Annotated in this window: 71 protein-coding genes and 2 pseudogenes (1 of these 73 running past the window's edge); 41 read left to right on the forward strand and 32 right to left on the reverse strand. The window is 64.7% G+C overall.

Going from position 1 to position 52745, the window contains the following annotated elements:
- Positions 1–25: 25 nt before the first annotated feature.
- A complete protein-coding gene (locus BM228_RS27065) occupies positions 26–322 on the reverse strand; it encodes a hypothetical protein (RefSeq protein WP_092045481.1) in 297 nt (98 codons plus the stop codon).
- A 211-nt stretch (positions 323–533) separates the two neighbouring features.
- Here BM228_RS27065 and BM228_RS27070 point away from each other — a divergent pair, with 211 nt between their 5' ends.
- The 5 genes from BM228_RS27070 (at position 534) to BM228_RS27090 (ending at position 3575) form a co-directional block, all read left to right on the forward strand.
- Positions 534–1703, forward strand: a complete 1170-nt coding sequence (locus tag BM228_RS27070; protein ID WP_092045483.1) for a hypothetical protein — start codon at positions 534–536, stop codon at positions 1701–1703.
- Between the two features lie 254 nt (positions 1704–1957).
- The gene (locus BM228_RS27075) at positions 1958–2452 is read left to right on the forward strand and encodes a hypothetical protein (protein ID WP_092045485.1); all 495 of its coding nucleotides are present in this window, start codon (positions 1958–1960) and stop codon (positions 2450–2452) included.
- 30 nt (positions 2453–2482) lie between these two features.
- On the forward strand, positions 2483–2755 hold the full coding sequence (locus tag BM228_RS27080) for a hypothetical protein (protein WP_092045487.1): 273 nt from the start codon (positions 2483–2485) through the stop codon (positions 2753–2755).
- A 23-nt stretch (positions 2756–2778) separates the two neighbouring features.
- Positions 2779–3066, forward strand: coding sequence for a pyocin activator PrtN family protein (locus BM228_RS27085; protein WP_092045489.1), 288 nt, complete (start codon positions 2779–2781; stop codon positions 3064–3066).
- A gap of 83 nt (positions 3067–3149) precedes the next feature.
- On the forward strand, positions 3150–3575 hold the full coding sequence (locus tag BM228_RS27090) for a hypothetical protein (RefSeq protein WP_092045491.1): 426 nt from the start codon (positions 3150–3152) through the stop codon (positions 3573–3575).
- Between the two features lie 115 nt (positions 3576–3690).
- On the opposite strand, the gene BM228_RS27095 is transcribed toward BM228_RS27090, so the two are convergent.
- From BM228_RS27095 to BM228_RS34885, 4 genes are all read right to left on the reverse strand, one after another.
- Positions 3691–4101, reverse strand: coding sequence for a response regulator (locus BM228_RS27095; protein WP_092045604.1), 411 nt, complete (start codon positions 4099–4101; stop codon positions 3691–3693).
- Positions 4102–4172: 71 nt separating this feature from the next.
- The gene (locus BM228_RS27100) at positions 4173–4547 is read right to left on the reverse strand and encodes a response regulator (RefSeq protein WP_092045493.1); all 375 of its coding nucleotides are present in this window, start codon (positions 4545–4547) and stop codon (positions 4173–4175) included.
- Positions 4548–4555: 8 nt separating this feature from the next.
- Positions 4556–7045, reverse strand: coding sequence for a GAF domain-containing protein (locus BM228_RS27105; RefSeq protein WP_092045495.1), 2490 nt, complete (start codon positions 7043–7045; stop codon positions 4556–4558).
- Between the two features lie 277 nt (positions 7046–7322).
- Positions 7323–7490 carry a hypothetical protein gene (locus BM228_RS34885; protein ID WP_167367842.1) on the reverse strand — a complete coding sequence of 56 codons (168 nt, stop codon included), beginning with the start codon at positions 7488–7490 and terminating at the stop codon, positions 7323–7325.
- A gap of 923 nt (positions 7491–8413) precedes the next feature.
- Between BM228_RS34885 and BM228_RS27115 the strand changes: the two genes are divergently transcribed.
- Positions 8414–8833, forward strand: a complete 420-nt coding sequence (locus tag BM228_RS27115) for a hypothetical protein (RefSeq protein ID WP_139234219.1) — start codon at positions 8414–8416, stop codon at positions 8831–8833.
- A 107-nt stretch (positions 8834–8940) separates the two neighbouring features.
- Here BM228_RS27115 and BM228_RS27120 read toward each other — a convergent pair whose 3' ends face one another.
- Entirely contained in the window at positions 8941–9228 is a 288-nt protein-coding gene (locus tag BM228_RS27120; protein ID WP_092045500.1) for a hypothetical protein, read from the reverse strand.
- Between the two features lie 374 nt (positions 9229–9602).
- On the opposite strand from BM228_RS27120, the gene BM228_RS36020 reads away from it, so the two are divergent.
- Both BM228_RS36020 and BM228_RS27130 read left to right on the forward strand, forming a co-directional pair.
- Complete coding sequence (locus BM228_RS36020; protein ID WP_092045502.1) at positions 9603–9863, forward strand: hypothetical protein; 261 nt, start codon at positions 9603–9605, stop codon at positions 9861–9863.
- Between the two features lie 354 nt (positions 9864–10217).
- Complete coding sequence (locus BM228_RS27130; protein WP_092045503.1) at positions 10218–10676, forward strand: Ros/MucR family transcriptional regulator; 459 nt, start codon at positions 10218–10220, stop codon at positions 10674–10676.
- A gap of 586 nt (positions 10677–11262) precedes the next feature.
- On the opposite strand, the gene BM228_RS27135 is transcribed toward BM228_RS27130, so the two are convergent.
- Positions 11263–12102, reverse strand: a complete 840-nt coding sequence (locus BM228_RS27135; protein ID WP_092045504.1) for a hypothetical protein — start codon at positions 12100–12102, stop codon at positions 11263–11265.
- An 80-nt stretch (positions 12103–12182) separates the two neighbouring features.
- Positions 12183–13007 carry a helix-turn-helix domain-containing protein gene (locus BM228_RS27140; protein ID WP_092045506.1) on the reverse strand — a complete coding sequence of 275 codons (825 nt, stop codon included), beginning with the start codon at positions 13005–13007 and terminating at the stop codon, positions 12183–12185.
- Between the two features lie 343 nt (positions 13008–13350).
- On the opposite strand from BM228_RS27140, the gene BM228_RS27145 reads away from it, so the two are divergent.
- From BM228_RS27145 to BM228_RS35570, 5 genes and pseudogenes are all read left to right on the forward strand, one after another.
- On the forward strand, positions 13351–13617 hold the full coding sequence (locus tag BM228_RS27145) for a hypothetical protein (RefSeq protein ID WP_092045508.1): 267 nt from the start codon (positions 13351–13353) through the stop codon (positions 13615–13617).
- A gap of 211 nt (positions 13618–13828) precedes the next feature.
- Entirely contained in the window at positions 13829–14089 is a 261-nt protein-coding gene (locus BM228_RS27150; protein ID WP_092045510.1) for a hypothetical protein, read from the forward strand.
- 164 nt (positions 14090–14253) lie between these two features.
- Positions 14254–14475, forward strand: coding sequence for a hypothetical protein (locus BM228_RS27155; RefSeq protein WP_244537324.1), 222 nt, complete (start codon positions 14254–14256; stop codon positions 14473–14475).
- 91 nt (positions 14476–14566) lie between these two features.
- Positions 14567–14752 (forward strand): hypothetical protein, encoded by a 186-nt coding sequence (locus BM228_RS27160; RefSeq protein WP_092045512.1) that lies wholly within the window; start codon positions 14567–14569, stop codon positions 14750–14752.
- Positions 14753–14871: 119 nt separating this feature from the next.
- Positions 14872–15006 (forward strand): annotated as a pseudogene (locus BM228_RS35570) (HU family DNA-binding protein); the annotation flags it as partial.
- Positions 15007–15081: 75 nt separating this feature from the next.
- Here BM228_RS35570 and BM228_RS27170 read toward each other — a convergent pair.
- The 5 genes from BM228_RS27170 to BM228_RS27190 form a co-directional block, all read right to left on the reverse strand.
- A complete protein-coding gene (locus tag BM228_RS27170; protein ID WP_092045515.1) occupies positions 15082–15489 on the reverse strand; it encodes a hypothetical protein in 408 nt (135 codons plus the stop codon).
- A gap of 81 nt (positions 15490–15570) precedes the next feature.
- On the reverse strand, positions 15571–16671 hold the full coding sequence (locus BM228_RS27175; protein WP_139234221.1) for a hypothetical protein: 1101 nt from the start codon (positions 16669–16671) through the stop codon (positions 15571–15573).
- A gap of 65 nt (positions 16672–16736) precedes the next feature.
- A complete protein-coding gene (locus tag BM228_RS27180; protein ID WP_092045519.1) occupies positions 16737–17582 on the reverse strand; it encodes a hypothetical protein in 846 nt (281 codons plus the stop codon).
- Between the two features lie 56 nt (positions 17583–17638).
- Entirely contained in the window at positions 17639–17923 is a 285-nt protein-coding gene (locus tag BM228_RS27185; protein ID WP_092045521.1) for a hypothetical protein, read from the reverse strand.
- Between the two features lie 90 nt (positions 17924–18013).
- Entirely contained in the window at positions 18014–18310 is a 297-nt protein-coding gene (locus BM228_RS27190) for a hypothetical protein (protein ID WP_092045523.1), read from the reverse strand.
- A gap of 112 nt (positions 18311–18422) precedes the next feature.
- Here BM228_RS27190 and BM228_RS27195 point away from each other — a divergent pair, with 112 nt between their 5' ends.
- The 7 genes and pseudogenes from BM228_RS27195 to BM228_RS27220 all read left to right on the forward strand — a co-directional run bounded on the left by BM228_RS27195 (position 18423) and on the right by BM228_RS27220 (position 22108).
- The gene (locus tag BM228_RS27195) at positions 18423–18674 is read left to right on the forward strand and encodes a helix-turn-helix domain-containing protein (protein WP_244537325.1); all 252 of its coding nucleotides are present in this window, start codon (positions 18423–18425) and stop codon (positions 18672–18674) included.
- A gap of 87 nt (positions 18675–18761) precedes the next feature.
- Positions 18762–18992 carry a hypothetical protein gene (locus BM228_RS27200; RefSeq protein WP_092045525.1) on the forward strand — a complete coding sequence of 77 codons (231 nt, stop codon included), beginning with the start codon at positions 18762–18764 and terminating at the stop codon, positions 18990–18992.
- 1000 nt (positions 18993–19992) lie between these two features.
- A pseudogene (locus BM228_RS35575) lies at positions 19993–20067 on the forward strand (transcriptional regulator); the annotation flags it as partial.
- Between the two features lie 190 nt (positions 20068–20257).
- Positions 20258–21139 (forward strand): ATP-binding protein, encoded by an 882-nt coding sequence (locus BM228_RS34120; protein ID WP_139234222.1) that lies wholly within the window; start codon positions 20258–20260, stop codon positions 21137–21139.
- Complete coding sequence (locus tag BM228_RS27210; protein ID WP_092045529.1) at positions 21136–21438, forward strand: STAS-like domain-containing protein; 303 nt, start codon at positions 21136–21138, stop codon at positions 21436–21438. The genes BM228_RS34120 and BM228_RS27210 overlap by 4 nt, the downstream gene beginning before the upstream one ends.
- Before the next feature lie 210 nt (positions 21439–21648).
- Entirely contained in the window at positions 21649–21813 is a 165-nt protein-coding gene (locus BM228_RS27215; protein WP_092045531.1) for a Flp family type IVb pilin, read from the forward strand.
- Positions 21814–21868: 55 nt separating this feature from the next.
- Complete coding sequence (locus tag BM228_RS27220; RefSeq protein ID WP_092045533.1) at positions 21869–22108, forward strand: hypothetical protein; 240 nt, start codon at positions 21869–21871, stop codon at positions 22106–22108.
- Between the two features lie 62 nt (positions 22109–22170).
- On the opposite strand, the gene BM228_RS27225 is transcribed toward BM228_RS27220, so the two are convergent.
- From BM228_RS27225 to BM228_RS34895, 4 genes are all read right to left on the reverse strand, one after another.
- Complete coding sequence (locus tag BM228_RS27225) at positions 22171–22353, reverse strand: ribosome modulation factor (RefSeq protein ID WP_092045535.1); 183 nt, start codon at positions 22351–22353, stop codon at positions 22171–22173.
- 10 nt (positions 22354–22363) lie between these two features.
- Positions 22364–22582, reverse strand: coding sequence for a hypothetical protein (locus tag BM228_RS27230; RefSeq protein ID WP_092045537.1), 219 nt, complete (start codon positions 22580–22582; stop codon positions 22364–22366).
- An 808-nt stretch (positions 22583–23390) separates the two neighbouring features.
- On the reverse strand, positions 23391–23558 hold the full coding sequence (locus tag BM228_RS34890) for a hypothetical protein (RefSeq protein ID WP_167367843.1): 168 nt from the start codon (positions 23556–23558) through the stop codon (positions 23391–23393).
- A gap of 400 nt (positions 23559–23958) precedes the next feature.
- Positions 23959–24135 (reverse strand): hypothetical protein, encoded by a 177-nt coding sequence (locus tag BM228_RS34895; RefSeq protein WP_167367844.1) that lies wholly within the window; start codon positions 24133–24135, stop codon positions 23959–23961.
- Between the two features lie 205 nt (positions 24136–24340).
- Here BM228_RS34895 and BM228_RS27240 point away from each other — a divergent pair, with 205 nt between their 5' ends.
- On the forward strand, positions 24341–24589 hold the full coding sequence (locus BM228_RS27240) for a hypothetical protein (RefSeq protein ID WP_092045541.1): 249 nt from the start codon (positions 24341–24343) through the stop codon (positions 24587–24589).
- A gap of 108 nt (positions 24590–24697) precedes the next feature.
- On the opposite strand, the gene BM228_RS27245 is transcribed toward BM228_RS27240, so the two are convergent.
- Both BM228_RS27245 and BM228_RS27250 read right to left on the reverse strand, forming a co-directional pair.
- Complete coding sequence (locus BM228_RS27245; protein ID WP_092045543.1) at positions 24698–24964, reverse strand: hypothetical protein; 267 nt, start codon at positions 24962–24964, stop codon at positions 24698–24700.
- Between the two features lie 3 nt (positions 24965–24967).
- Positions 24968–25729 carry a Crp/Fnr family transcriptional regulator gene (locus tag BM228_RS27250; RefSeq protein WP_092045545.1) on the reverse strand — a complete coding sequence of 254 codons (762 nt, stop codon included), beginning with the start codon at positions 25727–25729 and terminating at the stop codon, positions 24968–24970.
- A gap of 608 nt (positions 25730–26337) precedes the next feature.
- Here BM228_RS27250 and BM228_RS27255 point away from each other — a divergent pair.
- From BM228_RS27255 to BM228_RS27295, 9 genes are all read left to right on the forward strand, one after another.
- On the forward strand, positions 26338–27084 hold the full coding sequence (locus BM228_RS27255) for a Crp/Fnr family transcriptional regulator (RefSeq protein ID WP_092045547.1): 747 nt from the start codon (positions 26338–26340) through the stop codon (positions 27082–27084).
- A complete protein-coding gene (locus BM228_RS27260) occupies positions 27081–27326 on the forward strand; it encodes a hypothetical protein (protein WP_092045549.1) in 246 nt (81 codons plus the stop codon). Before BM228_RS27255 ends, BM228_RS27260 begins: the two co-directional genes overlap by 4 nt.
- Before the next feature lie 458 nt (positions 27327–27784).
- Complete coding sequence (locus BM228_RS27265) at positions 27785–28039, forward strand: DUF6894 family protein (protein ID WP_092045551.1); 255 nt, start codon at positions 27785–27787, stop codon at positions 28037–28039.
- Between the two features lie 717 nt (positions 28040–28756).
- Positions 28757–28987 (forward strand): hypothetical protein, encoded by a 231-nt coding sequence (locus BM228_RS27270; protein WP_092045553.1) that lies wholly within the window; start codon positions 28757–28759, stop codon positions 28985–28987.
- A 78-nt stretch (positions 28988–29065) separates the two neighbouring features.
- Positions 29066–29947, forward strand: coding sequence for a cytochrome b/b6 domain-containing protein (locus BM228_RS27275; RefSeq protein ID WP_425285007.1), 882 nt, complete (start codon positions 29066–29068; stop codon positions 29945–29947).
- Entirely contained in the window at positions 29944–30876 is a 933-nt protein-coding gene (locus tag BM228_RS27280) for a molybdopterin-dependent oxidoreductase (protein ID WP_092045555.1), read from the forward strand. Before BM228_RS27275 ends, BM228_RS27280 begins: the two co-directional genes overlap by 4 nt.
- Before the next feature lie 259 nt (positions 30877–31135).
- On the forward strand, positions 31136–31801 hold the full coding sequence (locus BM228_RS27285; RefSeq protein ID WP_092045557.1) for a recombinase family protein: 666 nt from the start codon (positions 31136–31138) through the stop codon (positions 31799–31801).
- 203 nt (positions 31802–32004) lie between these two features.
- On the forward strand, positions 32005–32691 hold the full coding sequence (locus BM228_RS27290) for a ParA family protein (RefSeq protein WP_092045559.1): 687 nt from the start codon (positions 32005–32007) through the stop codon (positions 32689–32691).
- Entirely contained in the window at positions 32691–33044 is a 354-nt protein-coding gene (locus BM228_RS27295; protein ID WP_244537326.1) for a stability/partitioning determinant, read from the forward strand. The genes BM228_RS27290 and BM228_RS27295 overlap by 1 nt, the downstream gene beginning before the upstream one ends.
- Before the next feature lie 797 nt (positions 33045–33841).
- On the opposite strand, the gene BM228_RS27300 is transcribed toward BM228_RS27295, so the two are convergent.
- The 5 genes from BM228_RS27300 to BM228_RS27320 form a co-directional block, all read right to left on the reverse strand.
- Positions 33842–34078 (reverse strand): hypothetical protein, encoded by a 237-nt coding sequence (locus BM228_RS27300; RefSeq protein ID WP_092045563.1) that lies wholly within the window; start codon positions 34076–34078, stop codon positions 33842–33844.
- Positions 34079–34200: 122 nt separating this feature from the next.
- On the reverse strand, positions 34201–34719 hold the full coding sequence (locus tag BM228_RS27305) for a Ros/MucR family transcriptional regulator (RefSeq protein WP_092045565.1): 519 nt from the start codon (positions 34717–34719) through the stop codon (positions 34201–34203).
- An 809-nt stretch (positions 34720–35528) separates the two neighbouring features.
- Positions 35529–35795 carry a hypothetical protein gene (locus BM228_RS27310; protein WP_092045567.1) on the reverse strand — a complete coding sequence of 89 codons (267 nt, stop codon included), beginning with the start codon at positions 35793–35795 and terminating at the stop codon, positions 35529–35531.
- Positions 35786–35995 carry a hypothetical protein gene (locus BM228_RS27315; RefSeq protein ID WP_092045569.1) on the reverse strand — a complete coding sequence of 70 codons (210 nt, stop codon included), beginning with the start codon at positions 35993–35995 and terminating at the stop codon, positions 35786–35788. The genes BM228_RS27310 and BM228_RS27315 overlap by 10 nt, the downstream gene beginning before the upstream one ends.
- Positions 35992–36411, reverse strand: a complete 420-nt coding sequence (locus tag BM228_RS27320) for a DUF5681 domain-containing protein (protein WP_092045571.1) — start codon at positions 36409–36411, stop codon at positions 35992–35994. The genes BM228_RS27315 and BM228_RS27320 overlap by 4 nt, the downstream gene beginning before the upstream one ends.
- A gap of 194 nt (positions 36412–36605) precedes the next feature.
- Between BM228_RS27320 and BM228_RS36160 the strand changes: the two genes are divergently transcribed.
- The 3 genes from BM228_RS36160 (at position 36606) to BM228_RS27335 (ending at position 37621) form a co-directional block, all read left to right on the forward strand.
- Positions 36606–36857, forward strand: a complete 252-nt coding sequence (locus tag BM228_RS36160; protein ID WP_139234223.1) for a PilZ domain-containing protein — start codon at positions 36606–36608, stop codon at positions 36855–36857.
- Between the two features lie 96 nt (positions 36858–36953).
- Positions 36954–37295 (forward strand): hypothetical protein, encoded by a 342-nt coding sequence (locus tag BM228_RS27330; RefSeq protein WP_092045575.1) that lies wholly within the window; start codon positions 36954–36956, stop codon positions 37293–37295.
- A gap of 62 nt (positions 37296–37357) precedes the next feature.
- Positions 37358–37621: a hypothetical protein gene (locus tag BM228_RS27335; RefSeq protein WP_092045610.1), complete on the forward strand. Its 264-nt coding sequence runs from the start codon at positions 37358–37360 to the stop codon at positions 37619–37621.
- 146 nt (positions 37622–37767) lie between these two features.
- Here BM228_RS27335 and BM228_RS27340 read toward each other — a convergent pair whose 3' ends face one another.
- Entirely contained in the window at positions 37768–38646 is an 879-nt protein-coding gene (locus tag BM228_RS27340) for a flagellar motor protein MotB (RefSeq protein WP_092045577.1), read from the reverse strand.
- Between the two features lie 318 nt (positions 38647–38964).
- On the opposite strand from BM228_RS27340, the gene BM228_RS27345 reads away from it, so the two are divergent.
- On the forward strand, positions 38965–39405 hold the full coding sequence (locus BM228_RS27345; protein WP_092045579.1) for an SRPBCC domain-containing protein: 441 nt from the start codon (positions 38965–38967) through the stop codon (positions 39403–39405).
- An 82-nt stretch (positions 39406–39487) separates the two neighbouring features.
- On the opposite strand, the gene BM228_RS35580 is transcribed toward BM228_RS27345, so the two are convergent.
- From BM228_RS35580 to BM228_RS27380, 7 genes are all read right to left on the reverse strand, one after another.
- Positions 39488–40399 carry a hypothetical protein gene (locus tag BM228_RS35580; RefSeq protein WP_244537327.1) on the reverse strand — a complete coding sequence of 304 codons (912 nt, stop codon included), beginning with the start codon at positions 40397–40399 and terminating at the stop codon, positions 39488–39490.
- Positions 40399–43359, reverse strand: coding sequence for a DUF927 domain-containing protein (locus BM228_RS27355; RefSeq protein WP_092045581.1), 2961 nt, complete (start codon positions 43357–43359; stop codon positions 40399–40401). Before BM228_RS27355 ends, BM228_RS35580 begins: the two co-directional genes overlap by 1 nt.
- Positions 43356–43586 carry a hypothetical protein gene (locus tag BM228_RS27360; RefSeq protein ID WP_092045583.1) on the reverse strand — a complete coding sequence of 77 codons (231 nt, stop codon included), beginning with the start codon at positions 43584–43586 and terminating at the stop codon, positions 43356–43358. Before BM228_RS27360 ends, BM228_RS27355 begins: the two co-directional genes overlap by 4 nt.
- The gene (locus BM228_RS27365; RefSeq protein WP_092045585.1) at positions 43577–44068 is read right to left on the reverse strand and encodes a hypothetical protein; all 492 of its coding nucleotides are present in this window, start codon (positions 44066–44068) and stop codon (positions 43577–43579) included. Before BM228_RS27365 ends, BM228_RS27360 begins: the two co-directional genes overlap by 10 nt.
- Positions 44065–44292 (reverse strand): hypothetical protein, encoded by a 228-nt coding sequence (locus tag BM228_RS27370; RefSeq protein ID WP_092045587.1) that lies wholly within the window; start codon positions 44290–44292, stop codon positions 44065–44067. Before BM228_RS27370 ends, BM228_RS27365 begins: the two co-directional genes overlap by 4 nt.
- Entirely contained in the window at positions 44292–44474 is a 183-nt protein-coding gene (locus BM228_RS27375; protein WP_092045589.1) for a hypothetical protein, read from the reverse strand. The genes BM228_RS27370 and BM228_RS27375 overlap by 1 nt, the downstream gene beginning before the upstream one ends.
- Before the next feature lie 134 nt (positions 44475–44608).
- Positions 44609–44878: a hypothetical protein gene (locus BM228_RS27380; protein ID WP_139234224.1), complete on the reverse strand. Its 270-nt coding sequence runs from the start codon at positions 44876–44878 to the stop codon at positions 44609–44611.
- Between the two features lie 168 nt (positions 44879–45046).
- Between BM228_RS27380 and BM228_RS34125 the strand changes: the two genes are divergently transcribed.
- From BM228_RS34125 to BM228_RS27410, 7 genes are all read left to right on the forward strand, one after another.
- Positions 45047–45616 (forward strand): hypothetical protein, encoded by a 570-nt coding sequence (locus tag BM228_RS34125; RefSeq protein ID WP_139234225.1) that lies wholly within the window; start codon positions 45047–45049, stop codon positions 45614–45616.
- 250 nt (positions 45617–45866) lie between these two features.
- Positions 45867–46223, forward strand: a complete 357-nt coding sequence (locus tag BM228_RS27385) for a hypothetical protein (RefSeq protein WP_139234226.1) — start codon at positions 45867–45869, stop codon at positions 46221–46223.
- Entirely contained in the window at positions 46220–46675 is a 456-nt protein-coding gene (locus BM228_RS27390) for a hypothetical protein (protein ID WP_092045595.1), read from the forward strand. The genes BM228_RS27385 and BM228_RS27390 overlap by 4 nt, the downstream gene beginning before the upstream one ends.
- Positions 46676–46677: 2 nt before the next feature.
- Positions 46678–48570, forward strand: a complete 1893-nt coding sequence (locus BM228_RS27395) for a tail fiber domain-containing protein (protein WP_139234227.1) — start codon at positions 46678–46680, stop codon at positions 48568–48570.
- 11 nt (positions 48571–48581) lie between these two features.
- Positions 48582–48860: a hypothetical protein gene (locus BM228_RS27400; protein WP_092045599.1), complete on the forward strand. Its 279-nt coding sequence runs from the start codon at positions 48582–48584 to the stop codon at positions 48858–48860.
- Positions 48861–48904: 44 nt separating this feature from the next.
- Complete coding sequence (locus BM228_RS27405; protein ID WP_092045601.1) at positions 48905–50896, forward strand: hypothetical protein; 1992 nt, start codon at positions 48905–48907, stop codon at positions 50894–50896.
- Positions 50897–52745 carry the 5' portion of a hypothetical protein gene (locus BM228_RS27410; RefSeq protein ID WP_092045603.1) on the forward strand. Its footprint extends 197 nt past the window's final position, so the window shows 1849 of its 2046 coding nt (coding positions 1–1849); its start codon is at positions 50897–50899; its stop codon lies beyond the right edge, outside the window.

Raw genomic sequence — 52745 nt, forward strand, 5'->3', positions numbered from 1 at the left:
GGCCGGGCCGTGCGATTGCGGCGGCTCAGATCTGGCAAATTACGGACCGGAACGGTTTCGGGTTGCGCTTGTAGCCGGATCGGGGCGCCTGGGATTTCTCGTCGATCTCGACGGCTCCGAGGGCTTCGTCGAGCCGCATCAGCTTCCAACCCTGACGCTCGCCGGAATTGCTGCCTCCGCGGACCTGCCAGACGCTCATGATCTGGTGGCCCGCTGTCGAGATGCCGACTGTGTGAACCTCGACGACGCGCGAGAAGCCATCATAGCGCAGCTCCAGGCATTTGCCGTTGCGCAGGGCAGTACAGGCGTTGGCAGCCCACATGAGATCGGTCCGGTCAGGAGATCGGCAGCATGAGGGCACGAACGCAACTCGCACTCGGCGTCAGGATGGCTTTGCCTTATCGGAGAGTCGATAGCCTCCAGACCCGCCAGAACTGGCTCAGGGCTGACGCCGCTCCAGGCCCGCATACAGACACCCGAAATCGCCTGACGCCCGCCAGCGGGCCGGATTTCGCAACAGTGGGGCATTCCAGATGAGCGACGGAACCGGCTTCGGGGGCGTACCCTCTTTCAAGGGTGGCGGCACAGGCCTGAGCCCGTCCATCCAGGATTGGTTGCAGATGCAGCAGCTCGCCCAGGCCCAGGGTCAGGGCGGAATGAGCCAGGGCATGCCCCAGGACGTGCCACAAGCTGTCCCGCCGGGCTCCTCCGGCTTCAATCCGCAGACCCCGCCCACGGGCGCGCCGACCGACGTGGTTCGGCCGGAGGCGGCTTCCCTCGCATCGGCGGCCATGAACGCGCTGGGGCCGTCGAGCGCGCAGGCGGCTACACCCGACCCGAACGACATCCGCGGCCGGTTCATCTCGACCCTGCAGCAGGGCGGCCTCACCAACCCGAACGGCCTCGGGGCGGTCGCGGCCTACGCGCAGCACGAGAGCCGATACTCGCCCTCGAACATCACCGGCTCTTGGTCGGACCCGAGCGAGAGCGGCCAGGCGGGGCAGTCTGGTGGCATCTTGTCGTGGCGTGCCGATCGCCTCGCGAACATGAGGGCGTTCACCCAGGGCGCAGCCGACCCGGTGGTGGCGCAGGCGCAGTTCACCCTGGCCGAGAACCCGGCTCTGATCCGGGCGCTGCAGAACGCCCAGAGCCCGCAGGAGGCCAACGCCCTGATGGCGGATGCCTGGAAGTTCGCAGGCTACAACCGACCCGGCGGCGAGAACGCGGCCCGGCTGGCGACGACGCAGGCCTACGCCAACAGCTTCGGTGGCGGCCAGGCGTTACCGGCGGTTGCGACCCCGCGTGGCGGCGGCTCGATGGGGTCGACGGCGCAACAGGGCGGCTTCGGCCTCAGCGGTGTCGTCGGCCAGGGCTCCGCCGTCCCAGGGCAGGCATCGGCCATGCCGGGGGGGGCGTCCCTCTCGGCCCAGCCTCTCGCGGTCGCTCCCCAGCCCGCGGGGTTCTCGACCGATCCGGCCGAGCAGCAGCCGAGCAACCAGTACGCGCAGATCGGGAATGCGCTGAAGGCCGTTGCGGCCGGTCAGCAGAAGCAGGGCCAGAAGGGCGGCGGGGGCATGCCGGGCGCGCCTGAGGTCGGCGGGCGACCGATCTCGCTGCAGCAGGCGCGGGCGATGTTCGACCCGGGCAAGTTCTACGGGATGCTGCGGAACGCCGGCGTGGGCGGTCAGGCGCGGGGATCGTAGGTGGGGCAATGCTGCCCAGGCATGCGCCCAAGATGGAGGTCGGCGGGGACGGTGTCGAGCAGCGCCAGGATCGTCGGCCGATTTCAGCACGACGTCGGGCTGACGGCGGGTGCAGCGGGAAAGTCACAAGGTCCGGAAGGCGGAAAACCCGGTTCGGGCGCAAAAATAAATCTACCGCTGATCGGCGTTTCCGGCATGGCGACTTTCGTCCGCCGAATGGAGGCTTGGGATCCATTCACCGGGAACCCAAGACCATGTCCGACAACGATGACATCTACACCGTCAGGCGCAAGCGGAAGCACGCTGAGGCGCAGGCCAAGAGCATGGCCTTGCGCAAGAAGCGGAATGCCCCGGGCCGCGACGACCTTGGGCGTGCCGCCTACTATGTGCTGTTGGGGCTCTACAGCGATCCGAGGATCGCCAGGGAGCAGAAAACCGCCATCCAGGGGCAGACCTTGGCCCTCATGAGGGAGGCCGGCTTCGACGTGTTCGAGGCCAACGTCGCCTTCCTGAAGGATGCTCGGGGCGTCCTCGACAGTCTCAACGGGTGGCTTTGCCGACGCTACATGGAGCAGGGCAAACACCTCGGCCCGGAAGGCAAACCCTATAAGCGGCTGACCGGCCTCGGGAAGCGCCCCGATCAGCCGCTGAATAGGAGTAACGGGGGGAATGGCCAGGGCAGTGGTCAGCCGCTGATCGAGAACGGCGTTACCTCCCGGCTTGCCGGCGACCAGGGCGATCCGTTCTGATGGGCCTCCGTTCAAGCATGGGAGGCACAGATGCCGAGGCAACAGCCGAACGCGGGGCGGTGGAAAAAGCGCTTCGAAAACCGTGAGCCGACCCTTGCCGAGATCGAGGAGGCAACCCTCTACTCGGCCTATCTCGTGGAGAAGCTCGGCGAGCAGTACGCCCCGGTCATGGACCGCCTTGTCTTCGAGCTAGAAGAGGCTCGGAAGCGGGGCGGCAACCCTACGGAGAGGGCGAAACGGAGCCTAGACGAAGCTGAGGCAGGCGGTCGGCTTGCGGCCGTGAACATCACGCGGAAGCGCTAAAGCCTCACCTCGCGGAGAACACCATGAAGGCCCGCAGCTCGCGAATGAACGATCCTAGCGAGCCGACCACGGTTGCCCTCCTGCGCGAGCAGTACGGCCCGAGGGTTATCATCCCGCTCGACCGCGTGATGGAGGACTACTTCCCCGGCTTGTCGCAGGAGCACCTGCTGCGCCGGATCGGCGAGGGCAAGCTCAACCTGCCGGTGGTGCGGATCGACGCCAGCCAGAAATCGGCCAAAGGCGTCGCCCTAGTCGACCTCGCAACGTACCTCGACCGCCGGATTGAGGCGGCCCGCAAGGAATGCCGTTAGCTTTACGGGTAGCATGCTCCGCCAACGCTACCACTCGCCTTACAGCTACGCTTTCTCCGCTCCTGGTGGCAGATTGCGTCACCATGCCGATCCGGCCCGAGCACCGCTTCTTCTACCCGATCGACTGGGCGCAGCTCTCGGCCGTGATCCGGTTCGGCCGGGCGAAAGGCTGCTGCGAGAACTGCGGACGGCCGCACGGGCGGATGGTCTACCACCTCGGGGACGGCCGCTGGTGGGACACGGATGTTGGGCGTTGGCGCGACGGGTGGGGTAGACGGATCCGCATAGTGTCGGGAACCGACATCCTCGGCCGAGTACGCACGACTCGTGTGGTTCTGGCGACGGCACATCGCGACCACAACACCTCGAACAACACGGACGCTAACCTCGCGGCCTTCTGCCAGAGGTGCCACATGATCCACGACCGGCCGGAGCATCAGCGGAGACGGTGGCGGACGCTGTTCCAGCGGAAGGCGATGGGCGACCTGTTCGGTGGGCCCTACGCATGAGCGCTACCGTGGCCTTAGGGCCAGCCTCCAGGCGTCGTCCACTGCTACCTGACGACAAAACGGATGCGATCGGATGCCCGTAGCTTGGTCTTAGCGGGCATTCGACGGCGGGAAACTAATCGCGCAGCGGCTCGGGCTTTTGGCCGTCCGGAAGGATCTCTCTGAGGTGATTGGTGATCATTTCGGCTGAGAACGGCTTGCCAAGGAAGCGAGCCCCCTCGGGCAGGTCACCCGAGCACGGGCGAGCCTGTCCGGATGCAACCACGATCGAGATGTGCGGCCAGTGTCGGGCCGTCTCGCGGGCGACGGCAAAACCATTGCGAGACCCGGGCATCTGCACGTCGGTGAACAACAGCACGATGGATGCGTGGTGCTGTCCCAGCACGGCCATTGCTTGATCGCCGTCGGCTGCTTCAAACGTGCGGAACCCGGCCTCGCTGAGGATGTCCAGCGCGTCCATGCGGATCAGCGCGTCGTCGTCGACGACCAGGGCATAGGGGGCAGGGGCGTTGGGTTGCTGAGACATAAGGACCAAAGCGGTCGCAGCCCGATAAGGTCCCTGCATGCCAGCCCGGCTGTCCGACCCGTCGGAGGGGTCTAGGCGGCAAATTTCCGGAGGGCTGCCTCGATCTTGCGCCGATCGAACGGCTTTCCGAGCACCACGCCACGCGCGGGGATCTGTGAGGTGTCCCACGGCTGGGACGAGACCATCAGCAACTCGATCGGCGGCCAGCGGTCACGGATCGACAGGGCTAGCTGCATGCCGGCGGTCGAACCGCGCATGTCGAGGTCGGTGAACACCGTGCGGATGTCGTGCCGGGTCTCCAAGATCTGAATGGCTTCAACGACCGTGCTCACCTCGATCGCCTCACAACCTGCGTTCTCGACGAAATCCACCAGGGACATCATCAGGATCGGATCGTCCTCGACGACAAGCACCAGGGCTTGGCCGGGGCGTAGGGGCTCGGTCATTCAAACGATCAATGCAGGTGGATCTGGATGTCGGTCAGCGGCGCTCGAAATTCAGCGCGAAGACCAGTCAGGTCATAATGCAAGTTAGCGGCGCGGGTTCCGACCAGGCCCATCTTGATGAGCTTGGAGCCGAACCCGCCCCGGCCGGCGGGCGCGAGGGCGGCTGGGCCGCCACTCTCAGTCCAGTCGAGTACGAGGCTCGGAGCGTTGCCGTGTTCGGTGCGCCAGGCCACGCGAACGAGGCCGGTGGCGGTCGAGAGCGAGCCGTATTTGAGCGCGTTGGTAGCCAGCTCGTGTAGCAGCAGCGACAGCGATAGCGCCGCCTGCGGGCTGATATCCAAGTCCGGCCCATCGAACGCGAAACGGTCCAGGTCTGCCTGTAGACTCAGCACGCTCTCCATCACCGCCTTCAGCTTGGCGGCGGTCCAGCTCTTCTGCATCAGCACGTCATGGGCGCGCGACAGGGCCAGAACGCGGCGCTCGAACGCGCCGACCAGCTCACGCTCGCTGACCCCGCGCAGGGTCTGCGTGGCGATCGACTGGACGATGGAGAGCGTATTCTTGAGCCGGTGGGCCAGCTCCTTGTTGAGGACCCCCTGCAGCTCCTCGGCGCGCACACGGGCCACGCCGACCTCGACCCGGTCAGCGACATTGCGCAGGAACGCCAATTCCTCGGCAGTCCAGATGCGCGCCTGTACGTCATGGACGATGAACACCGCCACGGTGCGTCCGCGCTCGCGCACCGGCATGTTGACCAAGCTGCCCACGTCGATCGATTGCATTGGCCCGGGGTTGTCACGGGTACGCGGGTCGGTGGTCACGTCCTCGATCACCAGCGCTTCGCCACGCTGCAGGTGAGCGCGGATGTCGCCGTAGTTGTCGAACTGATGCAGGCCGGCGATGCTCGGGATGCCCGGGGCGGTCCAGTCCGGTTCGACCTCGATAGCCTCCACGTCGCCGGCGATCCGACCGAACCCAGCGCGGGTCGCGCCAAGCGCCAGGCCGACGATTTCAGCGGCAGCCTGGGTCATTTCGCCGGTGGTGGTCAGATCGCGTAGCCGGTCGCCGAGGGTCAGCAGGGCCACGCGACGGGCGTCGGCCTCGACGCGGGCGGTGACCTCTAGGAAGATCACCCCGAAGCGGTCACCATCGAGCTTGAATGCCCGTCCCTCATACCAGCGTCGCAACGCGCCGACCTGGCGGGTGAACGCGATGGGCTGGCCACTGTTGACCACCTTGCCGAACTCGACAATCCATTCGTCTTCGACGCCGGGGATCACCTCGCGGACGGTGCGTCCGACGACGGTCGAGGGGTCGATCCCGAGCAGCTCGCCCCAGGCTGGATTGACCTCGACGTAGCGCCAATCCGTGATCCGTCCGCCGGGATCGCGGACCACCTCGCCAATCTGGAAGCCTTCGCTCAGGCGGTCGAACAGGCCGCGCCAGTACACGTCCTTGGCGCGTGCGTCGGCGCGTGCCTCCGCCTCAGTCAGACCGGCTGTCGCCGCCCCGGCGAACAAAGTCAGCTGCTCCAGGTCGATCTGATCGAACGCGAACGGCTGACGGGACTGCAGCTTGACCACGCCGAGAACGTGGTTGCCTTGCAGCACCGGGGCGAGCACGGCCGAACCGAGTTGCAGACAGGCGACCAACTCATGCTTGACGTGGGGGTCGCGGCTGGCGTCGATCATCAGGTACGGTTGGCGTGTCGTCGCGCAGTGGCCAGCCGTGCTGCCGGCCAAGGGCACCCGCAGGCCTTGATAGCCCTCAACCGTGCCCTGAACCGCGTGGTACGTCAGTGCATCGCCATCGAGCAGCTCGAACACCCCGCCATCCGCCGCCGGGATAGCTCGCATCGCTCCGACGACGATCGCCCTCAGGATCGGCTGCAGTTCTCCCTCGGCGGCGACGATCGCCATTTGGGTCTCCCGGAGGGCCTCGCGAGCCCGATAGGTCTGTGCCTCGGTCGCGCGCAGGGTGTCACGCTGGGCCACCGCCCGACGCAACTCCAGCTGACTCAACACCTGCTCCGCCAGAAGCTTGAGACCGCTCTGTTGCGCCTGGGTCAGCCCACCGGGGCGGGGAACCTTGTCGATGACGCATAGGCTACCGAGAACCATACCGGCGGACGTGCGCAGTGGGGCTCCGGCATAGAAGCGGATGTGCGGCTCGCCCGTGACCAGGGGATTGGCCTGAGTGCGCGTATCGACTGTCAGATCCGGAATGATCAGCAGCTCGTCCGGCTGAGCGAGGGCATGAGCGCAGACGGAGCTGTTGAGATCGGTCTCGCAACGTGGAAACCCGACCCGTGCCTTGAACCACTGTCGGTCTTCGGCGATCAGGCTGACCAGAGCCACAGGCACATCGCATAGTTGGCAGGCCAGCTGCACGATGCCGTCGAACCCCGGCTCGGCTGGTGTGTCCAGGATCGCATAGTCGTCCAGCGCCTGCAGGCGCTCGTCATCGACCGCGATGGGTGGGATCGAGTGGGGTTCCATCAGTGCAGTTTCGCCGCGCTTTTGCATACGCTTACAGCACCGCTCCGTGAGGAGAAACGCTGTGCCTTGAGTGGTTCGCGTTCACGAAGGTGATGGCCCGGCGAACGGCTGAAGGGTGTGATGCCGCCGTCGCCCCCCACCTTACGAGAACGCTCCGACGCCAGCTGTTCGAGCCGATCTCTCATATCGATCGGCGCCGGTACACGTCATCTAGGTGATAGTCGTCGTTGGACCTCATCAGCGCTGGCTTCCTGATCCCCGATGGGCGGCGACGTGCCTATTCGGCAGCTTTCAGCATCGTATGCCGTGCCGCCTCCTGCCGCGCGACCGAGAGAATGCGGTTTCGGCTCTGCTCATCGGGAGCAGCTGTCCAAAGCTGGATTAGCTGAGCCGCACCATCGACCAGAGCCAAAGTGGACGGATGTACGAAGGCATCGGTGGACATGTTGAGCGCCCTACCGATCTTATCGAGTGCGACGGCCGCTGGGCTTCCTGCAGCCGGCGTTGGCGTATCCATAGCGGCCTCAACCTACTGGCCGATATACCCGGCTTAAGCCACCCACTGGCATGCAACGAAAAGCTATGCAAATGTAAAGGAAATACTATCCTGTACAAATATTTGTGAAGATTGTAATAAAACTACAATTGCGAGCATATGGTTGGGGTCGCAATGGGAAATACGCTTGGCTTGGCTTGACGGCAGCGGGAGAGTTTTGCGTTGAGGCAAGCCGTTTAATTACCCGGATCGGTACAACAGAGATGCAGAGCTTGATTAGACTACTGCCTCTATCCGTCGGTGGAGGATTGGCTAAGCAGATTAAACCGATTTAGGCGGGGAAGACTGTGATCCCAAATAAGTGGCATCTGAATGAGTACCGCCCGACGCAGCACTGATCCGGGCCCTCAGGGAAGGGGTACGCTCGATGGATTTCGCGCTGCCATCCAGCAAAATTGCGCCCCGATCCCGTCAAATGCAGGGGCGAGGTCTTAGGAAGCGGTCACATGATGGGCTTTGCGGTGCACGCAGGATCGCATCTTGCCAGACGACGCTGCCCCCCTCCCGATTTCGTCCTGCCGCTTCATGGACGCGCTCATCGATCTGCTCGGCGCCTTCCCCGCAGGACGAGATAGAAGGCGGGCCGAGGCGCTGTCCGAGCGATTGGACAAGTTGAACGACGAGGCCCGATGGCACGACGCTCCATCCACGACCTTGGCAGCTATCCAAGGGGCGCAAATCCTGCTCAGCCTAGCTGAACTGCCGCCTTCGTCGCCCTCCTTATCGGAGGCCTTCTGCGAGGATGCGCCGAGGGTCGGGCACTTGCGGGTGGTCACGACGCCATCCCCTTCATCTTGGTCGGATGGCAGGCGGTGACCGTGCCCAAGCCCGCGCTGGCACCTGCAGATAGTTCGCTCTTTGGGCAAGGCTGCGCACCTAAAGCGGCACGTGCGCATGGAACAGACGATCTTCCCTCGATCCTGGCCATGTCATTGTGGCCGTGGACCGATATCGTCGAGACGGCGATGGGCGGTATGGGCGACGTGGTGCGGCTGACGGCCGAGAACACGGTGACGAACCTGCGTCGCCTGATCGTGCCGACATCACCCCTGGAGATAGCGATGGAGGATGCGCTGCTCGCCTCCGATGCGCTGGCGCAGGATCTCGACCGACGTGGGTTTTTCCAACCGGCCGTGCGCGAGGAAGCGCGCGTAGCCCTGAACGCCCTGACTTGGTGGCTGGGAAGCGCAAAACCCGCTGAGCAGACGAAGGAGATCGGGCTGGGTTGGTAGCCGCGGTCGCGTGACGTTACTGCCGTCCCTCAGATCCGCTCCGAACAACGTAGTGGGTAGATCCGGTTGTTTGATGGCCCCGCGCGGTGGCGCGAGGCCGTTGCCGCTTACTTGCCGCTCGGGGCTGCGCCGCTGCCGGTTGTGCCGTTGCCCGAGCCGCTGCCGGCAGGTGCGCCGGGGGTGTCGACGCGCGGACCACCGCTTGTGCCAGGCGCCATGCCAGTCCCCATTGAGCCTGCACCGGTCTCCATCGCCTTATCGGAGCTGCTTTTCACGCTGCCTGGGTTGTTCATGTTGCCTTCGGCGCTGCCCCCGCCGGCAGGTGTCTGCGCCATCGTGGCACCTGAACCCACAAGGCTGAGTGCAGCAGCGAGGGCGAGTGTCTTCATCGACATGGTGCGTTTCTCCAGACGGATCGGTTCGATCAGTCAGGGCCTGAACGTCGTCGAGGTCGATATCGTTCAGGGCTCCGGTTCGAACAATTTTACGGATCTCCCTGGCTTCGCAGCCGTAGAGCTAGGATCAGCGCGCCGGGCCAAAATGTCGGGCTGAGTAGAGCAACCGGTGCGAGTGCTCGGCCCTTCGACCATGTAATTGCAATCGGCAGGAGCAGACCGGGGATCGCGACCGCGAGGAAGGGCCAGAACTCAAGGTCGGATAGGTCCATATGTGATCCGTAGATGAGGAACGGGCTCACGGAAGCGCGATTGCCTTGTTACCGCATGGTTGGCTTCTGCATCTGACCGGCGGTCAATAGGGAGATACGCCGATGAGAACTGCACTGACCATCGCCACCGTCCTCGTCCTTGCCGGCCCAGCCTTCGCTGCGGAAGGTGGTTCAAGCCGCTCGGGGACCGCGAACAGCACGGGCGCCAACGATGCAGGTTCGGGCTCGTCGCCTGGTGCGGCGGGAAGTGGCCCTTCGACGGGCGGAATGAGCCGTTCCGGCACCACGAACAGCACGGGGGCCAACGACGCGGGATCAGGATCCAAGCCTGGCGGAACGAGCGGAACTCCCGGCAACCGCTGATTTTCGACTGAGCGGGAGGGTCTTTCCGGCTCTCTCGTTCAGGGGATCATAACGTTCATAATAAAGGCCATGGGCCGGCGCTCCGCGGTCTCCAGTCCCGCCGCACCGCACCGACCCTCACACGACTGCCCGGCCGAGGCTTCACGGGGGGCCTACCGGGAACTGGCCCGGAGAGCGCCTGTCGTCACGTACTTGCCCGCCGTGCGCCTTGCGGTACCGCGAACGCCTCCGTTACGCTTCGGTCGCTATGTGCGTCTTAGAAGTCGGGACCACCTTGATTTGGTCAAGTCTCCCGTGTTTAACGCAAGGAATTCGGCAAATCTGTGCGGATAATAGGATTAAGGCAGGAATAAAGTGACAGAAGAAAATGCGGGCGGAGCCCGCGATTTCATCGAACTGACCGGCGAAATCGTCGCCGCCTACGTCTCAAGCAACTCGATCCCGGTATCAGATCTTCCAAGCCTCATCCGAAGCGTGCACGATGCTATCGCGATGGTGACTTCTGGTAGCGCATCAACCAATGCGGACACGCGTGAGGCCGTCGACAAGCCGGGCCCGACCCAGATCCGCAAGTCAGTCCAGCGCGACGGCATCGTCAGCTTCATCGACGGCAAGGCCTACAAGACCTTGAAGCGGCATTTGACTGCCAACGGCTTCAGCCCGCAGAGCTATCGCGAGCGCTACGACCTGCCTTCCGACTACCCCATGGTTGCACCGAGCTACGCCGAGCATCGCTCCGCCCTCGCCAAGGCGATCGGCCTCGGCGTTCCTGGTGCCCGCGCTGATCAACGCAGGACTGGCACTGGCGTTTGATTGCTAGTCCGATGCAGCAAGGTCGGTGTGCTTTAGACCTCTACCCGACGTTGGAACTGCAACACCTGCACATTGGCGGCGGCCTGTCCAAGCACCTGGATGGCGGCCCGAGGCGGCCGGCCAAAAGTATCGGCCCAGCTCAGCCGGACGATGTGGGGATCGGATACCTCGGCCTTAGGCTCGTCGGCCCGTTCTGGCTGCCGCCGCTTACCAGTGCCGATCCAGCGGACGACCCGGTCGGCAGACTTCGGGCGCAGCGGACACCAGTCCTCACGTGCGTTTTTAGCCCGGTGGACACGAGCGGATACACTGATGCGTTTCGTATTTGACACTCACCCACCCTCCCGTCCGCCTTTCATCCTGCTGAGACCGGCTAGTGACGGCGAGCAGAGAGCAGCGGTTTCTCGGACTTTGATTTATCCGAGCGGTCTGGATGCTTGACTAAAGCTGATTACGTGCGGAATGGCTATATTTGCGTGCAATTCTGTACTGCATGCGCCGTGACTGAAATGTCACACTCAGCCCGTCGAGACCGTTGCCTGCATGCAGGGTTGGTCCCGAGCCCGGGATGTATGATCCGGTCGAGCTACGGGGACCTCGCGAAGGCGGCTTGGGCGATAGCGTCCTGGTCAGCCTCGATCTCGGCCAGGAACTGGTCGTAGGCGGTCCAGAGCGGCGGCAGGATCTCCACGGGTCTGCCCTGTCCAATGCGTAAGCTAACGTAGCCGGCTCGCTCGGCCTCTGAGAACAGCGTTCGCAGGTGTGAGCGAGCGACGCCGAGATCGTTGGACATGGACGTCCAGGTTAGATGGTCAGGGTCAGACAAACTGGCCTGCATCACCAACAGGAGCGCGAGGTAGCCAGCGTCGCGCTGCAGGAATAGGCGGATCGCCTCATGTCCGAGGACGGAGAGCGCTCGCGGCAGGTCGCGCAAGCCTGAAAGGCGGATAAGACGGTGCGTGCGCTCGTCCTGCTCCAACGCCCACTCGTAGCCACGCCCCGGGAACAGGTCGAGTAGGAAGCGGTGGTAGGCCGCAAGGTGGCGGCGATCATGCGCGATCACCCGCGCCGTTGGGACGAGGATGGTGACGCGGCGATCGTCGGGTGCAGGGGCGGCTTCGACGTAGCCGGCTTGGCGGAACCGAGCCAGGAGATCATCGACCCGCCGAGGGCTCGCCAAGCCACGCTCGCCCAATATGCGCCGGACATTGCCGGGAGTGGCCCAGGTGGATCGGTCCTCTGGATCGAAGGCGAAGTGGAAGCCGACGATGAAGCCGCGAAGGATGATGATCCCCGCGTCGGCCATCATCTGCAGGGCGAGAGGATCAGCTTTGAACAACTGGACGACCGCATCGACGTGAGCTGCGCGCGCCTCGGCGAATCGAGGGTGCGCCAGGATCTCCTGCGCCGTCACACCGACTGCCATTGGAGTGCGGTCTCCCTGTGTTGAGCCCAAAATCTGCGATGTCCGCTCTGCCGAACAGCGGCAGACCATCACCGCATAGCTCAACCCAGGCCACGACCCGCACGGATTCGAGAATGGTTTGATCGGTCGAGGTCAACAGCCGCTTGTCGGCAGCCCTTCTTCGGTTCCGTTTTCCCCGATTCTCTCGGATCTGGAACTTCAGTAGGCGTGCTGGTCACGCTTTTGACCCCTCCCCCTTGGGCAGAGGATGCGATCGAGGACCATCCAGATTTGGATAATGGGTCTCGCGTCCGTGCCAGCCGCAGCCAAGCCAGCCACTCCGGCGAGACGATGCGCAGGATGTTGGTGTCGTTGCGGAAGCCGGTAATCTGGCGCTCCTCCACGGTCAGCAGGCCCAGCTGTGCCGCCTCGCGGATCGCGTTCTTCACGGTCGAGCGGCACACGCCTGTGACAGCGGCCATGTTCTCGATCGACAGCCGGCAGTCCTTCCGGCGCACGACCTCGGCCGCGACCAGAGACAGAACCGCCTGCTCGGCCAGCGTGAACCGGGCCGCGAGCCCCGGTGGGAGCCGCCCCGAGGCGGCCCAACGGCGGCGACGCTCCATCGAGGCATCCGTGCGTGGCCGGGAGCCGACGCTACGCCTCCCGCGATCTCCTGTGAGTCCTGATGTGTTCTCGGCTTCGTCCCCTGTTTGGGGTGTGACAGTTGCTGGCCCGTTCAGGCTCTGTCCGGACCGCCGGCGATCCTCCGACAGCGTGCGCGCCTCGATCAGCCCGGACAGCGCCTCGGCTTCGGTCTCCGTGATCTTCCCGTCCCCGTAGGCGCGCCACAGCAGCGCCGTCACGGACGGCAGGGTGATTCGGTCGGCCGCCTCGATCGCGCGGCGGATCTCGTCTGCAAACATCGTCCGTCGGCCCTTCTCGGGCCGCAACAAGGCGTTCCGGGCCGCCGCAGGGGCGTCCGGTCCACAAGGCAAAGCCTCACCATCGCGAGAATTGGCGTTCCCGCTTGACGCCAGGGGCGTCTTCATGGCTTGTGAGGGGTGTCTAGCGGCCTCACAGGCCCTTTGTGATTTCGACGGCCCTCCAGTTTGGCGACTGGGGGGCCGTTGGCTTTTCAGGGGTCGACTTGCGGCGGCGTGGTCTCCTGATGGATCCGGCGACTCGCACAGAGCGCGCGCCAGCCGGACATGGCATGTCGGCTGGACGGCACGGTTAAGTCAACGTCAGGGAGTGATCAGCGCGACCATGCACGGCAGACTTCCGACCGTCGCCGACCTGCGCAGGTCCGGCCGCATCAGCAGCCACGAGATCGTCGCAGCGATCGACATGTACATGCGGGACCCCGCGGCTGAGCCCTATCGCTTCACAAGCGGCCACAGCCTCGACATCGCCGCGCTCGTGGCCTCGTCGATCAGCCCCGCGGAGGTCGCGAACCGAGCCGGCCCGCAGGAGAAGACGTTCCGGAACGCGGTCGCGGCCGTCGTCATGGCCGCGCATCCGACAGCGCCATGACCTGCAAGTGTTTGTGTCGGACCAGTCGGAGAGGCCGAGCTCGTTGCGGGTCAGGCGCACGGCATCGGTAGCTCGCGGACTTGGCTGGCGCAGCACAACGTGAGCGTCTCGAATTTTGTGTTTCAGCGGCATTGAAGATCGGCACAGGGGTGTCCTGGTCCGCCGCTGCTACGGTAAAGCATGGATCGAAAGACGGTGTGAAGCGGCACGTATGGACGACGAGGATCGCGATTTCGAGCATTCCCCATTGTCAGGTCCCTTCACGCGCGATGGCGAGACGGTCGAGGTCGAGATCTACCGTTTCCCGGGCACACCGGAGTGCTGGCGCTTGGAGGTGGTTCATCTCTCCGGCTGCATTCGGTGGGATACCACGTTCGCTACCGATGCGGACGCACACGCTGCCTTCGTCGCGATGGTCCAGGCCGTTGGTATAGCCTCCTTCGTCGGCGACCGACCCAATGCACGGCACTGAGCGTGGCCTAATGAACAAAGAAGCCCGCGCCGGTGGACCGGGCGGGCTGAGTTCTAGGGAGCACTCGGTGCGTTACGCCGGTGCACGCGATAACCGTATCAGCCCCTCCGGCCCACGAAAGCCCGCGACGATGACAGATCGTGTAGACTTTTCAGCGTCGGGCAATGGGTAGGCGTGCAGAGGCAACTGTCGACCGTGCCGGAGTAGCTGGCCGCCGAGGTGAAGGCCAAGCGCGGCTGCGACGGCTCCGCAATCGCCTCAGCCGCCGCTTTGCTCAGGCCGGCTACTACTATGGCCGCAAGGGCCAGACCGACGAGAAGAAGCAATGGCACGCCTGCCAGCCGGACTCGATCTACGAGGACGACATCGAGGCAGTCCAGCGCTGACCTGCTTCATTGCCACATCTTCAAGCCCCAGGTAGCTGCGCTACACTGATCTCTCGAAACTAGACGGGGGGCTATCGTGGAGGATTGGCGGTTGATCGCGTTCGCGGCCTTCATGTTCGCGATCGGGGCGGCTGGCTTCCTGCTTTGGCAGCGTCGGCGCAAAGCGCAGAGGACGGGTACTGATCCGCTCTATGCGGTCGCGAGCCTCGACGATGGCGAGCTTGATCGCCCGGCTGCCACTCCCCGAGCTCGTGGCACTGGTACGACCAGCGAATGAGTTGATCGGCCTGCCTGCGGCGTGCCAACCAGCCTGCGCCGCCCATCGACCGGGCAGCCCATCACCAAGAATACCGATACGCGGTTGCGGTCCAGTGAACGACGCGGCATCGAGCGGCGATGATCCGATCCGAGCTCATCGCCCGCATCGCGGAGCAGAACCCGCATCTCTACGAGAAAGAGGTCGAGGCCGTCGTTCTGACGATCCTTCGCACGATGTCAGACGCCCTAGCCCGTGGCGACCGTGTCGAGTTGCCCCGCAACAGAGGCTCCCTGAATTCGCAATCCGGGCCCGAACTGGCGAGGCAGGCTACTCGGCAGGAATTTGGTTCAAGCCCGCTCCAGCAGGTCGACGAGGAACGACCCAGCCGCCGCGATGACGTTGCCGCGCCCGCGCCAGGGTAGGATCTCAGCCACCGGCTGCGGCTCGGCCATTACCTCCGGCAGCACGGTCTCGGGCGCCTCGGCCTCGCGGTCCTGATCCCCGCCGCGCATGTAGACGACCTGCGAGCCGGTGGTGTTCTCCGGCGCAGCCAGAGATGGCTCGGCGTCCCCGCCGTCTTCAAGGTCCGGATCCTCGTCCATGCGGTCGAGCACGGCGATGATGCGATCCGCCGCGTCGAGGGCGACCTGTGCGGCCTCCTCTAAGCTGGCCCGAAGGGCGCCACCGGCCAGCGGCTCTAGGGTCTCGCGAGCGGCCGGTTTCGGACGCGGGGTGAAAGTGAGCACGTCGCCCATGGTGATGGTCTCGGGTCGCGATGAAGGGGGAGCCCGACGGGATCCGGCCGGGGCGGTACGCACGGCTACGGATAGGAGGGCTCAACGATCAGGCTGGGAGTTCAACTCGGACAGCAGGGCGTCGTCGACCGGCCTGCCGTTCGTGTTGAGCTCGTGCCGGATGAGCACGCCCAGGCGCTCGTGCCGGTCGTCGGCGCTCACGGCCGTGCGGGTCCGGACCTCATCGGCGATGGTGCTGAGGAAAGCCCCTGCCCGGTCGTACTCACGATCCAGAACCTCGCCGGCCGGCGTGAAGCCGCTGCGCCGATCCGACGTGAAGCACGGGATCGCGCCGGCGCCGGTGAGATGGTGAAACACGCCTTCCCAGGTCTCATAGAGGCGGGCGAGCTGAGCGAGATCGCACCCGGACAGGTCGTGGGAGGCCACGTCGCTCGCCGGAGCGCAGTCAGCCTCGAACGCCGCCGTGACGGCGCCCATGATGTCTCGGAACAGGTAGGCCGGGCAGTCGGGATCCTGGACGCTGCTGCCGGTGAACAGGGCGACCTGGAACCGGGCGTAGTCGACCAGGGCGAGGCGCCCGGCCCGGGTGGTCGGCGTGGTGCGCCACACGGCATCTCGCGTCGCGCTCTGCGCCTCCGTCAGCGCCCGCTCACGTAGGAACCAGTTCGGTCGCGAGGTCGAATTCGGGTCCAACCCGAACGTCTTCATCGCGTCCTCGGCGCGGTAGCTCTCCGCAATCACGGCGTGGATCGGATCCGGATCGTCGGCCACGGGCGTGACCGGGTATTCATCGGCGAACGCTAGGGCGAACAAGCCGCCGAGGTTCAGCTCGTGCTCGATCTCGGCCATGCGCAGCTCGCGCTCGGTCGCCAGCGGGTAGAGGCGGGCGCACTCGGCCGGTGTGAGCTCGCCCGTCTCCAGCGCCTTGCCGAGACTGTCTGCCGTCCACCACTCCAGCGGCGTGCGCTTCAGCTCGGGGTAGTCGTTGGCGAACTGGGTGCGGATGGTGTGCTGGTGGCAGGCATCCTTGAACGCGGCCTTCGCCTCGTCGCTGCCGGGCGCAGGTTGGTTCTGCGTGTCGGGGCGCTTGCCGAGGTTGGCCTTCAGCGTGGCGGCGCGCTGCTTGAGATCGGGGCGGTTGGGGTCTCGCCGGAACAGGCCGGACAACTTGAGAGAGGGCACAGGCATCCTCCAAGGACACGGAATGGCAGGAGGCACGGCGGGGCAGGCGCCGCGCGGTGGCGGCGTCAGGCGCGGTGGCCGTTGATGCTGTCGTGCTCGTGGTCGAGGCTGGCGGGGTCGATGCCGGAGACGTTGGCGGCGCTGAGCAGCAGGTTCGCCCAAGCGCCCCCCGTATCCTTCCAGGGGTAGCGGCCGATCACGCGGACTAGCGCGGCCATGCCCTCAGGCGTGGTGGCGACGTGCTGGCCAATCTCGCGGTTCAGGTCCCGGAACTCGTCTTCCGCGACACGGCGAGCCTTCTCAAGGCGCCGTCGATCGGTGGCGGTCTCGACAACCTCCACCCGAGCGTCGAAGGCATCGGCGATCGGCAGCATGGCCTTCCAGCGCCGGATCCGGCCCGGCGTCTTGCCACCCTGCCCCAGCATCGGGACCGCGCGGGCTATGGCGATGCGCAGCGCCTCGCCGGTCCAGGCCTGCTCGGTATGGCTCTCCTCGGTTCCCCAATCGAGGGCGACGTGTCGGAGGTTCACACCGAGGAGCGTCGGCCAGCGCCAGCCGCCGAGCACCTGAAACCGCTCGTCGTGGGTCGAGAACAGTTCCGGCGGGCAGGTCTTGATGACGGCGTAGACCTGCCGGTAGGCGATGCCCCATGCCTCCATCGCCTCGTCCTGCGCGGCACGGGCTCGCAGCCATCGCTCGCCGAGGGCCACTAGTTCGGCGTCGGGGTGCGGCAGAGCAGGCGCTGACACCGCGGGAGCGGCAATCGCCGGCAGCGGCACGGCCGCCGCGATAGAGCCGGCCACGACGGTGCGACGGCTCAGGCTCGCTCGCAGATCGGCGGCGCGCTCCCGAAGGCTCGGGCGCTCGGCATCGCGTCGGATCAGGTTCTTGAGGGAGCTACGGAGGGACATCGCGGGATCCTCGGGTGAGGGGCGCGGGCGACCGGCCCGCTCGGGTGCGGGTCGGGTCAGAGCAGGGTGGCAAGGCCGGTGAGCACCATGCCGCCGCCGATGATGAAGGCCGCGGCCAGCAGCTCGCCGGCGGCATCGAGGAAGCGCGGGGACCGGCTGTGTGCGGTGTCCGGGCGGACGGGCATCACGGCCTGCCAGGGCTCGATCTCGCCCGGGACCGGCTCGTTCGGCAGGTTGAGGTAGCGGGGATCGACCGGGAACCGGCGGCGGGCCATGCCGGTGGCGGCCGTGCTACGGACCGGGACGGGCTGGCTGAAATCGGGAATGCGGGCGTGCGTCATCGTTCGGGCTCCGGTGAGGGCTCGTGGCGGTGAGTCGGTGGTGGAGGGGTGCGCCGTGGCGGCGCGGGTCAGGCCGGCGCGGTCAGGGGATCAGTGCGCGGCGGCGGTGCGGGCCATCTTGGCGGCCTGCCAGGCGGCCTTGAGGGCGGTGGACAGGGCGGCGGTGCGGGTGAGGCCGTAGCGCTCCTGCAGGCCGGTGGCGGCGATAGCGGCGGCGGTCATGATCGCGGAGCGGTCGAACTTGCCGGCGACGACGAGGGGGCGGCGCTGGAAGCGAGCGAAGCCCTGGACCTGGGCGCGGGCGCTGAGCAGGCCGGCGGGGATCTTCGGCCGGCTGTTGTGGCCGGCGCGGTCGATGGTGTTCCAGGAGACGGTGCGGCGGGACATTGCGGCCTCAGAAGCAACCTTGTGCTTGAGACGCAATCTAGGTGGTAAGGATGCGCCTTGTCAACAGCCTTGTGCCTCAGCTACAATCTTCGGGCTCAACAAGGTTGGATCCGTGGTCGCTTCGCTGTCTCCTCGCCTATGTCGCGCTGGGCGCTCGTTCCTCGGCTGGGAACAAGCGAACCTCGCAGAAGCCTCGGGCGTCTCGAAATCCACCATCGGAGCGTTCGAGCGTCGCGAGGAAAGCGCACGCCTAACCACGATGAACAACCGGGCGCTGGTCGAAGCCTTCGAGGCTGCCGGCCTGGAGTTCATCCCCGAGAACGGTGGCGGGGCCGGGATCCGGTTCCGGGAGCGGAAGGTGTAGGCACTGGAGCAAGCAGGCCGTACCACCGACCACCTGACGGCGAAGGGCCATCTAAAATGGCCAACCCACATGCGGAGTATGTAGGCCGTGAAGCACATCTACACCTTCGCCGAGGTCGACGGTTCGCGGCTGGCTGCCACGGCAGACCGTGACGGAGCGAACCTGCCTGGCAGCCCGCAGCTGTGGCGGCGCTTGGATAAGCTCGAAATCGAGGAAATGGCCAGCAACCCCGGCATCGCCGCGATGGGCAACGCCGAGGAGATCCTGGGCGACGTCCGGGAGCATGGCCTCTACCTCACCGCAAGCAGACCGGCCTGACTTATGATCGCCGGCCAGATGCTACGTGCGACACTACGAGGATCCAGAAAGCGCGAACTGATACCCTTGCTGAGCACTTGATTACCAAAGGCGGCCTCCCACGAGGCTGATGTCCGTTGGCAAGCACGGAGTGGCCAGATGCGAGCCATCCTCATTGCTGCGGTAGTAGCGATCGCGATTGTCACCGTCTTGGTCCTCGGTGGACTGACGGGTCGCGGCATCGGCTGATCTTTGGCTCCTGTGGCCTGGCGATCACGCAAATTCTGAATTGACGAAACCTTAACTTTTGCCGCTAGCGACCGATCCCGGTCTATGGGCAACGATGGATGCGCTTCTGCGGGCCTCCTTCGATGCCGATCCCTCTGTACGACCGCCTGCATCGCTACATCGTGGTAGCATTGCTGTGCGGCGGCCTGGCGATGATGGGAGCGGCCTGGATGTGGGACGCAATGTAATGAGCCAGCACAACAGTCAGGGCCGATAGGGCAGCTGAGGTGAAGTCGCCGATCACGACGGGCTTAGGCGTCTTCATCGTGGCTGCGGTTTCCTCGAACGTGCTGGACCAGCTCGGAGTCGAGAATGCTCCATTATTGGTCGTGGCGGCTGGGCTCATAGCCATCGGGGCCGTCATGATGCTCAAATGACGCCTTTGGCGCCCTATAGAAAAGGCGCCAAAGGCGTGACGGTCGAAGCCGAGCTCAGGCGCTCTATGTCGTCTACATGCCTATGCTCGGCCTCACGCTCCCACTCCGCATCTGCATCCTTGATGACGCGGCCTGCGTCGAGGATGCCAATGGCCGACGCACCGGGTTCGTGGCTTGGTCAGATGGTAGTGTCGGCGATGGCGATGAGCCGTTCACACGCGCCGAGGCTATCGAGCAGGTCCGCCTCATCGCAAGCGCCTGGGCCAACGCGCTGGTCAGCGGAGGCACACTGGATACTGGCCCCGCTCCCGAACCGGGTGCCGCAGCTGCCGAGCCCTCACCGGAAGACTGAGACTGCCCTCGAAGCCGCCGGCGTCATCTTCATTGAGGAGAACGGCGAGGGGCCGGGCGTGCGGCTGAGGAAGGCCTAGAGATCTCGCTTGATCTGCTTGCCCACCTTTCTTGGCAGAGTGACCACAATCAGGCATAAAAACTGGGCAGGGCCTAGGCAGGGACTAGGCCGGGACATGCGGTTCGCAGATGCGGATACATTTTCCGAACAGCGCCAATCTCCAGAACATCACTGGTTTCATAAGTGGCGTCAGTTTCGAAGAGCCAGCGGTGCTGAATTTCAGCATGCACCCAAAGTGGGTGGCAGTGCATCCGGTAGTCCTCTCCCTAACCGCGTGCGCTGCTGCTAAGGTGCGGCAAGCTGGCGGGACGATTTCTGGCAAAGCGGAAGACGTACCCACTCTTCCGTACATGATAAGAATGGGATTGTTCAACTATCTTCCCATCGATCCAATTCGGGAAATCCGACAACACGAAGAAAGCGGTCGATTCATACCAATAACACAGATCCGAAATTCTGATGAACTTCGAACGGCTATCACGAACCTAGTACCCTTGCTGCACGCTCCGAGCTCTGTCGCAGATCCGATAAAATATGTCTTCTCGGAAATGGTTAGAAATGCTTTAGAGCATTCCCGTTCAGAAGTTGGCGTTTTCGTCTGTGCGCAGTACTATCGGGAAAGCAAAAAAATCTCAATTGGTATCGCGGATGCTGGTATAGGTGTCCCCAGTGCTATGGCGAGGCACCATAAATTTGATTCCCCTGCAGAAGCTATCAGGCTTGCTCTTCAGCCCGGCATCACAGGAACGACAAGCCGTATCGGCGGAAACGAATTCAATGCCGGTGCTGGCCTATTCTTCACCAAATCCATTGCCACATTATCCAGAAACAGATTTTTGCTATACAGCAGAAGCAGCATGTTCAGACTGATGCAAACTCGAATGCGGCATAAGCCGGCGCTGGAAGTCGATCCGATCCACGATCCGCACAAATTTGTACAAGCTCCTGATTGGGATGGTACCGTCGTAGGTATCGACCTCAACATCGAGCAAGGAGTTGAGTTCTCGTATCTGCTTGATCAGATAAGAGAGGCATACTCTTTGGATGTTAAATCTAAGAAAGACTATTCTAAAAGGATCCGTTTCTCATGATAAATCTGAATATATTCGAAATAGTTGGCTCCTTTGGTGAGGACAAAGATGCTGCGGCCCGTTTAAGGGAGGCCGTTATAAAGCCAACAATACAAGGGAAAGAAGAAATTATCATCGATTTCCTAGGAGTGACCCTTGTCACTCAATCTTTTATTCACGCGCTTATAAGCGACGTTCTCCGTACAAATGGCGAAGACGCCCTGGACTTTATGGATTTCAAGAATTGCGACGCCGTCGTAAAGGGCATTATATCGACCGTCATCCAGTATTCCTTGGATACAATGGACGCACAGATATAGTTTGCTCAATAGGCGCTCTCCGCCAGCCATGTTGCCGACGTCCGAGGATCAGCTATCTTCGCCCCCATGCGCACAGCCCTCGCCGCCCTCGCTTTCGTCGTCGCTGCCGGTGGGGCGCAGGCGCGGCCAGGATCAATGTCTCTTCACAAGCCGTAAACGGGCCGATGGTATCACGGGACTGTGAGCCTTGATCGGCGCAGGATCCGCGTGATGCGTCAGCTGCTGCAGCGCTTCGTCCGCGACGAGAACGGCGCTACGGCGATCGAGTACGGCATGATCGCTGCCCTGATCGCCGTCGTCATTATCGCCTCGCTGCGGCTCGTAGGTTCGCGGCTCGGCGCTAAGTTCAGCGCGATCTCCGGCAACCTGAACTAGCGGGCGTATCAGCCGGGCGTGACGAGAGGATCGCCTAACAGTACATCGGTAATCGATGCACAAGCTCGCGCCCAACAGCCTGTACCGTCTCCGCAACTTGGCGGCGACCGGCCCCCGCTTCTATCAAATCAGCGTCTATATGCGGCGCCTTGAGACGCTCGGGCTGGTCGTGGCCACCGGTCGAGCGAACCCGGCGGAAGACAGCGTCGAGTACGAGATCACGGCAGCGGGGCGCCAGGAGTTGGTTGAACGCTACGGGGCATCGTGGTCGGGGCCTGCCGAGGATGAGGGCTAGCCGCCCACCGCCTCTGAGCATGGTGCTCGCCGTCGCGGACATCGAGCCGACTTCACCTCGGTTCAAGCGTCAGCCATCGGCACGTCGGGGCCATCTTCGTTCGGCGTGCCGTCATAACCATCCACCCACGCTTGTCGCTCGGGTGAGTCCGCCGGATAGGGGCAGCTGTCCTTTGGTAGGCCGATCACCCGCGCATGCGCTCCCTCGGCGATCGGTCCCAAGATGGAAGGCTGGCGCGTGTCCATGTGGCTGACCTCAGGCTGACCGGCGCCGCTCGTTTCGCCAACCTGCGACGGCGGCGGTGCGGGCTTCGAAAGCCTGGCGCAACCGCGTTCCAGGCTCGCCCTGACGCTCTGTCCCGAAACCGTAGAGCAGTACGCCATCCGGCCCAAAGGCCCGCCGCATCTCGGCACGCCACAACCGATCCGTGACGGCGAGCATGCTTTCGGTCTGCACGAGGCGAGCAGGATCCATATTGAGTCTCCCTGGCCACGAAATGCAGCAACAACGCCGCCAAACGAAGCTGGCTCCAGCTTGACACTTCCCGGAAGCGGTGTGGCGGGCCGCCACAGCCCAGAACTCATGGCCGCAGAGCTCATTCGCGTGCACAGCAGCTTCTCGGATCATGACTTTGCCCGCCTAGGGGCGCCCCCTCTGGAGAAGGGCTCATCTGCGCGAGCTGAAAGGGACGCCAACTCAGGGTGCAGAGGCCGGCATTGAGTAGCAATGACGGTCCAGATCGAAGGACCCTTGGTTATCACGTTGCCTTAATTCCGGCGGTCAACCCGCCTCAGATTGCGCTCTTGCTTGTCTCGTGACGGTATCCTCGAAGCGTCGTTCCCAGCTTCAGGAGGGTCAAGGGACGTCATCTCGGTAAGCGGCTTGGTGAGAAAGGCGTGGGGCGACATGGAATATCGCGTCTCCCAGTTGTGCATGGGAGCAAGGCCAGGAAAGAGCTTGTTCAGGCAGAGGTAGACCAGCGCCGCACAGAGCAGGATCGCTGCAGCCACCCACATGATGGCGAGCATCGACAAAACCGTCAGGTGATCCGCGACTAGAAGCGCCCTCTTAGAAGAAGCGGCGGCTGGAGAAAGCGGTCGTATCGAGCGCATGACTTGGCACTCCATCAATATACTATAACCTTCATAATATATCATCTGTAACATGCGCACCAGATGCGTAGTATTTGACGCTGAGAATTCAAATTGCATCTTTCGACGCAATCATCGGCCTCGACCCATAACCCGCCCGCGTTCATTCGAATGGAGTGTTCTGGCCTCCCTCAGCGGAGGCGGCTGGCCACGTAGACGATCATGTGACCAAGCTCGACTAGGGTCGCCCAACTACCAAACATGATCCACACGACGTTGGCGACCAAGCCGACGGCAAGGATGACCAACGCCAGCTCCCGGCGCAGCATCTCCCATTGCCGCGTGCTCCAGATCGTCATCGCCGCCTCCTAGGATAGGCCCTGCGCGACCGCACTCCTGACTGTTCGATGTAGCGGCGAAACGGACATTCGCGGCCTACCCCTTTCGACAGTTTGGGGATCCACCATGATCCTGCAGCGCCTCGCGCGACTGCCACAGCCATTTTCGCGCTTCTGGCCGCATCTTCACCCGCCGGATCCGCTGGTGCGAGCTTCTACGCCAGCGATCCCGGTCCGGGACGGCCAGAACTGGTCCAATGGCACGGCTCGGTAATCGCGCAGCCTCATCCTGCACCCCGAGCCGCGTTGCGTATCGGCTCCCGCCGGTGAGATCGACGACCTCCCCCGCCAGCCCGTGATCAGATCGGGCGGCGGGGCCGAGCCGAGGATCGGGAGCGTCTCAAGCGCGATGGTCGCGGTTTCAGTGCTCAGTCCCCGGCATGTTCTGCCGTGGCGCGCCGCCGTGATCCTTGATGAGGTTGGAGCGTTCCGGATCGCCCTTCAAATTAGCGACCTGCTTGCGTGCGGCCAATGCAAGAAAGCCGACGCCGCCGATCGTGCCCAGCGCTAGAAATAACAGAGAGATACCGCTGCCCATGGGCGAGGCCTTTCGTTGAAGAAACCGCCGAAGGAAGGGTGACGGAGAGCATTATGCTACAAGCCAAACTGTGCCTGGAGTCATAGGTTGCAGTTTTAGAAGATATTATGGGCGCGACGTCTTTTCTTAACAAATTTAGGGAGGAGCCACGTGAGCTCAAACTATGTTGATTTAGGCAAAAATCGCCGCGGCGCGGAGTTTCATCGTGTACAATCCCATCTTCTCATTGATATTGCTGGCGATCGAGTCTCAGCGCGTGATCGAGTTACGCATGGTGCGCCTCGCTTGGGGCGGCCGCGAGGGCCGGGCCGAGATGCAGTCGATGGTCGTCGAGAAGGTGCACGCCGCCGGCGAGGCCATGACGACGCTGATGCTCGGTGGCTCGCCCGAAGCTGTCATCGCCCGCTACCGCGAGCACGTCGCCTTCAACACCAAGCGGCTGTCGGCGGCCTAGCACGAAGCGTCAGCCACGCCCCGCTTCGGCGCTCGCACGCCCTACCATCTCCCACGGTGCTGCTCAGCCGTGCGAGGGCATTTCCAAACCAGTTATCAGCGGGATAGCTCAAGCCGGCTTCAGATGACGTCGCAGCCAGCGGGTCGCATCCTCCAGGCTTAAGAAGGTCGGTGCCTTTTTCCCCTGCAGCCGGCCCAAACCAACCTCGAAGAACCAGCTTCCGACATTGTCGTGCTCGGGCTCTGCGAGTCGCACCAGCACCGCCACGAGCAGGCCGTTGGCGATCACCAGCCGGCCGTCGCGATCTGGGCTGTCCGTGTCGACCGCGATCGGCTGCAGCACGATCAGCGTCTCGACGTTGCCCTGCTCGGACATCGATTAGGCCTCCGCGGTACCAGGCCAACTTAGGTCGCGGCGCTCGCCCCAGCGGGTGTTGCGTAAGTGCAGGTAATTCGGAGCGAAGCTACAGAAAGCCTTCAGCCGCTCGACATCAAGGATGGTCAACACCCGGTGTTTGAGATGGATGAGGCCAAGAGCACGCAGCTCCCGCAACGTCCGGTTCACGTGCACGTCAGACAGGCCCATCGTGTCGGCTATCTCGGTCTGCGTCAGCGGGAACGCGTAGCTGTTGTCGGTGACCCGTCCCACCGCTTCCAACCGCATGAGGAGTTCGCACAGGAGATGGGCGATGCGCCGATCCGGAGCGCGCCCGCCCATGTTGACGAGCCACTCGCGCAGGACGGCACCATCGACCAGGGAGCACCACCAGAAGGCGCGGGCGATGCTGGGATGGTGGGCTGCGATCTCGTCGATGGCCTGCCGGGGGATGTCCACGATCTGGCACGTCGAGATGGTGCCGATGCTGTGGTCCATCTCGTCGAGGATGAAGACGTTAAGGTCGCAGAAATCGCCCGGCACCAGGAGGGCCATGATCTGGCGCTGGCCGTCCGGGAGCATCTTGTAGCGGCACGCGAAGCCGTCGAGGATCAGCAGGACGTTGTCCGGCTTGTCGCCTTCCTGGATCAGATCCTGGCGTGTGCCGACCTGCCGGACCTTGAGCACTAAGCGGTTCAGGGCCCAGCGAGCCTGCTCGGACAGAGGTTCGAAGCTCTCAAGCTTCCGCGTCAGCGCCTGCTGCATCGGACTGGCCTCATGATTGAGAGAACCCGCTGATCGTCCGAGAGGCGCTCCTCGAAGGAACGCCGAGCCGAGCGGCACCGATCCTGAGAGGGCATCACAAGTACGATTTCGGACGCTCGCGCCCTGCCTGGAAATAGATGAACTGCGCCAAGAAACGCCCCGCCACCCGGACCGGGCGAAGGGACTTGAGTGCGCTCGGTTCGGAAAGGGCCGTGCAAGCGATGAAGGGGCAAGGGACGCTCGCGCGGCCGACTGCGCTCACATCATCGCGGCAACAGCCAGGCACTCATGCCAACAGATAGAGAAACCCATCTGATCAAAAGACAGGATTTGTCGAGGTTCGGCCTGAGTCGCGTCGTGCAACAGGGCGTTCAAGACTGGCATCCCAAAAAATGTCGAGCTGATAGCTATGCCCACGGTGCGCGAACAAAGCGGATGTACTGGGAAAGTGAGAGCGATAGGAGGAATGAATGACTCAAGAACCCATCTTATGATTAAATACGTAGCTAATTTTTGTCTATCGTAGGGATTATCATCAGTTGGTTTGATGCAGGCGCTGATGACTGGGAAAGCTACGCGCTTCCACCTGCGGTGCAGAGTGAAGCAATATGCCGTCAGCTCCCGACCAACACGCCATGACGATGGTTATCCGCAAGCTGAAGAGCATCGCGCCCCTCTTGGATACGGATCGCCGGGCCATCGAGAGCCTGCCAGTGCGGATACACAACCTCGACGCCCGGCAGGACATCGTGCGCGACGGCGACAAGCCCTCGCATTGCTGCTTGATCATCGACGGCTGGGCCTGCCGCTACAAACTCCTCAGCCAGGGCAAGCGGCAGATCCTGTCGTTCCACATCGCGGGCGACATCCCGGATCTCCAGAGCCTGCACGTCCCCACTATGGATCACAGCCTCGGCACGCTGACCAAAGCCACCGTGGCTTTCATCCCGCACGACAGTCTGAGGGACTTGACGGTACGCCACCCTGGCATCGCGGCGATCTTCTGGCGCGACACGTTGATCGATGCGGGGATCTTCCGTGAGTGGTTGGTCAGCATGGGGCAACGCTCGGCCTTCGAGCACGTCGCCCACCTATTCTGCGAGCTGTACCTGAAACTTCAAGCGGTGGGGCTAGCCGGGAACTACCGTTGCCCGCTGCCGGTCACCCAGGCGGATCTCGCCGATGCGCTGGGGCTCACCTCAGTGCACATCAATCGCGTTCTCCAGGAGATGCGCGGCAAAACTCTGATCACGCTCCGGAGCCGGACACTGGTGATCGAGGCGTGGGACGAACTTTTACGCATCTCCGAGTTTGACCCAACGTACCTGCATCTGGAGAGACGGGCGGCCGCATGACCCTTCGCTTACAGCCGGTGCGGGTCGCCACCGGCAGCTACGATATCGACGGGCAGCTGGTCTTCGCCGACGGCTTCCTGGCGGCAGTTCTGGTGAAGCTCTCGGGCTATCACGAGGACATGGCCGGGATGTGGTTTCTGGAAGCGGGCTTCGGATGGGTCGATACCCCAACTCGACCCACCTTCGCCGATCTCGATGCTGCGCAGACCTGGATCGAGGAGCAGTTGGCGCGCGCGGCTTGAGCCCCCACTAGATCTCGGTCCGCCCTCGACGAGACTGCGCTGTCCCGTGCAAGCGCTTCACCTGGGGTGAGGCCAACGGGTCGGCCTCAATCGCGAAGTCGGCGGGCACCGCATCCACGGGCGCGATCCTCGTTTCATCTCCGAGGAGATCGGAGACGGTGGGCTTCCAGCGAGGAGGCAGAGCTGCCGTGCGCCGGTCTGCACGTCCTGCAATGGACGCTGAAGCAGCCGCACGATCACGGGCCGTTCCGGCGCATGCTCAAGCACTCGCATTACGCACAACCATCTTCTTCGAGAGATTTTACGATCTTTTGATGCGTACCGATCAAACGCACAATATATTATCTTGATTCATGTCGTTTTATATAGATTTAAGACTGTACATGATGGCAATCGAATATTACAGCATCAGCGCTGAGAGCCAGCGAGCTCCCGCTTGCGTAAGGGCTTGATATCCGATGCCACTTTTTTTCTTCGACACCGACGACGGCAATTTCCGGTTTGAGGACGATGAGGGTTTTGAATTGCCGAGCCTAGAAGCCGCTCGCATCGAAGCATTGGATGCCTTACCGGATATGGCCCGCAACAAGCTCCCTGACCGGGATCGTCACACGTTTTTGGTTCGGGTGCGCGATGAGGGCGGGACGGTGGTCTACTCCGCCTCGCTCGACTTGGTCGGTGAATGGCATGTCCCACACGCCATCAGCCCGTGATCGGATCGTGCACTAGTCCAAGCCCGCATAGCCGATCGTCATCGCGCCGCTGCCGTACCTCTAGTGACGGGACGAGAACTGAAACTTGATCGTCTTGCGCCCCGTAGAAGGCAGATGGCTCGTAAGCATCGGCTCCCGATGTCGTACCTTACCTCTCGGTCCAACCGTGTGAGTGTAGTGCCGTGCGCCACTCATGCGGGATGCTTCCGGTGGGTTATTACCACAGCTGATGGCCAGAAATTGGAGCAATCGTCCTATTCCTATGCGACGGCGGCTGGAGCTTGGGTGGTCGGCAATATGCGCCGGCGTGAGATTGACACGAAGGTGTGACCACCTCCCAACTTCCTCCCCACGCCACCAAGGCCTCCGCCTCCGGCTGTGCCAGGTCATAAGCATAACTGAAAATGGCGAAAGCACGCCGGCCAAGGTCGAGAACGCCAGCGACGCGCGTGGCGCCACGCTGAACGCACGTCTTACCTATAATGTAAGTTATAAATTTCGCGACAAGAATGCATCAAATGATACTTCGGTCCGTTCGCCGCTAAAACTTAACTCTCGCTTGAAACTAATTTCCGACACGGCTCGTAGAAGTTCGATTTGCCCAATTTTGCTCGGATGTGTATTACAAAAAGTCAATTTCATTCAGGAACTTAGGTAAGATACCTGGGCTTCTCTGTAGGTTCGGGCGGGAGATCCGCCCTATCTGGGAGATTTCAGATGAACAAGACGACGCTTGCGCTTACCGCCGTGTTGTTTGGCAGCTTTGCACTCAGTGCCGGATCCGCATCGGCCGCTCCGATGTCGGTCAACGGTGTCCAGTCCGATGCCGGCATCACGCAGGTGCGCATGATGCACGGCGACCGAATGATGATGGAGAAGAAGATGATGATGAAGAAGAGGATGATGCGGAAGCGGATGATGAAGCGCCGCATGATGAACCGCATGTGAGGCGGTCACCGCGACGTCGGAAGGGCCTCATGGGCCCTTCCACCGCGACCCGCTCCTGTCGTCGACGAGCCCCCCACTTTGCCCCGCACATTCCTGACGCGCTCCGCACCCGACACAGCCGAAGTCGAGCGCCGCCGCTGGATGTTCCGGCACCCTGCCGTCATCCGCCTGACCCACTGGGTCAACACGGTCTGCCTGCTGGTCCTGCTGATGAGCGGCCTGCAGATCTTCAACGCCCACCCGGCATTGTACTGGGGCAAGGTCTCAACCTTCGACACGCCGCTGATGGCGATGTCCTCCACCGAGGACGACCCGCCCAAGGGCGTCACGACCATTTTTGGGAAGACCTTCGATACCACCGGCTGGCTCGGCTCCTCGGCAGGCGCCGACGGCGAGGCGGCCGACCGCGGCTTCCCGGCTTGGGCGACTCTGCCGAGCGACCAGGATCTCACCGGCGGTCGCAGCTGGCACTTCTTCTTCGCCTGGGCCTTCGTCCTGAACGGCCTCGCCTACCTGCTCTACGGGCTAGTCAGCGGACAGCTTCGGTTCCGGGTGATCCCGTCGCGTGACCAGGTCCGCCACTTCGGCTCCTCGGTGTGGGAGCACCTGACGCTGCGCTTCCCTCAAGGCGACGACGCCAAGCGCTACAACGTCATCCAGAAGCTGACCTACCTCGTCGTGCTGTTCGTGCTCTTGCCCGTCCAAGTGCTAGCTGGCTTGGCGATGTCGCCTGCGATGGACGCGGCGTTCCCGATCCTCCTGACGCTGTTCGATGGCCGGCAATCGGCCCGCACGGTCCACTTCGTCGTGGCGGCGCTGCTGGTCCTTTTCGTGGTCGTGCACGTCGCTCTGGTCCTGCTCTCTGGGTTCTGGAACAACATGCGCGGCATGGTCACTGGCTGGTTCGTGATCGAGCGCAAGGTCGAGCCGGTTGGCGATACGGGGGAGCCACGGGCATGAGCCGCCTTCCGAGTCGACGCATTCTCCTGACCGGGGCTTCCGCCGCGGTCGCGGCGGCCATGCTCGGCGGATGCGATCGCCTCGGCAACGCGGAGTGGTTTCAGCGCACGCTCAAGACCGGCGAGGACGCGAACCTGTTCGTCCAGCGCCTGCTCCTCACCGAACGCAGCCTAGCGCCAGAATACGCCGAGGCCGACATCTCGCCCTGGTTCAAGCCGAACGGCACAGAGGCCCCACCCGACAAGGGCTACAAGGCCCTGGCGAGGGGCAAGTTCGCCAAGTACCACCTAGAGGTCGGCGGTCTCGTAGAGGCGCCCTTCAAGCTGTCGCTGGCCGAGCTTCGCAAGCTACCGGCACGCACTCAGATCACCCGGCACGATTGCGTCGAGGGGTGGAGCGCCATTGGCAAATGGACCGGGGTGCCGCTCGCCGACCTCCTATCCCGGGCCAAACTGAAGCCTGAGGCGCGCTACGTGGTGTTCCATTGCGCCGACACCATGGACCAGGGCGAGGATGACGGCGGGGCTGCCACCGCGCAGGATGACGGCCCCAACGAGGCGGTCCCCGCGGGCAACGCCAACCCGGCCATGACCAAGCAGTCGGGCGGTGGGGAGAGCAGAAAGAGTTCCGGTGGCCAGCAGGCGTCGGAGGACACTGCGGTCAGCGGCGGATCGCCGGTCCGGTACTACGAGAGCATTGACCTCGTGGATGCATTCCACCCGCAGACGATCCTCGCCTACGACATGAATGGCAAGTCGCTCCCGGTCTCGAACGGTGCACCGCTACGCCTTCGCGTGGAACGCAACCTCGGCTATAAGCAGGCCAAGTACGTGATGCGGATCGAGGTGGTCGAAAGCTTCGCTCAGATCGGCGAAGGCAAGGGCGGCTACTGGGAGGACCAGGGCTACGCCTGGTATGCTGGCATCTAAGCCGAAGGATCGGACGTGACCTGCGCGATCAGATCCCTGCCAGAAGGATCTGTAAGCCAGCCTGATGCAACCGGCCGGGATCAACCGTCGAGCTGCGTCCCGGCCTTGCCGGCACTCGACCGCGTCGCGGCGGATCTTCCTGAAATGGGTTCGAGCTGAGCCACAGGGAAGCCTCGGTGTGTCCCCGGCGCTCTCGCGGAGTGGTGTTTCATCCGGTTGAACGTCCGTTCGATCGGACGTGACACCCCGCAAAATCAGCATGGCTTCCGCCTTCGTCTCCTACCTGCGGGTCTCGACAGAGCGGCAGGGCCGATCCGGGTTGGGGCTGGAGGCGCAGCGCCGCGCCGTGGCTGACTTCCTCGCCGGCGGCTCCTGGCGCCACGTGGCCGAACTGGTCGAGGTGGAGAGCGGATCCCGGGACAACCGCCCTCGCCTATCCGAGGCCATGGCCCTCTGTCGGCTGCACGGCGCCACGCTGGTTATCGCCAAGCTCGACCGGCTGTCACGCGACGCCGCCTTCCTCCTGAACCTACAGAAGGCCGGCGTGCGGTTTGTCGCGGCCGACATGCCGGAGGCCAACGAGCTCGTGGTCGGCATCATGGCCGTGGTAGCCCAGGCCGAGCGCAAGATGATCTCGACCCGGACCAAGGCTGCGCTGGCGGCTGCGAAAGCGCGAGGCGTGCGCTTGGGCAAGCCGGAGAACCTTTCGAACCGGGAAGCCGGTCAGGTGAGCAGCAGGGCGCGCCAGACCCAGCGGGCCGCGGAACGAGCCCTGGACCTCGCCCCAGTCATCGCCAACGTGCAGGCCGAGGGCGCCATCTCGCTTCGACAGATCGCGGCGGCGCTGAACGCTCGTGGGATCCCGGCGGCCCGAGGTGGGGTGTGGTCGGCTGCTCAAATCCAGAGGGTTCTGGCAAAGGCCTGAGATTGCCGTGTTCCAGATCGGCGCAAAGCGATCGACCACCTACTAGGTAGCTACCAGCTAGCGGATGCTACTAAGAAGCTATTTGGTAGCTCATAGCTACTTGGTAGCCCACGGATAGCTAGCGCCTAGTGCTAGGTATCTGTTAGCTACCTGTTAAGCTACGCATGACGTGCTGCGTAGAGGCATCCGAGCTCGGAGGAACCATGCCCGTCATCGCCTTTGCCAACCCGAAGGGCGGATCTGGAAAATCGACTAGCGCCCTGCTGTTGGCGACCGAACTGGCCACCAAGGGGGCGTCCGTCACCATCATCGATGCCGATCCGGAGCGCTGGATCAGCCAATGGGCGAAGCTGCCAGGCAAGCCTGAGAACGTCACCATCATTAGCGATGTGACTGAGGAGAGCGTGGTCGATGCCATCGATGCTGCTGAACGCGAGGCGGCGTTCGTGATCGTCGATCTGGAGGGGACGGCTAGCTTGTTGGTAGCCAACACCATCGGCATGGCCGATCTGGTGGTGATCCCGACTCAGGGATCCAGCATGGATGCGAAGGGTGCGGCCAAGACCATCCGCCTTATCCGCAACTCGGAGAAGCTGTCTCGTAGGCGGATCGCCCACGCGGTCCTGCTCACGCGCACCGGAGCAGCCATCACCTCCCGTGCTCTGCGCAACGTGCAGGAGCAGCTGCAGGCCGGCGGCATTGCCATGTTCGAGACGGCGATCGTGGAGCGAGCCGCCTTCAAGGACCTATTCGATTTCGGCGGTACGCTAGCAGGGCTTGCAGCGGCACAGACAGGCAATCTCGAAAAAGCGATCCAGAACGCTCGCGAGTTCGCGGGGGAGGTGGTGTCGAAGCTCAAAGCAGCTGCGAACGAAAGGTCGGCAGCGTGATGGCCGGCAAGGAGCGCGCTTCACTCGGGTTCGGCGGCGAGCTCGACGATATTGATCCCTCAGCCTGGGCCAAGCCGAAGCCGCGGGATGACAAGCCTACAGCTGAGGCAACGAGGCAGGCGGCTGAAGCTACCGGGTTCCGAAGTCGAGAACCCGCCAGGGGTGAGCCAATCGTGACGACGCCCCGTCAGCAGCGCCGCCGGCGGACGGGTCGGACAGCCCAGCTGAACCTCAAGCTGAAGCCCGATACGATCGAGACATTCATCCGAGTGGCAGATGCAAATGGATGGGGCCTCGGCGAGGCGTTCGAGCGTGCTGTCGAGTTACTGGAGCAAAGCACCGCCAAAAAATGATAGCTAGTAGCTACCAGTTTGCTTCAGCAGCTGATCCCGCCCGGATCATAGCCTAGTCCGGCCACCGGGACCTATGAACCGTGGTTGGCTGCATCCGGCGGGCGAGCGCCTTCAAGGATCGCTCAAGGAACGGGTTCTTGTCGCTGCGGAGCTACCAGAGGGTAAGGCTACGGCAGCGAGCCTCACAGCCAGAGCATCGTGACCGCCAGGCACGCTACCTGGAACGTAAGCATCACGCTGATGAGGGCCTTGGCTTCTCGGTCGTGGAGCGCCCAATCCTCGCGTTCTTTGCCAGTCATGTTGACGCCGCACTGGCACAACCGGAGTAGGTGAACACCATGCGCCCAGTTGGATCGGTTACGGTGGCGACACGAGGCCGGCCAGGCTTGCTGCTGTCGACCTCGTAGGCCGCGATCGTAGCAGCGTCAGCCTCATCCTTCGCATCGTAGATCCGTGGGGCGCTCCGCGGCACCCCGGCTTTTCCGATGCGATCAATCCTGACGCGGTATGTCATGCCGGGCGCTCCAAATTGAACGCCTGCGCCGTCCCCACGGGTCGGAGGAAACAGGAGGTCGGCGCAGGCGGTGCCAAGGCCGACGGTACTCGGCGGTGACGCGTCAAGATTGCACAGACGCAAGGTCGAGAAACTTAATTCTGACGGTTTTCGATAAACCGTCCGCCAACAACTTGACTCGACTCGGATATACGAGGAACGCCGCGCTGGGTGCTGCGAAACGGCCCTGTGAGCGACACGGTCATCAGACATCGTCCCGATGCATGCTCCCGTTGATCGATCCTCAGGGATTGATAAGCGGGCTATGCTTGTCGCCACCTGTCGGTCCGGACCCGTCGTTGGCCCCCGTGTTGTAGGGATTGGTCTCGTACCGCTGATCCCGCAGCGGATCGGGATAATCCGTCAGCGCGCGCCAGGGTGTGGCCTGGGTGCCGAGGCGAAGGGCGCTCGGGAGGCGGAACAGCCAGAAGGCGAGTGCCATCCACGGGACGACGAAGAACAGAAAAGCGGTCAGACCCATGGCGATCCTTCTGAAGGTGCCGACTGGCTCTGAGAAGATCAGCGGACAGGTCGTTCCTACGCCCGCTGATCTGTATGGGTGTCGTCAAAAGACCGAAGTCGGAGCCGGATCTACGGTGCTCCTCAGGCCTCAGCGGCTTCCTTGGCCTTCCGCGGCCGCCCAGCGCGCTTCGGCTTGTCGGAAACGGCAGCCGCGGGTTCGGCAGCCTTCGGAGAAGCCTTTTTCCGCTGCTGCCCAAGGCCGAGTGCCATAGCGAGCTTAGACCGCTGCTCGGAGTAGCTGGCCGCGGTCATTGGGTAGTCGCGCGGCAGACCGTAGCGTTCGCGGTAGGCCTCGGCGGTCAGTCCCCTGATTGTCAGGTGACGGCGGAGGGTCTTGTACGGCTTACCGTCCTCGAAGCTGATCAGGGCATCCGGAGTGATCGACTTCCGGATCTGTGCAGGGGTGAGCTTTTCGGTTGCCGGAGATGCAGTCGCTCCACCCTGGCCAAGCCCAGTGAGCGCGGCATGGGTGTTTGCGATTAACGCTGCTAGCTCAGCGCCTTGAATGTGATTGTTCGATACGTAGGCTGAGACAATACCGGTCGTCAGCTCAACAAAATCGACGCTTCCGGCATCGGATGTTTCGATCATGTCTGTCATGCCGCACCTGCTCGTGGACTTCAACTACTCATTCTGAATACGGCTAAATTCGGCAGGTTGCCTCAAGCTCATGCGTGTTATTGACGCTAACAGCAGCAGTGAGAGGGAATAACAACGCAATTCGCTTCGTAATTTGAGTGAGATAACTCGCACGAAAGGTTTTGTTAACTAAGATTTCAGTACGCTACCATTGAGCTAATTATAGGTGTCGCCGTGAACCGAGCATTCCCCGTCAGTGCAGAAGATCCGGCCGGTGATTGCCCGGTAACGATTGATACACTCAGCCGGCTCTACCGCGCCGGGCCAGAGGCATTGGCTGATCAGCTCGGGAGCATTCCGGAAGCCACGCGAGAGCGGTTGGCTATCTACCTTTACGGGCGCAGCCACACACGTCAGCTCGGAGTGCAGATCGCAGCGACCTGCGAGGGTGCCAGCTTTCGGCACGTAGCGGGTTTCGTCGGGAATGCGCTACATGATCTCTCACGACAAAACCCGAGCGCGTGGGTGGATGCCATCCCTTCGGCCAGCGGCAAGCGAGGGGTCAGCCTCGAAGGGTCACGAGTTGCGGCGCGCTAGCGCAGGGACTTTCGGCGGTGGTGGGCTCGGTGCCAACAACGCACAGCATATCGTCGCTGACGTGCACTAGGCTCCACCGATATGGGAATTATGACATTACCCTCAAATCGCGTGAGAAGGCTCAGGACGGCCAAGACGTGAATTTGGCCATCCAGTACTTGCCAAGCCATCGAAGGCCGCCAGCGCGCGAATTTGGAGACTGGTACGTGTGTGAGCCCGAGGCAGCGGCTTCGCTACTGGGTTGCTTTAGTCAGTGGCGTGTAGCCGTAGCGGGCGCCGAACCACTCGACCGTCGTCCGAGCGCCTTCGCGGATGTCAGGCTCGTCTGAGGCGACCATCTCGGCAACCACCTCCGCGAAGCTGCCGCTCTCGCCTATCAGGTCGTCGAGGAGGCGTTTGGCTTCGGCCTCGATCTCCTCCTCGGACATGCCGGCGAAGGCATTGGATCTGCGGGCCGCCTCCAGCTTGACGACGCGGGCCTCGATCTCCTTCAGCCGCATGGCAGGACTCCCTCTCGGCGCATCAGGGCGATCGCCCAGGCTTCCCGGTCCGGGGCGATGGCCTCGCCCTCGGTTGCTCCGCGAAAGATCGCGATCAGGCCATCCAACTCCTCGTCCGTGTAGCGGTGTATGCCCGGAGTGAGGCTCGGCCGCTGCTGCTCTAGCCGGACGATGCGGGTCTCAATTTCGCGCAGTCTCATCGACGGATCCCCTCGATTTCAGCCAAGCGTCGGCTCAGGTCCGCCGCCGTGATGGCGTCGATGTGAGCCGAGACCGCCTTGCCGATATCGGCCGCCTCGGAGGGCGTGATCTCGCCGGACGATACGGCCCGCAGGAGTGCGGCCGTCGCCTTCGGCAGGTCGTCGGCCGTCTCGATGGTCGGCAGGTCGAAGGTGATCGAGCGGTCTCGGCGCGGGGACAGCAGGCGGTCGAGGCACAGCTTCATCGCGCCGCCGTCACCGGCGAGCGCCTGCTCGATGGCCTTGCGGGACAACGCCTCGGCCTCGCCCTCGAAGATGGCTTCCAGGGCCAGCGTCGAGCGATTGCGGGAGCCGCGGGGTCGGCCGGCGGGGTTGCCGGACTGGCCGGGCTCGAAGTGGCTATCCTCTCTCGGCATCGGTCAAGCTTTCGGGTGGCTGGCCTGTAAACAACAGGCCAAAAACAGGTCGGATATATAGCACCAGCTATGAAGTTTCACGACATTTTCGTAGGTGGCAGGCCTGGGCTTCGACCCAGCGTCGGCAGCGACAGCATTTGCTCAACCTCTGCGCCCTACCCTGATGCAGGGGGATGAGATGCGAGGCGTAGCCAGTGCCCGCTCTTCCCGCTCGCTCACCCCGAAGCCCCGCCTCGAAGGCGGCAGTCATCTCGCACGGCGGGTGGATGGCCGGGTGCACCATCACCGACATCTCCGTCAGCGGCGCACGGCTGCTAGTGGCTCGGCCGGAGGCTGTACCGGATCAGTTCGAGCTGGCGACCGATCTATCCGGCGGTTCGCGTCGGTGTCGGACGGTGTGGCGCGAAGGCGGACAGATCGGCATCGAGTTCGTCGATTGGGTTTGAACCGGGACCGCTACGGCCGGATCTACGAACCGCTGACTGAACGTCCGTCGCCCTACATTCATCCCCTCATTGGTGAACACCAGGAGGGAGGCGCCTATGGTCGATCCAAGCGGCCTACCGCCCGTGCTGGCAAAACTGATCGCGCCGTGGACTGAGGCGATCGAAGCCTCTGACCCCGGTATGGGCAATCACATCAGGGCGATAGCTGCCCACTGCTTCGAGGCTTTGCGGCGCAGGGTCGAGCTGACGCTTCCGTTGGAACGGGCGTTCGCCACCGCTCGTGCGGAGACCGATGCCCTGGCGGCGGCCATGGATACCAAGCACGGCGTTTCATCCTCGATGCGCCGAGCAGCGCGCAAATCCCTGGCCGATCTGGTTGAGGCCTTGCAACAAGCAGAGCCTAATGCGGTGACCAAAGAGCTTGGGATCGGCTGGTAGCAGTTCGAACGGAACGCAACCCTGACAGGCTCGTTACCGGCCCAGCTTTGGAGGATACCGACGTGAAGCACATCATCGCTGGAGGGCTGATTGCAGCCGGCCTGCTCGCCATCCCGAGTGTGCCAGCCACGGCCCAGAGCATCGACATCGGACCGGGCGGCGTGCGGGTTGATCCGCGCTCACCGCGGGAGCGGGACCGGGACGAGATCCGGCGCGAGGAGCGGCGCGAGGAGTTCCGTGAGGAGCGGCGCGACGCGATCCGCCGTGAAGAGCGTCGTCGTGACCTCGATGATGACCTCCCGCCGCGTCCGCGTGATCGGTACTGAGATCGGCTAACTTGCGATCTGCCTCCGGCGGGGTGCGACCTCCGCTCTGGGCACGGCCGATGCGGCGCAGTTCAGGCCGGTAGGCTGTTTTGATCGCATGCGCCACAATGGTTGACGGGCGGCGTCGACGACGAGGCGCCGTGTCGTCAGCGAAACGGGTTGGCGGGCGCCGGCGGGTTCGCGTGGAGCAGCGTAATAGTCACCCGTCGGTTCGGCGCGAGATAGGGATTGTCGGGGAAAACCGGCTCGGTGTCGGCGCGTCCCACCACGGACATGAAGTTGTCGTTGGGAACCCCGGCGCCCGACAGGATCTTACGCACGGCAAGCGCACGCCCGGCGGTGAGGTTCCAGGGTTCGACGCCCCGCGCCGAGCCCGGGCGAGCGGCGGCCGTGTGGCCGGTGATCGAAAGGCGGTTCGGCAGCCGGCGCAGGGCGGGCGCAAGCGCCTCCAGCACGCGACGGGTGCGCTCGTAGGGATCGACGGAGCCCTCGCGGAACATGGAGCGGCCGTCCTCGTCCACGAGGGACACGTTCACGCCCTCCTTGGTCGGCTCGATCACGATGTTCTTCGACAGCTCGGCGATGTCGGGCATCGACTGAAGCGCCTGCCGGAGGCTGGCTATGGCGCTGAAGTCGGCCTGCACACTGGCGGCGGGGCGGCTAGCATCCAGGTCGCTGGCGCCGCCCAGACTGGTCGCGCGCGCTGTGTCTACAAGCTCGGCAGAGGCCTTCTGCTCGGCAGAGCCTCTGGCTGCATCGCGGGGCGTGGACGGCTTATTGCCTGACGTATCCAGGGCGGTGCCGTACATCATCCCACCAGCGCCGCTTTTTGCAGGGCTCAAAGCACCCGGCGCGAAGTATTCCGCCAACCCGATCTTCTGCTCCTGCGTCGTCATGCTGATCAGCCACATCAGCAGGAAGAACGCCATCATAGCGGTCACGAAGTCCGCATACGCGATCTTCCAGGCCCCGCCATGGTGCCCGTGAGCAGCCTTCTTGACCTTCTTGATGATGATCGTGGCCATCGCGTCCCTGCTGGATACCGGGTCAGTTCTGGGTGGGCAGAGCGGCAGCAGGTACGGCTCGAACGAAGCCACTAATGATCTAGCAAATCACTGATTATGGTTAACGGTGAGTTTAAGGACGGGACCAGAGGATTAACAGATGTTTAGTCCCGGTGTTTGGTGGCGCAGTTTCACTGGAGCAGCTGGGCTCGCCGTAACCTCGCGATCGAGGGCCCGGCGCTCGGCTGAGATGCGGCCAGGATGGGGCATGCGGTCGGGGTCGGGCTTGCGGCGGCTCATGATCAGTCCTTTCGCAGTGAGGATCGGTTAGAAACCGCCATGCAAATCACCACCGAGCTCTCGATCCCGGGGCGTGCTGATGAAGTTTGGGCGGTGCTCGTCGACCTACCGTCGTACCCGCGATGGAACCCGTTCATCCGCAAGGTAGACGGTGAGCTGGCCGAAGGTGCTGCCTGGAAAGCCGAACTGACCCTAGACGGGCGGATCTTCTTCAGCGTCCCAACGGTCATCACGGAGCTGACACCCGGCACGCGGCTGACGTGGCGCGGCGGCCCGCCGAAGCTGATGACCGGCACACACAGCTTCGGTGTGACGGAGGCGTCGGGCGTCGTGACCCTGGAGCAGTCGGAGAGGTTCTCAGGCGCCCTCGTGCCGGTCTTCTTCCCTCTGCTGAAACCGTCGCTGATCCGGCGCTTCGCCGAAATGAACAGGGCTCTGATGTCCGAGGTCGTAAGACGCAGGGTTTCGGAGCGGGTGTGAACGCGAGGGTTGAGACTGAGCTGGGCTCGTTGCTCGGCCGGGTCGAGGTCGGGGCGGAATAGGCCCTGGGCATCAGGGGCGATCACCGGCCGAACTCCCAGATCGGAACGCCCGCAGGCTGACCGGGTAGCCTTCGGTGCGTCAGATGCCCAAACCGGATGTCGGTGTTGGTGATAGCGCGGACGGCGCCCCCAACCCCTAAAACCAAGCCGCCGCAAGCGTCGACCCGAACAATTCCTGCCTTGGGATGGACGCCGAATAACCTGACGGCCGTCCAGCCCAGCGCTTCGGCCGTCTCGCCGAAGGTGTCGAGGAAGGCGACGGCGCGAGCGTAAACCTGAGCCCATTCACCGGGGCGATAATCGGGGCAGGGCAACCGCTCAGGATGAAGGCGGCCGAGACCGGCGCGCCAGAGGGCGAGGCCATCGTTGGTCGGCAGCAGCGGCCCCGAGACCGGGGGCACCGGTAACAGCAACTCGATCTCAGCCCTCCGGATCTCAGACCGGGCCTGCGCCTCTGCGGCCGTGCGCGACAGGCCGCATTCGTACTCCAGGAAGGCGGCGCGCTCGTCGAAGGTCGGCGGCAGCGGGACGGGGGGGGCGGCGGTGGGGCCCTCCGGCAGGGCTTCCGTTCCCGTTTCTCCTCTCAGTTCCCGTTTTAGAGAGAGGGACCGGGAACTGTAAGTGTCTGATCCTGCGGGCTGTTCCCGCTGTTCCCGCTGTTCCCGGCATTCTGCGAGCCACCCTCGCGCGCGCACCCCCGCGCCCGCGCCCGCACACGCCTGGGCAGCTTCGCTTTGATCGGAACCATGTGGCGCGATTGATGGCCGGGAACTCCGGGAACTCCGGGAAATGGCAATGTTTTCAATTACTTGACCGTTCCCGCTATCTGCCTCTTGACCGGGAACGGCGGGAACGGCAGCCGTTTTTCGGGGCGGCTTTTGGCAAGCGCTGGCCGCCTCAATGCCTTCGGAAAGGATGCTGGCGAGGTCCATCAGAGCCGCCCCCCTGCGTGGACAGCAAAGGGGCTTTCTTCCCGGCCGACCATCCTGAACTCAGCTCGCCGGAGAGCGTAGACCTTGAACCGGCCGACCTTCGGGACGAACGTGTGAAAGTTGCAGTCCTTGTCCTTGCGCTTCGCGATCAAGCCCTGCGCGTCGAGGGCGCGGCCGATCTCGGTTTCTTTCAAGGTGCCGCCTGCCGCCTCCACGATGCGGTGGGCCGGGATGTAGACGGCGGTGTCGTCGTACCAAGCGCTCGCATTGCGGTTCGGAGCCTTGGTGCCGATTTCGATCTCAGTCGGCAGCACCTCGCTATCCCACCGCTCCGCAACCCATGCGCGTAGGCTGTTGACGGCCTGTTCCTCCGGATTGAGGGCCGCGGCATCTGTTGAGGCCCCGAACTTCCCCCAAGCCCAATCGACGGTGCTTTTCACGTCCACATTCGCCGGCAGGATGCCGAACCGGCACGCCATCAGACCCGCATTGATGAGGATCGCGAAGGGAAGCGCCGCGCGGCGCATGGCGCTGTCCGCTCCGGGCCCCGCCAGCTTGTCCGCGGCCTGATTGATCGCCTGGCGGATCTGCTCGGCCTGTAGGTGATAGCCTAGCTCGATGAGCTTGCGGACGAACGCGGGCCCCGCGTGGCCGTAGTGCTGATCGCAGGCTTGGATCCGGGCCATAACCGCCTGGTCCACCGCTCGGTCGACGTTCGTAATGTCGACGTCGGGGATGCGTGCAGCCATGCCGCCGTACCACTCGCCCCCGTCGCCCCGGACCTTCTCCTCGAGCGATTTTTCAGCCGATAGGACGATGAAGGTTGACCATGTGTGCGACGCTCGGAGCTGCGCGTCCGCCGTCATCCGGCTTTTACCGACGCCGCTGGCGAGGCTGTAAATGTTCTTGCCCAACTCCTTGCCGGTGACGTGCCCCAACTCGTCCAGGGCCAAGATCGTCCCACTGGCGCGGGCGGCCATGCCCTCTACGCCGTTCGCTGTGGCGCGGGCGCTCTGCAACAGGCTGTCGCGCTTATCGAGGGCGGCGCGAGACCACGCCGAAACCGCGAGGCGCTGCGCGGTCGTCTTCCCGCCGGAGGTCGTACCACTGAGGTTCACGCCGCAGGTGTCGAGGCCGGTGAGGGCGACCAAAGGGGCGGCGAACCCCGCGATCGCGCCGAGCGCCCAATGCGGGCAGCGGGTGACGCTTGCGGCGGCTGAGACTGCCGCCTGCCACCCCTCCAATGTACCGCCGACGGCGACCGCTTCGCTGATGCGCGAGCTGATGGACAGTTCTAGAGCTTGGTTGTCCGGCGCGCCGATCACTTCGCCGCTTGGGCAGACGAAAAACCGATCCAACGAGCCGTCGAGGCTGTGCCAGCCAGGGGTGCGGACGACGGCTATTTCGTTCTGCGGGTCGGCAGCCTTCAAGACCTTGACCGCGATCAGGTCGCCATCGTCTTCGGTCCGCAACCCGGCCGCGTACAGCATGGCGCGCGTCTCGGAGGCGCCTTGCTTAGCGAAGTCGGCCCGGCTCACGTCGATTGCGCGGCATCGGCCGCCCATGTCCTCGACCGTGATACGAAGGCCGTAGGCGTCGGCTTGGTCTAGGTAGCGGATCCGAGCCGGGACCCCGAACGGCGTTGAGATGGGAGACAGGATGAGCTGTCCCTCCTCGTCCTTCACCCACTTATGGGCCTTCACCCGCCCGGTCTTCGTCAGCTTGTATGTGAGCGTGAAGGTATCGAGCTCCGGCAGCGGATAGTCTCGTTCGGCCTGGGCGAGATTGTTCAGACCTTCGACGCGCTGGCGCTCGTCTCGGATCTCCTCGTCGGTCGGCCGATAGGCTACGGCGGCGAGGATACCGGCCCGTACCGCCTCGGCGCCCTGCGTGTTGTGGACGTCCAGCCAATCCGTGCTCGTGCCGGGCTCTCCCGCGATCGCAATCGCGACGCTAGCGCGCTTGTGGTTGCGGATGCCGAAGATCCGACCGGCTTGCTCGCCCCTCCGGCTCGGCTCCGGCTGCATGATCTTAGGGGCCTCGTCCCGGTCCGCCGCGACCGTGACGCGCTTTGTCTCGGGCCAAGGCGCGAACGCCTCGATCCCTCCCGCGTTGATCGCAGCAGCCACGTAAGCCCGGCCGTCCGCGATTTCGGCCTGGAAGGCATGGGCGACAGCGGCGCCGGTCTCGATCCCCTCCGCAATGAGGCACCAAGGGGCCCGGCGGGCATCACCCCAGATCACGGACCGGCCGGCGGTGCTCTCCTCACCGACTCGTTTGGCTGACTTTTTTGCGTCTCGCTCGATGCCGTTCGGGCCCCGCCCCAGATCGGCTTTCCCGGCTCCGGCGGGGGCGACGTAGATCCGGTGTGCGTGTTGGCGCCCAGTCGCATCGACCGTGCCGAACACGGCGCACGGAAAATCGCCTACGTGAACCGGCTTGCCCGTACCCTTGCCTCTTGGCGGATCGTAGTAGCCGAGCCCCTTGAGCCCGACCACGGGCGTCATCGGCATCAGCACGGCGGTAGCGTCGATCCCGAGACGGTGGGCCAGGTAGGCGCGCGGCAGCATCTCGTCGCGGCGCTCGGGTCTGGCCTTCAGCAGGCTTTCAGCGTCGGTAGCCTGAAACTGGCCGTCGCCGGGCCGCTCGCGGATGAGGTCCGTGCGGCCGACGATCTCCACGCACCTGATCTTGGCCTGCTCCTCGTCCAGGCCCTCAACTTTCATGGCGATGTCGAAGACGCTGTCGGTCTTGCCGCCAGTGCAGGTGCAGATCGCCCGCCCTTTGCTGTTGAGCCGCCAATCGTCTGCGCCGCCATGGTGGGGGTAGGGGCAGCGGATGTGGTCACGTTGGCCGGCGCGCCAGGGGATCCCCAGTGAGTTGACGATCTCGACTTCGTGCCCCTCGATGGCAGCACGCGCATCTTTCCATGAGACGTAGCGAGTGATCTCGGCCGTCATTCTGCCGGCCCTCCTTCACGGTGTGAGGACACGGGGCGGCGGCGCTCAGCCACGAGACGGCGACCCTCTTCGAGGGCGATGACGTCCAAGGCTACGTCCATGACGGCGTTGTGCGCGGCCTGGAGTGCCGTCGCGACGGCGTAGAGGTCGGCGACTTCAGTCTCTGCGAGGGCGAGCGCCCGGGGGATCCCGCCGAGCGTGCCGATGATCGCGCGAGCTAAGGGCATGGGGTGCCCCCATCGTGCAGAGGTCCGCCTGGGAGCCGCACCGCGACTCGAAGCTGTGCTTCCCGCTGGGCGACGCCGGGGCAACACTGGCAGTGGCCGTGCCAGAGAGCGGCCAGTTCCGCCTCGGTGGCGGCGCTGCCGTCCTCGTCCGCCGGGCCTGGCAGGAACGCCCGCATCCTGACGCCGGGCGCGATGCTCTTGATCAGGATGAACGGGACCGTGCCCGGCTCGGTGAAGATCTGCGCGCCGTGAATGGCTTCGAGTTGCGCCATCTCAGGGCGCCCCGCGCGACGGTAGCGGTAGGTCCGGTGCGGGAACCGATCGAAGAACTTCCGATCTGCATCCGTGATGCGTTCGGCGTCGGCGGCTACACGCTGCATGACCCGCCGCCGCTGCCGGGGTAGGCTGGCGGCGATGATGTTCGTGGCTTCGCCGGTGCTGTTGAAGCGGGGGGCCGGGAAGGGCTTGTGTGCTTGCGTCATCGGCCGCCCCCGTCATGCTGAGCGGGCCGGAGGGCCTGGGCGGCGGTGTTGGCGGTCATCAGCGCCGCGGCGGCCCCGCGCAGGGCGTAGCAGAGCCCACGGGTGTCCCGGGCCAGGGCGAACTCGCCTGCGGCGCGGACATAGCTCTCGGCGACGGCTGCGGCCTCGGCCACCGCGTCGAACATCAGGCTGGTCGTGGGGGAGATGGGGGCGGGCACTGCCATCAGCGTGCCTCCCGAATTTCAGGGCCGATGCCGGCGAGGTTGGCGAGGACGGCGGCGACGGGATCCGACACGCGGCACCGATCGGCCAGGCGTCGTTCAATGCGGGCCTGCACGGTGGCCGTGTCGGGGATGGCCTCGTGGGGCCGGATGGCGAGGGAACGGCTGTAGGGCTTGGGCTTCACGATTGGCTCCTTTGAGTAGGGAGCCGGTCCGGAAATCCTTGAGACTGCGCGTCGGGTGATATATCTACGCCGTTGCTGATGCGTCGTAGAGAACACCCGCCGTCGGTCCTGATCTCAGGGCCGGCGGTTTTTCGTTAGGCGGCGATGGCGTCGGACTTCATGCCGAGCAGCCGACGGGCCACGTGCGCCGGCACGAACACGGCGCGGCCGATCTTCACCGCCTCCACGTCCCCGGCCTCAATCGCGCCGTAGAGGCCGCCGCGGCTCATGCCGATTGCTTCCGCGAGCGGGGCGACGCGCACGTTCTTCCCGTCTCGGATCCTGGCGAAAATATCGTCCCTCGGCATGCGGCCCGAGGGCGTCGAGGCGGCGACATGCGCCACAGGTTCTAATTCCGTCTGCATTCTGCGCTCCGCTAGACCGGGGGCTGCACATACATAGGCACAAGCCTGCGGTTAGCGCAAGTAAACTGCTGTCCCCCGTCTAGCGTTTTTTCGTTGACGCCATCCCAGTCCCCAGAGTAGGGCTATCTCAGCGCACGGGAGCTATCCCGACGGACAGGGGTGACAATCGTGAGACAGCTAGCGCCAGAGGCCGAGGGCAAGCGGTTCTCAATCGGCTTCCGCACGACCAAAACCGCTAAGGACCGCATTGAAACAGAGGCAAAAGCGAACGGCCGATCTGTTGCTCAAGAGATAGAGTACAGAATTGATGCGGGTTATCGCATCCTAGATGCCAACCGGGCTGTTGAAAAAGCAAACTCTGTCGCGGATGTATTGCTTGGAGACGAGAATACCGCCGAAATGCTCCGATCATTTTCTGCAGTTGTTGGAGCCATCATGGCCTACACCGGCAAGCATTGGAGTGACGATGTATATACAAGGTTGGCTGTGCAATCTGGCATAGAGGAAGCATTGTGGGGTCACTTTTCTAAAGAGCCTTTAGATATTTCCCGAGAAGAAATTGATCTTGATAGAGCTAGTAAAACGCAGAGTCTTGGGAAATTCTACGGTCGAATGATTGTGGCTGCGATCAGGGATCCGGCTATTGAAGCCGCGATTGAGGAGATGTCCAAGGAAAGCTCAGAGCCGAACGCGCAGGCAAAGGCACAAAAAATGGTCGATGACATTCTAGGTAAATGAGAAATATTTTGACGCAGGTGACACTAGCTGTCCCTGTTGACATCGGCGGTGGTACTATGACCGTTCCGCGTATTACGTTCTAGGGTATCGGCGCGTTACTCTCACGCAAGTCGTGAGAGGCTGCCATGCGAACAGGAACACTGACCCGAACCCGGATTTTTCGCGCGGATCCCGCGCTGGATGCCGCGCTTGAGGCCGGCGCCGCCCGTGAGGGCATGAAGGTCTCGGCCTTCCTGCGGGAGGCGCTGCGGTGCGCCTTGGCTTCCTCCCCGCCTCCGCGCGGCGGATCGCACTCGATGCAGGCCGCGGCCTGATGGGCGAGGTCCACACCCTCAAGCCTCACGTGAGCGCCTCGCAGTCGGGCACCACCTCCGGGCCGGCCACTTATCCAGCGTTGACCCATGAGCAGGCGCGCGTGGATCTCGTGTTCGGCTTGCGGGCTTGCCACGACCACCTGGGCGCCCTGATCCGCCGCGTTGAGGAGGGGTGCCCCGTCGTCGAGGCGATGGCTCGCGCCAAGGTGCTTAACGAGGGCCTGGAAGCGTCCGGCCGGGTGCTGACTGCTTTCCACCAGATCGGCGATCCGCCGCTCCCCGAGGGGGCATGACGGTGAACGCTCCTGCCCCGCCCCTCTCCGGCATCTCCCTGGTCCCCGTGCCGACTGAGCACGTCGCGACGCTCTGGCCTCAGGCCGAGGGGCATCTGCGCCGGGCGTGCGCGCGGTCCGTGGGCGACATGTCGCCGGAGACGCTGTTTCGCGACTGCGCGGCCGGGACAAGCGCCCTCGTCGTCATCGTGGATATGCGGACGGACCCCTCGACCATGCCGGCCGCCGCCGTCGTTCACTTCCCGCGGCAGGCTGACGGGTCACTCGCCTGCGAGCTGCGCGCCGCGGGCGGGCGGGCCTTGGCGCTCTGGCGGCATGTCGTCCCCGAATTCGAGGCGTGGGCGCGCCACGTCGGCGCGGCCTCCGTGCGCCTGTGCGGGCGCCGGGGCTGGGAGCGCGTGTTCCCGGGCTACCGGGCTCGCCCGCTCGTCTCGCTCGTGAAGGAACTCTGAAAATGCCGGGTGGAATGGGCGGCGGACAAAGCTCCACGCAGAGCTCGACGCAGGTTGCGACCAAGACGCCCTGGGATCCGGCTATTCCGGGTTTGCAGCAGTCGCTTACGGACGCAAAGACCCTCTACAACGCGGGCATCGGCAGCCAGATCTACGGCGGCCAGCGGGTCGCGGACTTCTCGCAGAACCAGCAGGCCGGCATCCAGAGCACGATGGACCAGGCGGCGTCCGACAATGCCGGCGGGATCGGGACCAGCTACCTGCAGAACCTGTTGGGCTCCAACGGCATCAGCCCAACCACGCAGCAGGGCCTCGGCATGCTGGCCGCTGTCCCGAACGTCGACACCTCGCGTTTGTCCAGCCTCGCTGATTCCATCGGCAGCGCGTCGAACCCGATCAATCGAACTGCCAACGATTTCATGTCGGGCGCCCGGGATCTGACTACGATCCCGCAGCTCCAGGGCCTGTTCAACCAGACCCAGGCGCCGAGCTACGCCGAGCAGAACTTGGCGGGCGTGGCCCGGGGCGACTACCTCGACCCGACCCAGAACAAGATCTTCCAGAACCTCGTCGACACCTCCTCCCACAACGCGCTCCAGGCGCAGAAGGAGGCGTTCGCGGCCTCCGGGCGGTACGGGTCCGGCAGTTTTGCCGGAGCGGCCAACAAGGCGGTCAACGACACACAGAGCCAGCTTTACGCCAACCAGTACAACACCGAGCGGGCCAATCAGGCGTCGGCCAACAGCCAGATGGATGCGGCGATGCAGGGGCGGCTGGGGCTGGGCCAGAGCATCACCAACGACATCTCGAACGTTCAGAACACCAACAACCAGAACCGGCTGGCCGGCGCCGGGATCGGGCAGGCCCAGCAGGCGGCGCAGGCCGGCGTGCTCGGTCAGGTGCTCGACGGTGACGAGTTCAACTCCAACCTCGGAGTGACGAAGGCGCAGGGGTTCATCGGGGCCGGGCAGCAGGGCACCAGTGCCGCCAATCAGGCCGCGGGGCTGCTGCCGTCCGTGGATGCGCTGCGCTACGCGCCCGCCTCGAACCTGCTTCAGGTCGGCGGGCTGCAGCAACAGCAGAACCAAGCCGGCCTCGATGCGGCCCAGCAGTACTTCCAGGACACCCAGACGGTGCCGTGGCAGGCGCTCGGCCAGTATGCCGCCTATCCATTGGCAGTCGGCTCACAAGGCGGACAGACCGTCACCCAGGGCACCAGTCAGACCAAGACGAGCGGCGTCAGCCCGCTGCAGTCGATCCTGGGCCTGGGAACGTCGTTGCTGGGGCTCGGCACGGGGGCGGGCAACTCAACCTTGGGCGGCACCCTGCTTGGCGGTTTGTTCGGCTCGGATGAGCGTCTGAAAGAAGATATCCGCCCGGTCGGCGAGCTGCACGACGGTCAGCCTGTCTATGCCTATCGCTACAAGGGCGATCCGCGGACCCAGATCGGCCTCCTGGCCCACGAGGTGGCCGAGAAGAACCCGGATGCCGTTGGGCCGATCGGCCTCGGCGATCTCCTGGGCGTCGACTACGGCAAGGCGACGGACAAGTCCGCCCAGATGGGCGCCAAGGGCAAGCGGAAGGGCAAGGGCAGTCAGTCGGGCGGATCCTCGCCGGCAGCACCTCCGGCCGAGCCGCCCCGCATGACCATCATCATGTCGGATCAGTCGGGCGCCGGGCCGGGGCTGGGCAATGCCTCCGGTCAGGGCCTCCCCGCGGACGGTCTCGGCGGCCTCATGGCCGCACTGATGGCCAGCGACATGCGCTCCGGCTCTGCCCCACCGTCCGGCCTCCTCGCGCACGCCCTGCAGGCGGTGATCCCGCGGGAGCCCGAGCCGGTCCGCACCGGCGCCCCGAAGCATCAGACCCGCGGCAAGCGCCGCGAGGCGGCTTGAGGAGGAGCGCCGTGGATCACCTCGACGTGGCTGAGCCCCCGCAGAACGCCCCCGCCGACCTGTCGGGCTTGTCCGATCTGGAAATGCGGACGCTGGCCTGCCGGACCGAACTGGCGACCCTGTTCCGGGCGATCCAGGGCGTCGCCGGCCTCGCCGCGACCAACCTGGAAGCTGGCGGCTCGGTCCAAGAATTGGTCGCGCTGTTCAGCACCCTCGGCCAGCTCGATCGGCAGGCCAGCGACGATGCCGAGCGCTACGGCGCCCTTCTCTCTTCGGCGGGGTCGGCGTGATGGCCGGCAGCCCGCCCCTCTCCTCGTACCGATAGGTGCCGCCCATGGCTTCCGGTTTCGGCTCGCTCCCGATGTTCGACAACCTGTCAGCCGCCGACATGGCGGACCTGCTGCAGCGCCTGAACATCGGGCAGCAGGATCAGCGCGACAGCGGCATGCAGCCCGGCACGCAGGGGCAGCCGCCGCAGGCCGGGCCGGTCGGCCTCGGCGATCTCCTCGGCGGCGCCGGCCACAGCGCGCCGCCCGTCGCCATGAGCGAGGCGGATGCGCAGCGCTTAGAAAGGCAGCAGGCCGGTCCGCAGGATCTTGCGGCGCTGGGCGGGAGTCCTGCCGATAGGTTGCTGTTTGATCGCGCTGGTTTCGGCGGGGGTGCCAACGGCTTCACGGGCACGTCGGGCGCGACCCTGCCGGATGCCTTCGCCGCGCGTCCGACGCCCCTGCCGCCCGGCCGGCCGAGCGATGCCGACCTGATGGTGCAGCCCGCGGCTACCGGATCGGTCTCGGGCATGAACCCGACCCCAGTTCCGCCCGGAGGTCGCCCGCCTGCCCGGGATGCGGAATACGGGCGTGGTGTCACCGATAGCGCCGGCACCTCGTCTGCGGCGCAGATGATGCCCGTGAACAGCTTCGATCCGCTCACGGGCCAGCCGGTCTCGGGCACGCCGCGCCCGATCGGCGGGCAGCAGGCGCCGGCCTCGCCGTTCGGCGGCAACCCGGCGGTTCCGGCCACGAGTGCCCAGACCGGGAGCATGATGGATCGGTTCCGCCAGGGCGTTGGCGCGACAAACCCCGCCATCGGCGATCTGCTGTTTCACCTCGGCATCGGCATCGCCAGCAATCGCGGCATCGGCCCCGGCATCGCTGCGGGCCTGCAGAGCTACGGCACCAGCCAGGCCGGCTCCACCAAGCAGCTCTTGGAGCAGTACAAGCTTCAGCAGGAGATCCAGGGGCAGCAGGACACCTACAACCACCTGACCCAGAACCTGAAGCTGGATCCGACGACCGCACGGGCAGCGATGCGCAATTCGACGCTGCTCACGAACGTGCTGGCCCAGGCCAAGCCGAACCTGCAGACCATCGGGGGGCAGATCTACGACCTGAACAAGAACGGCGGCGTGCCGGGCCAGGCCAACTTGGTCGGTCCGGCGGATGGGCCGCCGTCCGGGTATCGGCTCGCGGCGGACGGTAAGAGCCTTGAATTCATCCCCGGCGGTGAGGCCGACCCCGCCGTGAAGGAGCGCAATGCCCGGGCGGTCGCCACCGACAAGGAGCAGACCCCGCTCCTCGACATCGAGGCCCGGCGCAAGGTCGGCATTCCGGACAACGACACGCGGGCGGCCTGGGCCGACCCGAACGGCAAGGTCACGTTCAACGACGGGCCGCCACTGATCCAGGGCCGCCCAGGACAGACCGTCTACGAGCGCGGGTCACTGAAGCCGATCCTGACCGTGCCCTCGGCCAAGCCGGACGGGTTCGACACGGAGACCAAGCTGCGGGGCGAGTTCTCGAAGCAGCTCGGCACCTTCGCGGACGTGCATGACGGCTACGGTCGGCTGATCGCGGCCACGAAGCAGCGCGAGGCCAACCCCGGCTCGGTCTCGCCCGCCTCCGACATCTCCCTGGTGTTCGGCTACATGAAGATGCTCGACCCCGGGTCCGTGGTCCGAGAGGGCGAGTACGCCACCGCCAAGAATGCCGCTGGTGTCCCCGAGCGGGTGCTGAACGCCTACAACAAGGCGCTCAGCGGCGAATTCCTGTCCGACAACCAGCGCAAGGACTTCCTCAACCAGGCGTCCGAGCTCTACGGCACCGCCCGCAAGACCGCCGAGGGCGTCGCGGACCGCTACCGCAACCTCGCCAGCTCCTACGGCGCCGACCCGGGCCGCTCCGTCTACCTGCCGGAAGCCCCGACGCCGCCCAAGCTCGGCCAGCCGGCGCCACAGGCTGGAGGCGCCGCTGCCCGGTATCAGGCTCTGATCCAGGGCGGCATGTCGAAGGCCGACGCCTTCGCGCAGATGCACAAGGAGGGCCTGTAGATGGCCGGCGGCGTCACCTTCGATCCGGCCGAGTTCGAGGCTTTCAAGCAAGCGGCTGGCGGCCCTGCCCCGGCTGGCGCTGGCGGCTTCGACCCCTCTGAGTTCGCGGCATTCAAGGCCGAGCAGACCCGCACCGACACCGGCCGGGAGACGGGTGCGATGAATGCCGCCGCCCGCGGCCTCGTCGACGGCATCCCGGTCGCCGGCCCGTACATCCTCGGCGGCATCGACCGCGCCGACGCGGCGGCCCGCGCGTACATGGGCGGCACGGACTACGGGAGCGAGGTGGCGAAGGCGCAAGCCTACGGAGCCGACGTGAAGGCCGCGCACCCCTACGCCAACACGGCGGGCGAGGTGGCCGGCGGCATCGTCGGGACCGCCCCCCTGATTGCCGCGGCGCCTGCCGCGTTCGGGGCAGGCACGGGCGGCCTGATCGGGCGCTCGCTGATCTCGGCCGCCAGCGGGTCGGCGCTCGGCGGCGCGGACGCCGCGGTTCGGAATGACGGGGATTTGATAGCGGCTCGCAATGGCGCCATTGCTGGCGGCGCGCTGGGAGCGGCAGCCCCCGCTGCAGGCGCTGCCCTCGGCGCTGGGATGCGAAACTTCTACGAGATGATCGGCTCGCGGCTCGGGCCGTCGAGCGGGTTCAGTCCCGCCGCGACGCGCGTGCTGGCCGAGGACGCGGCCAACTCCGGCGGCGTCGCCCCGATCCGCTCCCGCATGGGCGAACTCGGGTCCGAGGCCATGCTGCTCGACGCCTCGCCCTCGTTCCAGGGGCAGGCGCAGGGCCTCGCGGTTCGGCCGGAGACCCGGGAGGCCGTGACGGCGCCGATCATAACCCGGGCGGGCGGTATGACCGACCGACTCGCCAGCGACATCAACGGTGCGTTCGGGCCGGCCATTAGCCCGCAGGCTGCCACCGACACCTTCGCGGCCATGCGCCAAGTGCCGAACCAGGCTATCGGCGCGGCTGTGGATGGCGCTCAGTCTCCCGTGAGCGCTCGGCCGGTTCTCGGCATGATCGACGACCGCCTGCAGACGGCGCGGGGCGCCGAGGAAACCGTGCTGCGGCGTGCCCGGGACATGCTCGCCCATACCGACCCAGAGACCGGCTGGACGACCATCGCCGATGATCCCCGCATCCTGCACAACGTGAAACAGGAGATGGATCGGGTCATCAACTACGGTGATCCTGGCCTTGGCGTGACCCCCGGGGCTCTGGCCCGGAAGGATGGCGCCGCCCAGGCGGTGCGCGGCCACCTCAACGACCTTCTGCGCGACCAGGTGCCCGGCTACGGCGCGGCCAACGACGTGTCGGCGGCGCTCGCCCGGCGCATGGAGGCCGTCGACCAGGGCTCACAGCTCCTGCGTTCCGGCCAGGGCGCGACGCCGCCCCAGGACCTCGCTCGACAGCTTGCGGGCATGCCCCAGGGTGAGCGCGACGCCATGGCGATCGGCACCCGCGGCGCCATCGACCAGGCGGTAGGCACCCGCAGGAACGACCTCGTGGCGATGCAGAACCTGCTGCAGGGCGAGGGTGGGTGGAATACCGCCAACCTCGCGCAGCTCCACGGGCAGGCGCCAGTGGACCGCGTCGTCGGCGCGGTGAACCGGGAGGCCGCGTTCGATCAGGCCAACCGCCGGATCGTCGAGGGCTCTCAGACGGCGCAGCGTGGCCAGGCGGCCGATCGGGTCGCACCTCGAACCACGCTCGGCAACGACATCGGCGGGACGGTCGCGGGCGCGATCGGAGGCCCACAGGGCTGGGCTCTGGCGCAGGCCGGGCGTGTCGCGCGTGCCGGGATCAACGCCGCCGGGCAGGCAGCCGACGTAGCCCGCAACCGGCAGC

It is taken from the genome of Methylobacterium pseudosasicola (genome assembly GCF_900114535.1).
Classification (GTDB): domain Bacteria; phylum Pseudomonadota; class Alphaproteobacteria; order Rhizobiales; family Beijerinckiaceae; genus Methylobacterium; species Methylobacterium pseudosasicola.

Coding starts and splice junctions, on each gene's coding strand:
- BM228_RS27065 (WP_092045481.1), bottom strand. CDS start 322: ATGTGGGCTGCCAACGCCTGTACTGCCCTGCGCAACGGCAAATGCCTG.
- BM228_RS27070 (WP_092045483.1), top strand. CDS start 534: ATGAGCGACGGAACCGGCTTCGGGGGCGTACCCTCTTTCAAGGGTGGC.
- BM228_RS27075 (WP_092045485.1), top strand. CDS start 1,958: ATGTCCGACAACGATGACATCTACACCGTCAGGCGCAAGCGGAAGCAC.
- BM228_RS27080 (WP_092045487.1), top strand. CDS start 2,483: ATGCCGAGGCAACAGCCGAACGCGGGGCGGTGGAAAAAGCGCTTCGAA.
- BM228_RS27085 (WP_092045489.1), top strand. CDS start 2,779: ATGAAGGCCCGCAGCTCGCGAATGAACGATCCTAGCGAGCCGACCACG.
- BM228_RS27090 (WP_092045491.1), top strand. CDS start 3,150: ATGCCGATCCGGCCCGAGCACCGCTTCTTCTACCCGATCGACTGGGCG.
- BM228_RS27095 (WP_092045604.1), bottom strand. CDS start 4,101: ATGTCTCAGCAACCCAACGCCCCTGCCCCCTATGCCCTGGTCGTCGAC.
- BM228_RS27100 (WP_092045493.1), bottom strand. CDS start 4,547: ATGACCGAGCCCCTACGCCCCGGCCAAGCCCTGGTGCTTGTCGTCGAG.
- BM228_RS27105 (WP_092045495.1), bottom strand. CDS start 7,045: ATGGAACCCCACTCGATCCCACCCATCGCGGTCGATGACGAGCGCCTG.
- BM228_RS34885 (WP_167367842.1), bottom strand. CDS start 7,490: ATGTCCACCGATGCCTTCGTACATCCGTCCACTTTGGCTCTGGTCGAT.
- BM228_RS27120 (WP_092045500.1), bottom strand. CDS start 9,228: ATGTCGATGAAGACACTCGCCCTCGCTGCTGCACTCAGCCTTGTGGGT.
- BM228_RS36020 (WP_092045502.1), top strand. CDS start 9,603: ATGAGAACTGCACTGACCATCGCCACCGTCCTCGTCCTTGCCGGCCCA.
- BM228_RS27135 (WP_092045504.1), bottom strand. CDS start 12,102: ATGGCAGTCGGTGTGACGGCGCAGGAGATCCTGGCGCACCCTCGATTC.
- BM228_RS27140 (WP_092045506.1), bottom strand. CDS start 13,007: ATGTTTGCAGACGAGATCCGCCGCGCGATCGAGGCGGCCGACCGAATC.
- BM228_RS27145 (WP_092045508.1), top strand. CDS start 13,351: ATGCACGGCAGACTTCCGACCGTCGCCGACCTGCGCAGGTCCGGCCGC.
- BM228_RS27150 (WP_092045510.1), top strand. CDS start 13,829: ATGGACGACGAGGATCGCGATTTCGAGCATTCCCCATTGTCAGGTCCC.
- BM228_RS27155 (WP_244537324.1), top strand. CDS start 14,254: ATGGGTAGGCGTGCAGAGGCAACTGTCGACCGTGCCGGAGTAGCTGGC.
- BM228_RS27170 (WP_092045515.1), bottom strand. CDS start 15,489: ATGGGCGACGTGCTCACTTTCACCCCGCGTCCGAAACCGGCCGCTCGC.
- BM228_RS27180 (WP_092045519.1), bottom strand. CDS start 17,582: ATGTCCCTCCGTAGCTCCCTCAAGAACCTGATCCGACGCGATGCCGAG.
- BM228_RS27185 (WP_092045521.1), bottom strand. CDS start 17,923: ATGACGCACGCCCGCATTCCCGATTTCAGCCAGCCCGTCCCGGTCCGT.
- BM228_RS27190 (WP_092045523.1), bottom strand. CDS start 18,310: ATGTCCCGCCGCACCGTCTCCTGGAACACCATCGACCGCGCCGGCCAC.
- BM228_RS27210 (WP_092045529.1), top strand. CDS start 21,136: ATGATAAATCTGAATATATTCGAAATAGTTGGCTCCTTTGGTGAGGAC.
- BM228_RS27215 (WP_092045531.1), top strand. CDS start 21,649: ATGCGTCAGCTGCTGCAGCGCTTCGTCCGCGACGAGAACGGCGCTACG.
- BM228_RS27220 (WP_092045533.1), top strand. CDS start 21,869: ATGCACAAGCTCGCGCCCAACAGCCTGTACCGTCTCCGCAACTTGGCG.
- BM228_RS27225 (WP_092045535.1), bottom strand. CDS start 22,353: ATGGACACGCGCCAGCCTTCCATCTTGGGACCGATCGCCGAGGGAGCG.
- BM228_RS27230 (WP_092045537.1), bottom strand. CDS start 22,582: ATGGATCCTGCTCGCCTCGTGCAGACCGAAAGCATGCTCGCCGTCACG.
- BM228_RS34890 (WP_167367843.1), bottom strand. CDS start 23,558: ATGACGATCTGGAGCACGCGGCAATGGGAGATGCTGCGCCGGGAGCTG.
- BM228_RS34895 (WP_167367844.1), bottom strand. CDS start 24,135: ATGGGCAGCGGTATCTCTCTGTTATTTCTAGCGCTGGGCACGATCGGC.
- BM228_RS27245 (WP_092045543.1), bottom strand. CDS start 24,964: ATGTCCGAGCAGGGCAACGTCGAGACGCTGATCGTGCTGCAGCCGATC.
- BM228_RS27250 (WP_092045545.1), bottom strand. CDS start 25,729: ATGCAGCAGGCGCTGACGCGGAAGCTTGAGAGCTTCGAACCTCTGTCC.
- BM228_RS27255 (WP_092045547.1), top strand. CDS start 26,338: ATGCCGTCAGCTCCCGACCAACACGCCATGACGATGGTTATCCGCAAG.
- BM228_RS27260 (WP_092045549.1), top strand. CDS start 27,081: ATGACCCTTCGCTTACAGCCGGTGCGGGTCGCCACCGGCAGCTACGAT.
- BM228_RS27265 (WP_092045551.1), top strand. CDS start 27,785: ATGCCACTTTTTTTCTTCGACACCGACGACGGCAATTTCCGGTTTGAG.
- BM228_RS27270 (WP_092045553.1), top strand. CDS start 28,757: ATGAACAAGACGACGCTTGCGCTTACCGCCGTGTTGTTTGGCAGCTTT.
- BM228_RS27280 (WP_092045555.1), top strand. CDS start 29,944: ATGAGCCGCCTTCCGAGTCGACGCATTCTCCTGACCGGGGCTTCCGCC.
- BM228_RS27285 (WP_092045557.1), top strand. CDS start 31,136: ATGGCTTCCGCCTTCGTCTCCTACCTGCGGGTCTCGACAGAGCGGCAG.
- BM228_RS27290 (WP_092045559.1), top strand. CDS start 32,005: ATGCCCGTCATCGCCTTTGCCAACCCGAAGGGCGGATCTGGAAAATCG.
- BM228_RS27295 (WP_244537326.1), top strand. CDS start 32,691: ATGGCCGGCAAGGAGCGCGCTTCACTCGGGTTCGGCGGCGAGCTCGAC.
- BM228_RS27300 (WP_092045563.1), bottom strand. CDS start 34,078: ATGGGTCTGACCGCTTTTCTGTTCTTCGTCGTCCCGTGGATGGCACTC.
- BM228_RS27305 (WP_092045565.1), bottom strand. CDS start 34,719: ATGACAGACATGATCGAAACATCCGATGCCGGAAGCGTCGATTTTGTT.
- BM228_RS27310 (WP_092045567.1), bottom strand. CDS start 35,795: ATGCGGCTGAAGGAGATCGAGGCCCGCGTCGTCAAGCTGGAGGCGGCC.
- BM228_RS27315 (WP_092045569.1), bottom strand. CDS start 35,995: ATGAGACTGCGCGAAATTGAGACCCGCATCGTCCGGCTAGAGCAGCAG.
- BM228_RS27320 (WP_092045571.1), bottom strand. CDS start 36,411: ATGCCGAGAGAGGATAGCCACTTCGAGCCCGGCCAGTCCGGCAACCCC.
- BM228_RS27330 (WP_092045575.1), top strand. CDS start 36,954: ATGGTCGATCCAAGCGGCCTACCGCCCGTGCTGGCAAAACTGATCGCG.
- BM228_RS27340 (WP_092045577.1), bottom strand. CDS start 38,646: ATGGCCACGATCATCATCAAGAAGGTCAAGAAGGCTGCTCACGGGCAC.
- BM228_RS27345 (WP_092045579.1), top strand. CDS start 38,965: ATGCAAATCACCACCGAGCTCTCGATCCCGGGGCGTGCTGATGAAGTT.
- BM228_RS35580 (WP_244537327.1), bottom strand. CDS start 40,399: ATGGACCTCGCCAGCATCCTTTCCGAAGGCATTGAGGCGGCCAGCGCT.
- BM228_RS27355 (WP_092045581.1), bottom strand. CDS start 43,359: ATGACGGCCGAGATCACTCGCTACGTCTCATGGAAAGATGCGCGTGCT.
- BM228_RS27360 (WP_092045583.1), bottom strand. CDS start 43,586: ATGCCCTTAGCTCGCGCGATCATCGGCACGCTCGGCGGGATCCCCCGG.
- BM228_RS27365 (WP_092045585.1), bottom strand. CDS start 44,068: ATGACGCAAGCACACAAGCCCTTCCCGGCCCCCCGCTTCAACAGCACC.
- BM228_RS27370 (WP_092045587.1), bottom strand. CDS start 44,292: ATGGCAGTGCCCGCCCCCATCTCCCCCACGACCAGCCTGATGTTCGAC.
- BM228_RS27380 (WP_139234224.1), bottom strand. CDS start 44,878: ATGCAGACGGAATTAGAACCTGTGGCGCATGTCGCCGCCTCGACGCCC.
- BM228_RS27390 (WP_092045595.1), top strand. CDS start 46,220: ATGACGGTGAACGCTCCTGCCCCGCCCCTCTCCGGCATCTCCCTGGTC.
- BM228_RS27395 (WP_139234227.1), top strand. CDS start 46,678: ATGCCGGGTGGAATGGGCGGCGGACAAAGCTCCACGCAGAGCTCGACG.
- BM228_RS27405 (WP_092045601.1), top strand. CDS start 48,905: ATGGCTTCCGGTTTCGGCTCGCTCCCGATGTTCGACAACCTGTCAGCC.